A 54,568-nucleotide genomic window follows, 5' to 3' on the forward strand; every position below is an offset into this window, starting at 1 on the left:
GCCCAGCGTGGTGATCCAGCGCGGGATGACCTCGCCGTCGAGCACCCACGGTTTCTGCTTGATGGTGCCGAACGCCACGATTGCCACCTCACCCGGATTGATGATCGGCGTTCCCGTGTCGATGCCGAGCGCCCCGATGTTGGTGATCGTCAGGGTGCCTCCCTGCATCTGCGCCGGCTGGGTCTTGCCGGCCCGCGCCGTCGTCGCCAGGTCGTTCAGCGCGAGCGCCAGCTCCTTGAGCGAGAGGTTCTGGGCGTCCTTGATGTTGGGCACCATGAGTCCCCTCGGGGTCGCGGCGGCGATGCCGAGGTTCATGAAGTGCTTGACGAGGATCTCGTCGTCTGACCAGGTGGCATTGACCGACGGGTTGCGTGCGGCGGCCCAGATGACGGCCTTGGCGAGGATCAGCAGGGGTGAGACCTTGATGCCCTCGAAGTCGCGGGACGCCTTCAGGCGCTTGACGAACTCCATGGTCCGGGAGGCGTCGACATCCACGAAGATGCTGACGTGCGGCGCCGTGAAGGCGCTCTGCACCATCGCCCGGGCCGTCGCCTTGCGGACGCCCTTGACCGGGATGCGCTCGATCCGGCCGCCGCCGAGCACCTTCCGGTCCGCCCAGAAGGAGTCGGCGCCGTCCTGTTCGGCGTCGCGCTGGGACTGGTAGCTCATGAGGTCCTGCTTGGTGACCTCCCCCGCGGACCCGGTGGCGGGGACGTCCGCCAGGTTGATGCCGAGGTCGCGGGCAGCCTTGCGGACCGGGGGCTTCGCGAGCACGCGGTTGATGAGCTGGTTGAGCGGGTTCACCCGGGCGGGCGGCTCCGCGGCCGGCTGCGGTGCACTCCGTCCGGCGGACTCCCGGGTGGCCGGCGCGGCCGGGTCGGGAGCAGTCGAGCCGGCAGGGGCCGGTGCCTGCGCGGCGGGTGCCGGGGACGCCGGGCCGGACGCGGGCCTGCCTGCACCGGACGACGGCGCCACGTGTCCCGCACCGGGGGCCCCCTGCTGCTTGCGGGGGCGACGCTTCACGGCATCGGCCTTCGGTCCCGTGCCGACGAGCGGCCCGGGTGTGACCTCCGGGGCGGCAGTGCCGGGCGCGGCCTGCACGCCGGCTGCACCGGACTCCGCCCCGGAGAATTCGCCCGGCATCCGGGGCACGGGAACGGGCGCATCGTCGGCTGTGCCGATGGCGTCCTGCGGGGAGGCGGCGGCCTCGGCATCGGCCTCGATCACCCGGTCGACGTCTCCGTCGGGCCCGCCGTCATGCACTGGTGCGTCCGACGCGGCCCCACCCTGACCGCCGTCGTGCGCCGCCTCCGGAGCGGACTCTGCGTCCTCGACGGAGATGATGGGCGTGCCCACCTCGATGGTCTCGCCCTCGGCGACGAGCAGTTCGGAGACGGTGCCGGCGTACGGGGAGGAGAGCTCGACGAGGGACTTCGCGGTCTCGATCTCGCAGATGATGTCGTTGACCGACACCGTGGCCCCGGGCGCCACCTTCCACTGCACGATCTCCGCCTCGGTGAGGCCCTCACCGACGTCGGGCAGGTTGAACGTATTGAGCGTCATGGGGGTCCTTCAGTATGCGAAGGCACGGTCGAGTGCCTCGAGGATGCGGTCGATGTCCGGCAGGTACTGCTCCTCCACACGGGCCACCGGGTAGGGCATGTGGAAGCCGCCCACGCGGATGACGGGCGCCTCGAGCGACAGGAATGCGCGCTCGGAGATCCGCGCGGCGATCTCCCCGCCGATACCGCCGAAGGTCGGGGCCTCGTGGGCCACGATCAGCCGGCCGGTCCGGGTCACCGACTCCGTGACGGTGTCGAAGTCGATCGGTGAGATGGACCGCAGGTCGATCACCTCCACCTGGCGCCCGTCGTCCTCGGCTGCGGCGGCCGCGGCCAGCGCCACGGGCACCAGCGGTCCGTAGGCCACGATGGTCGCATCGCTCCCCTGCCGCAGGACCTGCGCGGAGAAGGGGTCCGCCGCAGGGGCGGAGGTGTCCACCTCCCCCTTGAGCCAGTAGCGCCGCTTCGGCTCGAACACGATCACGGGGTCCTCGCACGTGACGGCCTGCTGGATCATCCAATAGGCATCCTGCGCGTTGGAGGGCGTGATGATCCGCAGCCCGGCGGTGTGGGCGAAGAGGGCCTCGGGCGATTCCGAGTGGTGCTCCACGCTGCCGATCCCACCGCCGTACGGGATCCGGATGACCACGGGCGCGCTCAGCATGCCGTCGCTGCGGGTCCGGAGCTTCGCGAGCTGCGTGGTGATCTGGTTGAAGCCCGGGAACACGAAGCCGTCGAACTGGATCTCGCAGACGGGACGGTAGCCGCGCAGGGCGAGACCGATCGCGGTGCCGATGATGCCGGACTCGGCGAGCGGAGAGTCGACGACGCGCAGGGCCCCGAAGTCCTTCTTCAGGCCGTCGGTGACGCGGTAGACGCCGCCGAGCTCCCCGATGTCCTCGCCCATCAGCAGGGTCTTCGGGTCGTTGGCGAGCGACGCCCGCAGCCCTTCGTTGATCGCCTTGGCGATGGTCATGGTCACCATCAGGCGTGCTTCCCTTCATCGGCGAATCCGGCCTCGTACTGCTCGAAGAACCGCAGCTCCTCCTGGATGAGGGGGTGCGGTTCCGCGTAGACGGCGGCGAACCGGTCGGCGAGGTCCGGCGCCGTCATGGCCAGCACGGCCCGCCGCAGCTCGGTGGCCATGGTGCGGGCCTCGGCGTCGAGATCTCCGAAGAACGTGTCGTCGGCCAGACCGGCCGAGCGGAGGTGGGACTCGAGGCGGACGAGCGGGTCGCGGGACTGCCACTCCTGCTCGTCGCGGGACAGCCGGTACTTGGTGGGGTCGTCCGCGGTGGTGTGGGCGCTCATCCGGTAGGTGTAGGCCTCGATGAGCACCGGACCCCTGCCGGACCGCGCGTGCTCGAGCGCCCAGCGTGTGACCGCCTCGACGGCGACGACGTCGTTGCCGTCCACGCGGATGCCCGGGAAGCCGTAGCCCGCCGCGCGCTGCGCGAGGGGAACCTTCGCCTGCACGCTCGACGGGACGGAGATGGCCCACTGGTTGTTCTGGCAGAAGAACACGACGGGGGCGTCGAAGGACGCGGCGAAGACCATCGATTCGTGGACGTCGCCCTCCGAGCTCGCGCCGTCGCCGAAGTACGCGATGGAGGCTGCGGGAGGCAGGGACGGATCGGCGAGCTGGTCGCGCTGCATGCCCATCGCGTAGCCGACGGCGTGCAGGGCCTGGGCAGCCAGCACCAGCGTGTAGAGGTGGAAGTTCCGCTCCCGGGGATCCCAGCCACCGTTGGTCACACCCCGGAACAGGCGGAGGATCTCGGCGAACTCGACGCCGCGGGTCAGGGCGACGCCATGCTCCCTGTAGGTGGGGAAGGCGTAGTCCTGGGGGGCGAGGGCCCTGCCGGAGCCGATCTGCGCGGCCTCCTGACCCGTGAGCGGCACCCAGAGCGCAAGCTGGCCCTGGCGCTGGAGGGCCGTCGACTCCTGGTCGAAGCGGCGGATGAGGAACATGTCGCGGTACAGCGAGCGGAGGTGCTCGGCGTCAGCCGCAAGGTAGGGGGTGAAGTCGACGGTCTCGCCGGCGATCCGCGCGGTCAGGCCGCTCGCCATCGTGCCGTCGGGCGAGAGGACGCGCAGCATCTCCGTGCCGGGCTCCAGGTCGGCGGTGTCCGCGGGATGAGCCGCACGCACCACTTCCTCGACGTCGAATTCGGCGGCCGGCAATCGGCTGCTGTTCATCCTTGGCTCCTCACCCGACCCATTACATTCCTTTAGTGGAATGTGTGCCGTAAGTCATACACCGGGAAACATATGTTCCCGCGGCATCCCCCAAGACTAGCCAGCGCGCGCCCTCGGGCCTATTTAAGACGACCTCAGCCGGCGACCGGGCGGTGGCTGTACCCTCGGCACAGTTCCAGGAACCGGCTGTTCGCCGTCGGCTCGCCGATCGTCACGCGCACACCCTCTGCACCGAAGGCCCGCACCGACAGGGCCTGCTCCGCGGCCTTCGCGGCGAAGTCCTGCGTGTGGTCCCCCAGCGCCAGCCAGACGAAGTTCCCCTCCGCCGCCGGGACGGTCCAGCCGAGGTCCCGCAGCCCGTCCACCACACGCGTGCGCTCGTCGACGATCGACTGCACCCGGGCGTCGACGTCGTCGATGTGCCGGAGGGACGCGACGGCGGCGTGTTCGGCCACCTGGGACACCGCGAACGGGACAGCGCTGACGCGCAGGTGCTCGGTGAGTTCCTGGCGGGCCACGGAGTAGCCCACCCGCAGGCCGGCGAGCCCATGGGCCTTCGAGAACGTGCGGAGGACGATGACGTTCGGGTGATCCCGGTAGAGGGCGATCCCGTCGACCGCCTCCGGGTGCCGGACGAACTCCTGGTACGCCTCGTCGATCACGACCACGACCTGCCGGGGCACCCGCTCCAGGAAGTCGACGACCTCGGTCCGCGTGAGGACGGGCCCGGTGGGGTTGTTGGGCGTGCAGAGCAGGATGACGCGCGTGCGGTCCGTGATCGCGGCCGCCATGGCATCGAGGTCGTGCCTCCCGTCCGGGAGGACGGGGACCTGCACACCGGCTGCGCCGGCGAGCCCGACGCTGATCGGATAGGCCTCGAAGGAGCGCCATGCGTAGACCACCTCGTCGGGAGCGTCGAAGTCGTTCTGCCCCGCGAAGGTGGCGAGGATCTGGTTCAGCGCACCGAGGCTGCCCGCACCGGTGACGATGTCGAGGGGCGGAACGCCGAGGTATCCGGCCAGTTCGGTCCGCAGCGCCGTCGTCATGGGGTCCGGGTACCGGTTGACCGAGGTCTCGGCCGCGATCGCCTCGAGGACCGCAGGAAGGGGCGGCAGCGGATTCTCGTTCGAGGACAGCTTGAAACTCTCCAGTCCCTCCACCACCACCGGAGGCTTGCCGGCGGCGTAGCGCGGCAGCTTCCCGAGGACGCGGCGGGGCCGGACGCCGGCGGGACGGCCGGCTTCGCCGGGTTCCTGGTCGGGGGGCGTCTGGTCCGAGGGCACGGCAGGAAGATCATCGATCGACGTCATGGGCTTAGCCTAGACCCGACCTCCCGGGCGCGCGCTGCGCCGGGAGCTCGGTGGCCCGGGCCTGACCGGGACGCCGGGTGGCCGCGAACGAGTAACGGCGGACCGTCCCGGCTGCGGCCGCCGTCGCGAGCAGGGCCGCTGCCGGCGCGAGGGAGGGGGCGTCGCTGGCATCCACCAGCCTCGCCCCGGCCGCATAGTTCTGCAGCGCGTGCGCCTGCCCGAGACCGGCAGGCTCCTCGGAGCCGTCCTCCCGCCGGGCCGGCGCGGGTACCGGATTGCCGAGCACCACGGTAGTCCGGTGGCGGTCGTCGGCGTTGTGCATCGCATCGAACCGCGGCACCGTGTCGTCGCGATGCTCGAGATGGAGGTACTCGCCGGGCCCGGTGGGCTCCGTCCCGGTGGGAGTGCCGACCGTCACGACCAGCTGCACCTCGTAGCGGCTTCCCACCGCCTCGGATCCGGCCACGTTCATGGCGTGGAGGCCTCCCTGGCTGTAGCCCGCGACGATCAGCCCGTCCCCCTCCTGTGCCCCCGCCCGTTGGAGGGACTCCAGGACTGCTGCCTCGATGAAGCGGCTGTCCTCCCCGAACGCCTCGACGATCCCCCCGGCATCGAAGGGATTGCTCCCGGCCGTACCGTCGAGCGGCCCGGACTGCGTACCGGGGAGGACGACGACGTAGACCGGGTCCTCGGCCGTTCCGGCTCGCAGCACCTCGAAGGTCCCTGGGTCCTCGTTCTCCACCGCGGCCAGGCGATCGACGACACCCGCGACGGTGCCGTCGAGGACCGCCGGACCCTCGTCCCCGGTGTGCAGTTCGATAGGACCGATACCGGCCGCACCCCGGCCGGAGGCCTCGTGGGCGATGAAACGCGCCGCCGCCTCACTGCGGGAGCGCACCGCCTCCATCGCGGCGCGGGCCAGGTCATCGGCGAGATGGTAGGCCCGCAGGCTCCCGCCCAACCGCTCACTGGTGGAGTACAGCGCCCTGGAGTTGTCCGAGGCCGAGGCCCGTGCCGCCCCCAGATGCGCGGCGGCCGCCTGGTAGGAGGTTCCTGCTATCCCGTCGGCCGGCCGGAGGTGGGAGTACCGCCAGGGCAGCTCCTGGAAGTCGCGGTCGAGGTGCGCGATGGCGAAGGCGACGTCCACGGTGTCCGCCGCGAGCCGGTCGAGCAGCCGGGCGGCGTCCTCCAGCTCCTCCCACTGGAACCGTGTGCCTCCCACTCCCCCGCCGATGCTCAGCAAGCCGTCGTCGCCCTGCAGCGGGAGGAGCCCGTCCGTCACAACCCGGCCTGCTGCTGCAGTTCCGCCTCGCGCAGCAGGTGCTCGTAGAGGCCGAGGTCCCCCATGGTGGTTTCCAGCAGGTCGATGGTCCGGGTCAGCTCGGTGCACCGCTCGGCCAGATAGGCCCGGAAGGCGCCACCGGCGGGTGACTCCCAGGAGAGAACGGCCACCGACAGCGCACGGCGACGGATCTCGCCGAGCTGTTCTGCATGCCACCGCAGGGCTTCCCCGGTGGCGGCGACGGCCTGGCTGGCGGCCGCTCCGGGTTCGCACCGGCCTGCCGCATCCATCCGGCTGTCCATGCCCACCCTCTTCCCTGGCGTCCGTCCATGCTAGGAGGCTGCCGGACACGCCCAGGCGGCCCAGGCTGCTATGTGGACAGCGGCGTGGCGGGCGCCCAGCCGTGCCGTGGAATGATGGAGCCATGGCTGACTCCGCATCCTCCCGGGTTGAATTCGCTGCACTGTCCCGAGGGGAGGGGACGTCGCTCACCCTCGGTCCGCTCGACGGCCGGTACCGCGAGGCGGTCGCCCCACTCATCGATTTCCTCTCCGAGGCGGCACTCAACCGCGACCGCGTCCACGTGGAGGTCGAATGGCTGATCCACCTCACGCGCCATGCCGTGCTGCCCGGGACGGAGCCGCTCAGCGCGGAGCAGGAAGCCGGCCTCCGGGCCATCGTCACCGCCTTCGACGCCGACGCGGTAACGGAACTCGGTGAGATCGAAGCGGTCACCGTCCACGACGTGAAGGCCGTGGAGTACTACATCGGGCGGCGCCTGGAGGGTCTCGGTATCGGCCGGCTGAAGCCCCTCGTCCATTTCGGCTGCACGTCGGAGGACATCAACAACCTCTCCTACGCCCTCGGGATCAGGGGGGCGATCGTCGAGACGTGGCTCCCGGCCGCACGCAGCCTCGTGGCGGCGATCGCCGACCTCGCGCGGACCGCGAGAGAGACCCCCATGCTCTCCCGCACCCACGGCCAGCCGGCCACGCCCACCACACTGGGCAAGGAGATGGCCGTCGTCGCGCACCGCCTGACCCGGCAGCTCGAGCGCATCGCGGCGACCGAGTTCCTCGGCAAGATCAACGGGGCCACCGGGACCTACGCCGCCCACTACGCCTCCGTTCCGCAGGTCGACTGGCAGGATGTCTCCCGCACCTTCGTGGAGGGCCTCGGGCTGACCTGGAACCCCCTGACCACGCAGATCGAGTCGCATGACTGGCAGGCGGAGCTGTACGCGGACGTGGCCCGCTTCAACCGGATCCTCCACAACTTCTGCACCGACGTGTGGAGCTACATCTCCATCGGGTACTTCGCCCAGATCCCGGTGGCGGGAGCCACCGGGTCCTCCACCATGCCCCACAAGGTGAACCCGATCCGCTTCGAGAACGCGGAGGCGAACCTGGAGATCTCCTCGGCGCTGCTCGATGTCCTGGCGTCGACCCTCGTCACCTCGCGCTGGCAGCGCGACCTGACGGACTCGTCGAGCCAGCGCAACATCGGTGTGGCCCTCGGCCACTCGCTGCTCGCCGTCTCCAACGTCGCGAAGGGCCTGGCCCGGCTCGACGTCGCCGAGGATGTCCTCGCGGCGGACCTCGACGGGAACTGGGAGGTGTTGGGCGAGGCGGTGCAGATGGTGATGCGCGCCGAGGCGATCGCGGGCGTGCCCGGCCTCGACGACCCGTACGAGCGGCTCAAGGACCTCACCCGTGGCCGCCGCGTGGACGCGGACCGCATGCGGGAGTTCGTCGGCAGCCTCGGACTCAGCGACGAGGCCGAACAGCGTCTGCTCGCGCTGACCCCGGCGCGCTACACCGGCATCGCTTCGCGCCTCGTGGACCACCTCGGCTGACCGGCCGCGCCGACGGCGGCACGCCGCGGCACGGCGGAACATCCCGGGCTGAGCCACCGGGCGACCGTTAGCAGGACGTGCCCGCCCGCGGCGCATGCATGCCTCCTTGACGCCATCCCGAGAGGAACACGACGCTGGAGGAATGGAGTGGTTGACCGCTGTCCTGACGGCTGAGGACTACGAGGTGGGCCGCCAGATCGTGCAGCGCGGAGTCGCTGCCGTGTACCTCGTGGCCTTCCTGTCGGCGGTGGCCCAGTTCCCCGCCCTCCTCGGCGAGAAGGGCCTGCTGCCCGTCCCGGTGTTCCTCACGCGGGTCGGGGACCGGGCCGGACCCTCGCTGTTCCGCCGGGGCTACTCCGACCGCCTGCTGCGCGTCGTCGCATGGTCGGGGGCGGTGATCTCCGCCCTGCTGGTCCTCGGGGTCCCGCAGGCCGGGCCGCCGTGGGTGCCGCTCGTGGCGTTCCTCGTCATCTGGTGGCTGTACACCTCGATCGTGAACGTGGGCCAGACGTTCTACGGGTTCGGGTGGGAGAGCCTCCTCCTCGAGGCCGGGTTCATCGTCGCGTTCCTCGGGTCGAACGAGGTGGCGCCACCCTTCCTGGTCCTGCTGATCATCCGCTGGCTCGTCTTCCGCCTCGAGTTCGGCGCGGGCATGATCAAGATGCGCGGTGACAGCTCGTGGCGCGATCTCACCGCCCTGTACTACCACCACGAGACCCAGCCGATGCCGAACCCAGCCAGCCGTTTCTTCCACCTGCTGCCCAAGCCCCTGCACCGCCTCGAGGTGGCGGGCAACCACGTCACCCAGCTCGTGGTGCCGTTCCTCCTCTTCGCCCCGCAGCCCGTCGCGGGGTTCGCGGCGCTCGTGATGATCGTGACGCAGGGCTGGCTGGTGCTGTCCGGCAACTTCGCGTGGCTCAACACGCTGACGATCATCCTGGCCTTCGGCGCGGTGCCCGATTCCTTCTACGAGGCGGTGTTCCCGGCGCTCGTGGTGTCCGGCACCTACGCGCCGACGCCGCTCTGGTTCACCGTCGTCGTCACCCTCGCGATGCTGCTCCTCGCCTACTTGAGCTGGCCGTCGCTGCTGAACCTGTTCGCCCGCCGGCAGCTGATGAACGCGAGCTTCAACCGCTGGCACCTCGGCAATGCGTACGGTGCGTTCGGCAGTGTCACGCAGGTCCGCTACGAGGTCATCGTGGAGGGGACGCTCGACGACGTCGGCTCCGGCGCGCAGTGGCGCGAGTACGAGTTCAAGGGCAAGCCCGGGGACCCGTCCCGGACGCCGCGCCAGTTCGCGCCCTATCACCTGCGGCTCGACTGGATGATGTGGTTCCTCGCCCTCGGGTCCGAGGGCGGCTGGTTCACACCGTTCCTGGTCAAGCTCCTGCAGGCGGACCCGCTGATCTTGAAGCTGCTGCGGAAGGACCCGTTCGACGGCGCCCGGCCCCGCTACGTCCGAGCGCGGATCTTCCTCTACCGCTTCACGACGCGGGAGGAGAAGCGGCGGACGGGCCTGGTATGGATCCGCGAGCCGCAGGGCGTGCTGGTCAACCCGGCATCACTGCGGGACGACGCCCCCTGAGTCCGGGAGCTAGCCGCCGAGCAGGATCAGGCGCTTCTCCCTGGCGTCCCACCGCCGCACCACGCCCGCGACCAGCCGCTCGGGAGGGCGGTTCCGCAGGAGGTCCAGCGCCGAGGCCAATTGCTCGGCCGTGAGGCCGTGGCCCAGGGTGATGTGCGGTGTCCACGCCCCGCGGACCGTGGTGGGCACCGCATCCGGGACGCCGTCGAGGGCCTGCCAGATGCGGCGGTGCAGGTCCGTCAGGGCGTCGTCGGCCACGACCTGCCGGGCGAGCACGAACTTCCGTCGTGTGGGGAAGACGAGGAATCCCGCCGTTGCGAGGTCCAGCGCGTCCCCCTCGGTGGCGGCCGTCAGGTCGACGTCGTAGCGGTCGTCGATCCGCGCGGCAGCGGCGAGGGTGATGTGCGGGGCGTTGCTGAACGACTGGTGCTGCGACTGGTTGGGCAGGCCCGCGGCGTCCAGCACGGCCCAGTCCTCGAGCAGCAACGCCTCCGACGCCGGGGCCAGCAGGAGTTCGACGTCATCGGCCATGCCTGACGCGCCCTCCTTCCGGTCCCGACGACAGATCCGACGAGGGATCCGACGACGGGTCCTGCGGCCGCTCTCCCGCCTGCACCCGGATCAGCGTGGCTGCCGCCGGAAGTCCCCGACGCCCTCCGAGCCGTCCACCTCGGTGACACCGGTCCGGGGGTTGCGCTGCGGACGCTGATAGGACAGCTCGCCCCCGTTGCGACCACCGAACGGCCGACCGTGGTCCGCGTACTCCTCGCGGAAGAAGGCCAGTGCCCACCCGCCGAGCTGCACGCGGGCACCGGTGCGGAGGACGGCCGGTTCCCTGCCGCTGACGCTGCCCGTGATCGGGCCATGGGGGACGATCACGTACTCGTCGTCCTCGGTGTGGAGGACCTCCGCGTGGAGATCCTCCAGACCGGGAAGGGCGAGCATCGCGTCCTCGGCGCTGCCGATCGTGGTGCGGTCCGCCACGAGTTCGAACTCCCGCGGCACCTGACCGTTCCAGACCTGCGAGTTCTGCACGAAGATCAGCCGCGGACGGCCCCCTCCGCGCACGTAGTGCGTCGTCGTGATGGTCCGCTTGATCCGACGGTTGACCGTCGGCACCAGGGGAAACGGCGTGGACGGCGGGACGAGCGACGGCGAATCGCCCTTCTCGAGCGCTCGCCGACCGATGCCGAGCAGCGGCGCGAGCGTCCCCGGGGCACCGAGCCGGATGTGCGGGGAGCGGGTGATCAGCCGCTGCGCCATGGAGGGCTCCACCGCGCCGAGACCGACGAGCAGCCCCCGCGGGCCGGAGACCGACACGGCGAGTCCGCGCTGCGCGAGCGCCTTGGCGAAGCTACGCACCTGCCCGATGCTGGGCAGGTTGTTGCCGCGGAAGGCTGCTGGGTCATCGATGAAGATCTCGACCGCCGTACCGGCCGCCTTCACGGTGCCGGAGAGCCGTGCCTCCGGTGTGCCGTCGGTAGCCGGTTCCCTGAGTGAGAAGTCGATGTCGATGTCGAACCTGAGTGACGAGGCCATGTCGGTCGGGGCGGTTCAGCCCTGGGGTGTTCCGGCGGCGTTGTCGCTCGTGGTGATGCGGAGCGTCCCGTCGAACTTCCAGACGGCACGCGGGGCATCCGGGCCGATGTCCCGAGGGACCTCGATCGTCATGTCCTGGAGCGTGTAGTTGATGGCGGCGCCCCGGCCGGTGAGGTAGGACCACATCTCCTCGGCGAGGTCGGTCCAGTCGCGGATGGTGTGGGTCTCGCCCACGGCAGCGCCTGAGGTGTTCTCAGTCATGTCGGTTCCTTCGCTGGTGATTCAACGATGGCAGACGTCCTCTGACTTCCGTCTGACTTGGGTACAGCACACCCTAGCCGAGGCCCGGGGTTGCCGGAACCCGCCCGGGAAGGGCGGATTCCGGCAGGCTCCGCGGTCAGGTCACCACTGCGGGTGGACCGTTGCCCTGAAGTGACGGTCGTAGATCCCGGCGACGGCGGCGCTGATCCCGGCGCCGAGGCCCGTGTGCTCCGCGGCGGCGGCATTGGCACGCGCCTGCTCCGGGTTGCGTGCTCCCGGGATGACGGTGCTGACGCCGTCCTGCGCGATGATCCAGGCGAGGGCGGCCTGCGCCGTGGTGACGCCTTCCGGCACCAGGTCGGCGAACTGGCGGGCCGCTTCCAGCCCGGTCTCGTAGTCGACGCCGGAGAAGGTCTCCCCGACGTCGAACGCGGCGCCGTTGCGGTTGTAGTTGCGGTGATCGTTCTCCGCGAAGGCGGTGTCCTTCGTGTACTTGCCGGAGAGCAGCCCGGAGGCGAGGGGGACGCGCGCGATGATGCCGACGCCGGCGTCCTTCGCCGCGGGCAGCACCTCGTCGAGCGGCTTGAGGCGGAAGGCGTTCAGGATGATCTGCACGCTGGCGGTGTTGCCCCGGGCGATGGCGGCGAGGGCCTCGTCGGTGCGCTCCACGCTGACGCCGTAGTTGCGGATGACGCCGTCGCCGACGAGCGTGTCGAGGGCGTCGTAGACCTCGTCGGAGCTGTACACGGCGGTCGGCGGGCAGTGCAGCTGCACGAGGTCGAGGGAGTCCACCCCGAGGTTGGTCCGCGACCGGTCGATCCACTGGCGGAAGTTCGCGAGCGTGTAGTTCTCGGGGGTCTGGTCCACGCGGCGGCCCATCTTGGTGCCCACGAGGATGTCGAGACCCGGGTTGTCCGCGAGGAACCGGCCGATCGTCGTCTCGCTCCGCCCGTCACCGTAGACGTCCGCCGTGTCGAAGAAGGTCACGCCCGCTTCGACGGCGGCGTCGAGGACGGCGACGGCGTCCTTGTCCTCCACCTCGCCCCAGTCCGCGCCGAGCTGCCAGGTGCCGAGGCCGACGACGGAGACGGGACGGCCGGTTCTTCCGAGAATTCGTTGTTCCATGGTTCCGACTATAGGCCGGGGAGCGTGGCCTGGGTCACCGGCGCCTCCGGCGTCGGACGCTCCTCCAGCGGCGCCCGCGCCTCCAGGGGTGTGCGCTCCTCCGAGTGGGCCGGGCGGTACCCGTCCACCGACGTCGACCCCTTGCCGGGGATCCACCGGGCCGCCTCGTGCTGCAGGTCCCTCCGCCGCTCGGCGTCCATGCGGTCGAGGAGCACCACGACCATGTTCGACCGCGGGTTGCGGGCGAACAGATCCCGGTGGTCCCGGACGAATTCCCAGTACAGCGCGTCCCAGCTGAACCGCCAGGGGCCGTCCCTGAAGTCGCTCATCTTCTTGATGTAGTTGCTGCCGCTGACATAGGGCTTGGTGGTGATCATGGTGCCGGCCGCGTACTGGCTCATGGCGTAGACGTTGGGCACCATCACCCAGTCGTAGGCGTCGATGAACATCTCCATGAACCACTCGTAGACGGCATCCGGCTTGGCCCGCATCAGCAGGGCCGCGTTCCCGAGGATCATGAGGCGCTCGATGTGGTGGGCGTACGCGGTGTCGAGGACGCGCGTGATCACGGAGTCCACCGGTTCCAGCCCGGTGTCGCCGGTCCACCACCGCTCGTCGAGGTCCGCGGTGAGGTTCAGTGTGTTGCCGATGCGCATCTCCCGCCCGCGGAGCACGTAGGACGCGCGGATGTACTCGCGCCAGCCGATGACCTGGCGGATGAAGCCCTCCACGCTGGCGATCGCCGTCCCGTGGCGTTCGGCGAAGTCGAGCGCGAGGTCCACCACCTCGGCGGGGCTGAGCAGGCCGGTGTTCATGCTGGAACTCAGGGCAGAGTGGAACAGGTACGTCTGGCCGACGGCGATAGCGTCCTCGTAGGGGCCGAAGAGCTCGAAGCGCTCCGTGAGGAACGCCTCCAGGGCGTCGGATGCCTGGCGGTGGGTGACGGGCCAGTTGAAGGATTCGGCGTTGCCCGGGTTGTCCGGGAAGGCGGACCGGACCCAGACGATGGCATCCTCGACCTCGGCGGGCCGGTCGAACTCGGGCAGGTCCGGCAGGTCCAGCTTCTTCGGCAGCTTCTTGCGGTTCTCGGCGTCGAAACTCCACTTCCCGCCCGTCGGGGAGCCGTCCGGTTCAACCAGGATCCCGAGCCGCTTGCGCTGCCACTCGTAGAAGGTCTGCATGCGCCAATTGTGGGAAGCGAAGTAGGTGCCGATCAGCTCCCGCGACGTGAGGAACTGCGGCGTCTCCAGGACGCGGGCCTCGACCCCCGCATCGGCCAGCGTCCTGGTGAGCCGCCGCTCGAGCCAGTCGTCGACGACGTCGTAGTAGGTGACGAGGGTCGCCTCGCGGTCGGCGAGCACGGCGGCCAGGCGCTCCTGGCTCGTGTGTTCGGCGGAGGTCTCCACGTAGTCGAGGCTGTAGCCCGCCTCCTCGACCCTGCGCGTGAAGAGGGTCATGCCGGCGCGGTGCAGCACGAGCTTCTGCTGGTGGAACCGCAGGCTGCGGAAGAGGAGGTCGTCCTCGAGGAACACGAAGTGCGTGTCGCGGGAGGCCTCGAGGTGCTCCTCGAACAGTTGGTGCGGCAGGACGAGTCGAATGTGCACCGGGGCGCCTTCCTGAAGGAGACAGTCGTCGCTGGCCACCCTAGTGCCCGCCTCGGACACGGCGGCGGGCGCTTGACTGTAAGCAGGCTTAGTGGTTGCGTGGGAGCACCGTTCGGCTCCTGAGAGGACCACCGTGAGATCGCTCTGGCTCGACACCGCCCCGCCCATCCCGTCCGACGCCCTGCAGGACGGTGCAACGTACGACTCCGTGGTGGTGGGAGCCGGGCTCACGGGCCTGACGACGGCGCTGCTCCTGGCGAGGGCGGGCCACCGCGTGGCGGTCCTCGAGGCCCGGACCGCCGGAGCGGTGACCACGGGCAACACCACGGCCAAGCTCTCCCTGCTGCAGGGCACGAGCATCTCCACCATCCTCAAGCACCACGACGCCGAACTGGCCCGGGCCTACGTGACCGGCAACCGGGAGGGTCAGAGCTGGCTCCTGCGCTTCTGCGACGAGCACGGCATCGGTTACGAGAAGCGGGACGCCGTCGACTATGCGACCACCGACACCGGTGCGCGGAAGCTCGTCTCCGAGCACGATGCCTGCACGGAGGCGGGCCTCGCGACCGAGCTCGGCAACGCGGCGGCGCTCCCCTTCCCGGTACGGAAGACCCTGCGGCTGAAGGACCAGGCGCAGTTCCACCCGCTCGAGGTCCTGGCAGGGCTCGCGTCCGAGTTCCGCCGGCACGGCGGCGCACTGATCGAGGGCGTGCGGGTCGAGGGCGTCGCGAAGGCTCGCGTGGGGGCCGACGGCGTCGAACTGAGGACCAGCGCGGGCGCGGTGACGGCGTCGAACGTGGTGCTCGCCACGGGCATCCCGATCCTCGACCGCGGCGGCTACTTCGCCGTGCTGCAGCCCATGCGCTCCTACTGCGTGGCGCTCACGGTGGACGATGACATCCCGGAGGACATGTACCTCAGCGCCGACTCCCCCACCCGGTCCCTGCGCACCGCGACCGTGGACGGCACGAAGTACCTGATCGTCGGCGGCAACGGCCACAAGGTCGGCCACAGCTCCAACACGCAGGCCCGGGTGGACGACCTCACACGCTGGGCGCAGGAGTACTTCCCGACGGCGCGACCCGCGTACGCGTGGTCCGCCCAGGACTACACCCCTGCCGCGGCCGTCCCCTACGTGGGCAAGGTCCCGGCCGGCGGCGGGCACATCTACGCCGCGACCGGCTACAACAAGTGGGGCATGACCAACGCCGTCGCCGCATCCCTGGCCCTGGCAGCGGAGATCCTGGGCGGCAACATGCCATGGGCCGAGACGCTCTACCGCACGAAGGTCAGTCCGGCCGACGCCCTCCAGACGGCGCAGGCGAACGCCGTGGTGGGCATGGAGATGGTCACCGGCTGGCTCTCGGGGCTTGCGAAGACGGCGTCGTCGGCGCCCGGCGAGGGCGAGGGTCGCGTGATCCGCGAGGGGGCACGGCCCATCGGCGTGTGCACCGTCGACGGCGTGCAGCACCGCGTCTCGGCCGTCTGCCCGCATCTGAAGGGGATCCTCAACTGGAACGACGCCGAGCGGTCGTGGGACTGCCCGCTGCACGGTTCACGGTTCACCGCGGATGGGAAGCTGCTGGAGGGGCCGTCGACGTCGGACCTGGCGGACACCCGGCGGTAGGCCGACGCGTCCCGGCCCGATCGATGGCGGGCCGGGAGTGACGCACCCACCGTGCCGGTCCGGATACCCGGGATCGGCACGCAGGCTGCCACTGCAGCGCGCAGGGATCAGCGTCATCCAGACTCGTCCAAACTGATGCGCCCGCGGTCGCGATGTTGCAGACGGTCACGGTGAGGCCGCCGGCCCGTCCGAGCCCTGTCGGCTCGGTCCGGGCGTCCTGAGGTCCCGGGCGGATCCGGAGCCGGCGGGGCAGGCATCAGCAGTTCGACGAGCCCCGGAAGGGGACACTGCGGAGCAGGCCCGGGGCGGCCGGATCCCTGTCTGCGGGAACTTCCTGCCTCGGCGGGGGAGTTAAACCATCGGCTGCCTCATCCCGACTGTTGGTGCAGCGGTTCACCGGCCCGGGAGGGGTGCAGCATCAGCAGGAACGTGATCATCGGGGCCGGAGTCCCGAAGCCGCCGGCACTCAGCCGTGCCGGGGCGGGCGCCCTCGGATCACCCGCTCACATCAGCCTGCCTCGTGACAGCTGACCAGGCACGGCAGAGCCGGCGACATCGTCCGCTCCGGCTCCTCCTGGGTGTCCTGCTGCTCGGAGTACTCGCAGCGGTGGTGGTCCTCCTCGGGCCAGGCGTGCTCGGCACCCTGCGCACCGAGGGCGGCTTCCTGCCGGGCGGCCCGGAGTGCACGGTCGCGACGACCGACGCAGTGGTGGGCCTCGATCGCTCCGAGGCGAAGCTGGCCACCACGGCCGTGGCGCTTGCGGCCCGCGGCGTGGAAGCCCCCGACACCTCCGGCATCGACGACGCGGTGTTGCGACAACTGGCCGACGGACCGGCCGACGACGCAGGTCCCACTCTGAGCTGCCGGGGATCAGCGGCCACGGACCTGCCGGTGGAACAGCTCACCGCCACGGGCCTGACACCGCGTGCCGAGCAGGTGCGCTCGGAGTTGACCGAGGTGTTCGGCGACCAGAGCCTGGGCGGGTTCGCGCCCGGAGGTGTCGGCCAGGGGCACGGAGGAGACTCGACGCACTACGACGGCCGCGCCATCGACGTCTTCTTCCGCCCCGTGACCGAGGAGAACCGTCGCGAGGGGTGGATGCTCGCCCACTGGCTGGTCGCCCACGCCGAGGACCTCGACATCCAGTACGTGATCTTCGACGACCGGTTCTGGAGCGCGCACCTCCCGCGTGGGCAATGGCACCGCTACGACGCCCCTGCCCCGGCCAACGAGATCCTGCGGCACCTCGACCACGTCCACGTGGACGTCCTGGGTGGAGACGCCGACTGACGCAGGGTCGCCGGCCGGGTCAGGCCCGGCTGCGCCGGACTCCTGCCACGAGCCCTCCCACGGCCGTGGAGCGGCTGATGAGGATGACCAGGGCGCCGAAACCGGCGATCGCCACCGCGATGCCGACGACGTACAGCAGCACCGAGGCATAACCGGACGCGGGATCGAGGAACGGGTACGGGACCCAGCCATCGGTGGCACCCCGCAGGAGCACCACCAGGATCCAGACCACCGGATAGGCGACGATCAGCCGGATGACGCGATAGGACAGTCGGCGGCGGTCACTCGTGACCACCCAGTCCACGACGGCGTAGATCGGGAACGCCACGTGCAGCACCCAGTTGGCCCAGGGCAGCTCGACTCCCCCGGCAAGCCCGGCGAGCAGCAGGTTGTAGACCACGCCCACGACCAGCATGTACGTCGTCACGACGGCCCTGAGCGGCGTGAGCCACTCCGGCCCGGCGCTCCCCCGCAGTTGCAGGGCAGCCGTGAGGAGCAGCACCAGGGCCGCGGCGATATTGCTCTGCATCGTGAAGAAACCGAAGAAGTTGAACGGGTTCACCGGTCCGCGCGAGGCCGTGTCGAAGAAGGTGGCGGCGACGGCTACGAGCACGACGACGGCCACCGCGCCGCGCACGGCAGGGCGCAGCGGGACGCGCTGCACACCCGGCACCGGTCCGGTCATCGCCGGGCTTCCCGCGCCGCCATCTCCTTCAGCAGGTCCCGCATCTCGGTGAGGAGCGCCGTGTCGACGGGCATGGGTTCCTCGGTGACACCCTGTGCGGCGGCGTGGGCGCGCAGGCGTGCACTGGCGCGGTTCATGGGCACCACGAAGAGGAAGTAGACCACGGCCGCGGTGATGAGGAACGTGACCAGGGCGGTGATGACCGCGCCCACGTCCACGAACGTGGCGTCGTTGCCCGGCCGGACCGGGAACCCGTAGCCGGTGGCATCGACACCGCCCGCCGAGGCGATGATCGGGTTGATGATGTTCGCGGTGAACGCACCGACGAGCGCCGTGAAGGCGCTGCCGATGACGACGGCGATCGACAGTTCGATGACGTTGCCGCGCAGGATGAAGTCACGGAAGCCTTTGATCATGAGGTCCTCTCGGGGTCGGGTGGCGGTCGGCGCGGGCCGAAGGGGGCAGGGTCGCGTGCGGTCAGGAGGTCGCCGGCGCTTTCCCCTGACGGGAGACGATCAGGTCGACGACGTCGAGCAGTTCGTCGATCTCACCGCGGCTGGTGCGGCCGGCACCGTCCGTGGCGAAGAAGGCGGCGTCGTAGTACAGGCCGTCGCCGAGCAGCTTGACGGCGCGTGCGGCGGTGCGGTCGCCGAGCTGCGCCTGGAGCGTGTCGAGCCAACCCTCCTGGATTTCGGCGAGCGAGGACTTCGCCGTCGGGTGGCCCTGCTGGGCGAGCCGCGCCATGGAGACGAGCGCGCGGTCGAGGGCGCTGTCCTCGAAGACCGAGGTGCGCACGTAGTAGCGCGCGGCGCCGTCCTCCGCTGAGGCCATCGCCTCGCGGTCCCGGTCGGCGAGTCCGCGGAGGCGGTCTGCGAGGCCGTCCACGAGGGCCTCCTTCGAGGGGAAGTGGTAGAGCAGTCCGCCCTTGGAGACATCGGCTGCGGCGGCGACGGCCTCCATGGTGGCCGCCCGCTCGCCGTCTCGGATCAACGCGTTTTCGAAGCTGTCGAGGATGCGCTCGCGGGAACTGGACACCCGCTCATGATACCGGTCACGTTTCTTGTACTGTACCGGCTGGACGGTATAGCCTCGATGCATGACCACTACACCCTCCACTTCCGCACGTGTGTCCGAGGTGAACCCGCGTGCCGTTCAGCCCTCCTCCCCCTCCCTTGCCGGTCACCGCGAGTGGTTCGCCCTCGCCGTGCTGATGCTGCCGGTGTTGCTGGTCTCGGTGGACAACACCGTACTGAGCTTCGCCCTGCCGGAGATCTCCCGCCACTTCGCCACGAGCGGCACCATGCTGCTCTGGATCGTGGACAGCTACCCCCTGGTCCTCGCGGGACTCCTCGTCGCGATGGGTAGCTTCGGTGACCGCTTCGGCCGTCGCCGCCTGCTCATCATCGGCGCGGCAGGATTCGCCCTGTTCTCCGTCGCCGCCGCCTTCGCCCCGACCGCCGGCTTCCTCCTCGCCTCCCGTGTGGGGCTCGGCGTCTTCGGCGCCATGCTCATGCCCTCCACGCTCTCGCTCATCCGCAACATCTTCATCGACCGCAACCAGCGCCGGATCGCCATCGCCGTCTGGGCCGCGGGCTTCTCGGCCGGTGCGGCGCTCGGGCCCCTGCTCGGCGGTCTGCTGCTCGAGCACTTCTGGTGGGGCTCCGTCTTCCTGCTCGCGGTCCCCGTGCTCGTGCTCATGCTCGTGCTGACCCCCGTCGTCGTCCCCGAGTCGAAGGACGGCAACCCGGGACGCGTGGACTACGTGAGCATCATCCTGTCCATCGGGACCATGCTGCCGGTGGTCTACGCCATCAAGAACCTCGCCAAGGGCGGGCCGCTGCTGGTCTCCGTGACCGCCGCATTCATCGGTGTCGCCGCCGGCACGGTGTTCGTGATGCGCCAGCTGCAGCGGCGCGACCCCATGCTCGACGTGCGCCTGTTCACGGTGCGCGCCTTCAGCGGCGCCGTCCTGGTGAACCTGCTCGCGATCTTCTCGCTCGTGGGGTTCCTGTTCTTCGTGTCCCAGCACCTGCAGCTCGTCCTCGGTCACACACCGCTCGACGCCGGACTCGTGCTGCTGCCGGGCCTCCTGATGACGATCATCGCGGGCCTCGCCGTCGTGCCGCTCGCCCGACGCCTGCCGCCGCACGTCGTCGTGTCGGTCTCGCTGCTCTTCTCCGCAGTCGCCTACTCGATGATCGCCCTGCTCGGGGAGGGCGGGTCCGCAGGATTCCTCATGATCGCCTTCGTCATCCTCGGCGTCGGCGTCGGGGCGTCGGAGACGGTGTCCAACGACCTCATCCTGTCCACCGTTCCCGCAGCGAAGGCCGGAGCCGCGTCCGCGGTCTCCGAGACCGCCTACGAGGTGGGGTCCGTACTGGGCACCGCCGTGCTGGGGAGCATCCTCCTGGCGTCGTACCAGCGGAACCTGGTGCTCCCCGCCGGACTGAGCGGTACGCAGGCGGACTCCTCCACCGAGACCCTCGGCGGTGCGGTGGAAGTGGCCACGCAGCTCGGCCCCACCAGCGCGTCCCTCCTCCGTGACTCCGCGTTCCACGCGTTCGACAGCGGCGTGACGGTCACGGCCGGCATCGCGGCCCTGCTCATGGTCGGCGCCTCGGCCCTCGCCGCGTGGAGCCTGCGGAGCACGACGGCGGCGCCGATCGACCACTAGGCCGCACCAGCACCACAAAGGGTCCGCTCCTTCGAGGAACGGACCCTTTGCCTGTTCTGACGGGCACGGCCCGCGGGCCGTGCCCGGAAGCAGGGCCTAGTGGCCGGGGCGGTTCGGATCGTTCACGCTCGAGGAGCCGTTGACCCGGTGGTCCACGTGCTCCTTCTTGTTCTTCTTGAGGAGGCCCGCCAGACCCAGGAGCCCGAGGAGGCCCCACAGGCCCGCATCGCCGTTGCCCTCTTCGCTCTGCTGGGTCTGCTCCGTGGCGGGAGCCGTCTCTTCAGCGGCGGTGGACGGGGCTGCCACGCCCATCAGTACGGCGAGGGACAGGGCTGCGGTGGCTGCGCTCTTGCGAATCATGACGTTCCTTAGGTAGGGGAAGGCTCCTGGTGGAAGCCAGACCATCAGCCTACTTACTATTCGGCGGTCCATCTGCCCGGATGGGTGGTCGCCACATGCTTGCCGGGACCGAGCAGCACGGGGTACGCGCGCAGGCGCAGTCGCCCGACCCGGGCCGGCGGGGCGTTGTCCACGGGGCAGGAGGATGGAACAGTAGGGCCATGGTGATCGAGGTGCGTCCGGCCACGGTGTTCGCCGATGTCGCGGCCGTCGTGGGCCCGAAGCGAGCCGACGCGAACGTCTGCTGGTGCCTCAGCTACCGCATCCCGGCGAAGGAGAACGCGGCCCTTGCCGGTTCGGACCGTGGCGACCTCGTGCGACGCCTGTGCCGCCAGGATCCGCCGCCCGGCGTCCTCGCATACGACGGTGACGACGTGGTGGGGTGGGCCGCGGTCCATCCCCGTGCCGATACGAGCTTCGCCCGCAACCGCAGGATCCCGCATGTCGACGACGCCGCCGTATGGTCGGTGTGGTGCATCCGCGTACGGCCCGGGCATCGCGGGAAGGGCATCTCGCACCATCTGCTCGCGGGCGCCGTGGACTTCGCGCGCTCCTACGACGCACCGGCGATCGAGGGGTACCCTGTGGACAACGGGAACCGGAAGGTCGACCTGACCATGGCCTACGTGGGCACGCGGAAGCTCTTCGACCGGGCCGGCTTCGCGAAAGCGGCCGACACCACCTCGGTGGTCAACGGGTTCCCCCGCATCCTCATGCGGCTCGAGCTGGCCTGATCCGGTGCGCGCAGGGTGCGGCCGTCGGGCTACTGCCCGCCGGACCGACGGCGAGCCGCCGTCAGGGCCGCGACCACGAGGACAGCGCCGTGGCGACGCTCTCGACGAGCCGGGAGAAGCTGCGCTCCTGACTGACCGGCAGCGCGAAGGCCCCGCCCGTCTCGAGCGCCACGAATCCGTGCAGGGCGGACCTGAGGAAGCGCGTCGCATCGACGGCGTCGCTTCCGCCCAGGTCGTAGCCGGCGAGCACGCTGAAGATGATCTCGACGAGGGCCCCGGACGCCTCCTCGTCCGCGGCGTCGCCCGGCACGGGGGCGCGGATGCTCAGCGGGTACTGGCCCGGATGCCCGAGCGCCCAGGTGCGGTAGGCGACGGCGACGGCCGCGATGGCATCGTCCCGGGAGCGTCCGACGGCGGCCTGGCCGAGGGCCCGCGCAAGGTCCTCCTTCGCGCGGACGACGAGGGCGCGCTCGAGCCCGGGCATGCCCTCGATGTGCTTGTACAGGGACGGTGCGCGGACGCCCAGGCTCTCGGCGAGCGCCGCCAGGCTCAACGCGCCGGCTCCGGGATCGTCGATCAGGTGCGCGGCCCGCTCGACGACGGCGGCGGTATTCAGACCGGCCCTAGGCATGGCGTCCGAGCGTACGGAGGAACCCGACGATCGCAGTGGAGGTCTGCTCGGGCTGTTGCGATTGCGGGTAGTGGCCGGCGTCCCCGATCATGACCGACGACCCGCCCAGGGCGTCACCGATCCAGGTGGCCTCCGCCTGCGGATCCGGGAAATCGGGATCCTTGTCCCCCATGACCACGAGCGTGGGCGCCTGGACCGCCGCCAGGCTCTCGCCGGCGCGGACGTGGTCGGTACGGGTGGTCAGGCTGAACGCCTGGGCATAGCCCGGCCGTCGAAGCGCGGCCACCACCGCCCTCCGGTACTCGGGGAAGTCCATCGGCTTCCGGCCGGCATGGAGCTTCGGCAGGTAGGCGTTCCACACGGACGCGGCCCAGGGGCGGGCCATCATCACCCGGAAGAGCAGGCGCTGGAGGGCTCCGACCGAGGAGGGGTCCCGCACGAAGGGGCCGATGAGCACGAGACCCTCCACGAGGGCGGGATGCTCGGCCGCGACGATCACGGCCGCTCCGGCGGCCATGGAATTGCCCACGACGACGGCGGGCACCGCGAGCTCGCGGAGCAGCATCGTGATGTCGGAGGCCGTCTCGACGTCTCCGTAGGACCCGAACGAGGCGCTGCTGTCGCCGTGGCCGCGGAGGTCGACCGTCGCCACCCGGTAGCCGGCATCGACGAGGGCGGGAGCGAGGAAGCGGTACGAGGAGCGCAGCTCCCCCATGCCGGGGACCAGCAGGACGAGCGGACCCGCGCCCTGGAGGTCGTAGGCGACAGTGCCACCGGGGACGGTCAGCTGCAGGGTGCCGGGCTGGGAGAGGAATCGCTGGTGCGTCATAAAGATACTGTAGTTAGCTTTTGAGCTATTGCCAATAGCTTCTCGATGCGTTGAGCGAACAGGTACGGCCCTGGCAGGGCATCTCCCGAGCACGGGAGACAATGGAGGAGTGGCCCTGCTAACCGAATCCCCCGCCCTCGACGCCGACGCCGTCCGCCGCGAGGCCGGACGCCGTCGCACCTTCGCCGTCATCTCCCACCCCGACGCCGGGAAGTCGACCCTCACCGAAGCCCTCGCGCTCCTCGCCCGTGCCATCCAGGACGCCGGCGTTACCCACGGCAAGTCGAGCCGCCACGCCACCGTCTCCGACTGGATGGGGATCGAGCAGGAGCGTGGTATCTCGATCAGCTCGGCCGCCCTGCAGCTGACCTACCGCGACACCATCCTCAACGTCGTCGACACCCCCGGCCACGCCGACTTCTCCGAGGACACCTACCGCGTCCTCGCGGCCGTGGACTCCGCCGTCATGCTGATCGATGCGGCCAAGGGCTTCGAACCGCAGACCGTGAAGCTGCTCGCCGTGTGCAAGGCCCGCAACATCCCCATCATCACGGTCATCAACAAGTGGGACCGCCCGGGCCTGGACGCGCTCGGCCTGATCGACGACGTCGGCGAGCGCACCGGCATGACTCCGGTGCCGCTGACCTGGCCGGCAGGGATCGCCGGGGACTTCCAGGGCCTGATCGACCTGCGCGCGGAGCGGGCCATCGCTCTCGAGGCCGTCGAGGCCGGAGCGCAGGCCGCCGCGGAGACCGAGGTGGACATCGACGCCCTCGACCCGCGCGACGCCGGCGCCTGGCTCGACGCCCGCGAGGAGTCCGGACTCGTCGAGTCCTCCAACGGGTCCTTCGACCGCGAGGAGTTCGAGGCGGCCCGCCAGACCCCCGTCCTGTTCGCTGCGGCCGCCAAGAACTTCGGCGTCTCGCAGCTCCTCGACATCCTCGTGGACGTGGCACCCTCCCCCACCCCGCGCCCGTCCAAGGAGGACGAGCCCCGGCCCATCGACGCGCCCATGTCCGGCTTCGTCTTCAAGGTGCAGGCCGGCCAGGACAGCGCCCACCGCGACCACATCGCCTACCTCCGCATCTGCTCGGGCACGTTCGAGCGCGGCATGATCATCACCAACCAGCGCACGGGCAAGCCCTTCGCCACCAAGTACGCGCACCGCGTCCTCGGCCGCAGCCGCGAGGTCGTGGACACCGCGTGGCCGGGCGACGTCGTCGGCCTCGTGAACGCGACGAGCCTGCGCGTGGGTGACAGCCTCTTCGCCGAGCAGCCCGTGCAGTTCCCCGACATCCCGCGCTTCTCCCCCGAGCTCTTCGCGGTCGCGCGCGCGAAGGATCCGGGCCGCTACAAGCAGTTCCGCCGCGGGATCGAGCAGCTGGAGCACGAGGGCGTGGTGCAGGTGCTGCGCTCGGACCTCCGCGGCGACCAGGCACCCGTGCTCGCCGCCGTAGGAGCCCTGCAGTTCGAGGTCGCGGCCGAGCGGCTCGGCACCGAGTTCAACGCACCGACGTCGCTCGACAACCTCTCCTACACACTCGCCATGCGCGTGGCTCCCGAGAGCCAGGGCGTCCCGGAGACCTTCCGCGGCGGCGAGATCCTGTTCCGGTCCGACGGCGAGATCGTCGCCGTGTTCGGTGACAAGTGGAAGGTGGGGCACTTTAGGAAGGACTACCCCGACGTCGTGCTCGAGCCGATCGGTGCCGCCGTCGATCAGTAGCTGCCCGACGCCCCTCCGCCGCTGAAGCCTCCGCCCCCGTTGAAGGAGGACCCCGAGGCGTTGCCCCCGGTGCCGCCGGAGTAGAGCCCGGGATTGGCGGCGTAGAGGGGCAGCCATACGGCCGGGTTGGACACGGCGTCGTCACCCCGCTTGCTGTACCGGTATTTGCGGTACGCGTCGCGCTGCTCGTCGGTGAGGCGCAGGTCCGGGTCGGCCTGCTCGGCGGCCCTCAGCTCCTCATCCGCGATGATACGACGACGGCGGGAATCCGCGGCGAGCAGCCAGACGATCCCGCCCAGCAGCACGGCGATGCCGCCCGCCACCCAGCCGAAGAGCACCCAGTCGAAGGGCTCCTCCACCGGATCCTGGCCCTGCGCGTAGCCATAGATCTGGCCGACCGCCTCCGTGAGCCCCCGGGCGTACTCCTCGTCGGCGAACGCCGGCTCGAGGACGTCCTCGATGACCTCCTCGGCGTCGTCGTCGGAGAACGTCTCGCGCACGCCGTCGGCGGCCTCGATGCGCAGTTCGCGCTCCGCGGTGTCCGCGACCACGAGCACGCCGTTCTCGGCCCCGTCGTCCCCGACGCCCCAGTCGGTCGCGACCGAGCGGGCGAAGTCCTCGATGGATCCCCTCGCGTCCTCGACGGTCAGGACGGCCACGCGCGCGGCGTCCGTACGAGCATTCTGCTGGTCGAGGAGGACGTTCAGTTCCTGCTCCTGCGCGGCGGTCAGGACGTCGGCGGCATCGAGCACGTTGCCCTGCGCCGGCGGTTCCGGCACCGGGGCCGTCCCGCCGCCACCGCACCCCGTAATGACCAGCAGGAGCAGGGCGGTGGCCCCCGCGGTCCGCCCTGCGCTTCGAACGAGCTTCATGGTGCTCCCCTCGACCATGCGGAACCCGGGAGGCGTTCCGCTCACCGACAGTCTAGGCAGCGCTACGGGTCGGTGGCCTGCGGATCTTCCGTGCCGTGGGCCAGGAACCGTTCCGGGGTCGCCTAGTTGTTCCTGCCGCGCGCAGCGACCCTCCAGCGGTCCTCGATGACGCCGTCGCGCACCACCTGCACCTCGTCCACGAGATTGACCGTGGGGCACACGTGGTTGGGAACGACGCGCAGCCGCGTCCCCAACGGAGGCATTCGCGCGGCGGCCCATTCGACCGTCGCGTGGTGTTCCGACAGGGCGATGATGCGGGCGTCGGGATGGTCGACCAGGCGGCCGTGACCTGTGGCCCAGGCCGCCCTGTCGCTGCCGAGCACCTTGCTGCCGGCATCGAGGACCAGGCGGTCCGCCCGTCCGTCGGTTCCCGACGAGCGGCTGACCACGGTGCTCTCGACGGTGAGCGCGATGTTCTCCGGAGCGCAGTGGCCGAGTTCCCATTGCTGGGCGTCACCGAAGACGTAGACGCCGGGACGCAGCTCCGTCAGGGTGCTCCCCGATGCAAGGGACGCCGACGGAGTCGACCCGCCGCTGAGCTCGAGGTCCGCGAAGCCCCCCTTCCGCAGGGCGGCCGCTGCCGCGCAGAGGGTCTGCTGCTCGTCCGCGGCCGCCGAGGACGCGGCTCCCGGCTGGTAGCTGTGACCCGGGAAGGTGAAGAGCCCCGTGACCGCGAGCCCTACCTCCGAGGCTGCGAGGGCAACCCCGAGGGCGCGGTCGGAAGGCACGCCGCTGCGATGATGGCCGCTGTCCAGCTCCACGCGCACCGCCACCCGGGAGGCGGAACCGCCCAGGACGCGCGCCAGTTGCAGTGCACCCTCCGCGGAATCCACGCCGAGGGTCACCTGGGTGCGCTCCGTCAGGGCGAGCAATCGCGCAGCGGCCCGCTGGTCCACCCACAGCGGGTAGGCGATGAAGATGTCGGGGACACCACTGGCCGCGAAGACCTCGGCCTCCCCGAGCGTCGCCACCGTCAGCCCTACAGCTCCTGCAGCAAGCTGGCGCCGGGCTATCTGCGGGATCTTGTGGGTCTTGGCATGCGGCCGCAGGGCCAGTCCCCGCTCCGCGGCGGACCGTGCCATGTCGGTGATGTTGCGCTCGAGGACATCGAGGTCGACGACGACGGCAGGTGTCGCCACATCCCTCACATCGGAAGCCACCATCGGATCAGGAGTCGACGTGCATCTCGGGGAGCTGCCTGGTCGACGTGACGACCGCAGCCGCTGCGCGGGCCGAACGGAGGCAGGGGCCGTCGGAGGACAGGACGTCGGCGGCGAGCTTCGCCGGCCCGTCGGGGAAGTCGTGGATGTCGGAGCTCCGCAGCACCCTGTCCTGGAGCTGGCCCGGCAGGGAGATCTCCCCGGATGCCCGATCGTGGGTCATGGTCGACCTCCCGCTCGCCTCGCGTCCGGGAGCGAACCTCCCGGCGCTGCAACGATACCGGGGGCGGAGGACCGAAGGGCCGGCGGGTTCGTGCCGGCCCGCGCTGGACGGAGCGCGTCCAGGACGGTACGACGACGGCACGGCACGCCGTCACCGGCACCGCGCCGTCGTACCCGGGGACGGGAGCTAGGAGGCGCGTCCCGCCGGAGTCGTCCCACCGGAGCAGGCTGCACCCGGTTCGCGGGTCTGCTCGCCCTGGATGTACTTGTCCAGGAAGGTGCCGAGCCGCGCGTCGTCCGCGGAATCGACTTTCAGCTGCAGGCCCCAGGCGCTGGCGGCGATCGGCGTGTCGAGATCGGGGTACGGGCTGAGCAGCACGTAGGAGCGCGTGCCCACCAGCTCGGTCAGCTTGTCGATCTCCTCCTGCCCGATGTCCGGGTTGTACGTGATCCAGACGGCCCCGTGCTCCATGGAGTGCACCGAGTTCTCGTTGGGCACGGCTTCCGTGTAGACGCCGCAGTTGGTCCAGATCGGGTTGTGGTTCCCGCCCACAGGGGGCGACTGCTCGTACTCGACCGGCCCGTCGACGTGCTCGAACGCCACATCGGGGTACTCCTGGACGCCTTCGATCTCCTGCGAGGCCGCTGCGTCACGACGCTGGTTGTCCTGGATCTGGTTCACGATCACCAGGGTCACCGCGATGATGATGGCCAGGATCACGGCGCCGATGCCGCCGAAGATCAGGGCGTTGCGCTTGCGTTCACCGGCCCGCTGCTCGGCCTGGATGGCGGCGAGGCGCGCCTGACGGTCCTGGTTCTCCTGGGATCGCTTCTTGTTCAACGGGTTTCCTTCGGTGCTGGGATGGCTGCGGCGTTCACCGCGAATCGGTTAGCGCCGGAAACCAATCTACCGGCGGGGCCCTGCAGTGCCTCGGACCGACCCTGCCGGGCGGTTCGCGGATCCGGACTACAGGGCGTCGAGCATGGTCTGCATGAGCGTGATCTCGGCCTGCTGGCCCGACTGGATCTTCGTGGCCAGGGAGCGGACCTGCTCCGTCCGTGCGAGCTCAGCGCCGGCCGCGGCCATGTCCACGCCCGCTTCGTGGTGATCGATCATCAGGTTCAGGTACAGCCGCTCGGCGTCCTCACCGCGCGCGTCGCGCAGCTCGTCGAGCTGGGCCTCGGTCGCCATGCCGGGCATCAGGCCGTCCGGGGTGAGCATGGACGCGCCGTCCGTCCCCGCACCCATGGCCATGCCGCCGTGATCGCCGGCGCCGGCGGCCATCCACTCCATGCGCGTCTGGGAACTGCTCTGGTCCAACCCCCACTCCTCGAGCCACGCGTACATCTGCCCTGCCTGCTGCTGCTGGGTGAGCGCGATGTCGTAGGCGATCGAGCGGAGCGTCTCATCGGTGGCGTTGTCGCGCACGATCATCGACATCTCGACCGCCTGGTTGTGGTGCACCTGCATGTCGCGGGCGAACCCGGCATCCGCACTCGTGGTGCCCGGGTAGGAGGGGCCCGAGGAGACGCGTCCGGCAGTGAATGCCAGCGCGAAGAGCGCGAGGACTGCGATCCCGGCGAGAGCCAGGAGCACGCGCTTCTGCCAGCCGGACAGCGAGATGGTCATGGGCGTCCTTGGGTCGGGGGGTCGGCAATCAGTAACCGTACGGCACCGTGCTGGATGTTTCCTCGACGTGGAGATCCTGCGGGAATGGCGCCGAACACTGGTGCGTTATACCCCCCAAGGGTATTGTTGACCGGAGGAAAGGGGCCACTTCATGATCACTGCCGGACCAGGCACCGAGAACGCCGCGCCGCACGGCTACACCGCGGACAAGGACGCCTACCTCAAGCGCCTCCGGCGCATCGAGGGCCAGGTGCGCGGGATCGCCCGCATGGTCGAGGAGGACAAGTACTGCATCGACGTCCTCACGCAGGTCGCGGCCGTCAACAAGGCCCTCCACGCCGTCTCCATGGGGCTGCTCGAGGAGCACATCTCGCACTGCGTCGTCGGAGCGGCACAGGAGTCCCAGGCATCGGGCAGCGACGATGCCGTCCAGGAGAAGGTCCAGGAGGCGACGGCGGCGATCGGCCGGCTCCTGCGCTAGACCACCACGACAACCACCTAGGGAGAACAACCATGACCACCACCACCGTCAGCATCACCGGTATGACCTGCGGTCACTGCGTCAGCGCCGTGAAGAGCGAACTCTCCGGGCTGCCCGGCGTCGAGACCGTCGACGTGGACCTCGTCACCGGCGGCGCGTCCACCGCCACCATCTCGTCCTCGGCACCGCTGGACGCCGCCTCGATCGACGAAGCCGTCGCCGAGGCCGGCTACACCGTGGTGCCCGCCGGCTCCTGACATGACCACCCAGCAGATCCCGGGCGCCGGGCAGGAGCAGCGCGTCGTCGAACTCGCCATCCAGGGCATGACGTGCGCCTCGTGCGTGGGCCGCGTCGAGCGGAAGCTCGGCAAGCTCGACGGCGTCGAGGCGAGTGTCAACCTGCCGCTGGAGAGCGCCGTCGTCCGGGTCCCTGGGACCGTCAGCGACCAGGACCTGATCGACACCGTCGTGGCCACGGGGTACGGCGCACACGTGGTGCACCCCGATCGGCCCGGGCACGACCATGACCACGACGTCGCGCCGTCGCTCCTCGCAGCCCGACTGGTCCTCGCCGCCGTCCTGTCCGTCCCGGTGCTGCTGATCTCCATGGTGCCCGCCCTGCAGTTCGCGAACTGGGGCTGGGTGGTGTTCGCCCTTGCCCTGCCCGTGGTGACCTGGTCCGCCTGGCCGTTCCACCGCGCGGCGGCCGTCAATGCGCGCCACCTGTCCTCCACGATGGACACGCTCGTCTCGATCGGCGTCACCGCGGCGTTCCTGTTCTCGGCCTGGCAGTTGGTGGGCGATCCCACACTGACCGAGCACGGCGGCGGAGAGGGCATGGCGATGGATGCCCCCTCGCTCTATTTCGAGGTGGCTGCCGTCGTCGTGACGTTCCTGCTGCTCGGACGCTTCCTCGAGGCCTCCGCCAAGCAGCGGGCCGGGAATGCGCTGAAGTCGCTCCTGAGCCTCGGCGCCAAGGAGGCCCACGTGCTGCGCGACGTCGACGGCGAGCGCACGGAGGTCACCCTGCCCGTGGACGTGATGATCCCCGGCGACGAGTTCGTGGTGCGGCCCGGCGAGAAGATCGCGACCGACGGCGTCGTCCTGGACGGCCACAGCGCCGTCGACGCCGCCCTCCTCACCGGCGAGAGCATCCCCGTGGAGGTGGGCCCGGGCGACGCCGTCACGGGCGCGACCATCAACGCCTCCGGCCGGCTCGTGGTGCGGGCGACGCGCGTCGGCGCCGACACCGTGCTCTCCTCTATGGGCCGCCTGGTCAGCCAGGCGCAGAGCGGCAAGGCGCGCATCGCCCGGCTCGCCGACCGCATCAGTGCCGTCTTCGTCCCCGTGGTCCTCGCCCTGGCGGTCCTCACGTTCGTCCTGTGGCTCGTCCTCACCGGCGACCTCGACGCCGCGTTCACCGCGTCCGTGACCGTGCTGGTCATCGCCTGCCCCTGCGCCCTGGGTCTTGCGACGCCGACGGCACTGCTGACCGGCACCGGGCGCGGCGCCCAGCTGGGCATCCTCATCCGCGGACCCCAGGTCCTCGAGGACACCCGGACGGTGGACACCATCGTGCTGGACAAGACGGGCACGGTCACCACCGGCACCATGGCCGTCGACGACGTCGTCGTCCTGCCGGGCACTCCCGACGCATCCGGTGCCCCTGCGCCGTCCGGCTCCGGTGCCGTCTCCACGGCCCAGGTACTGCGCCTCGCGGGCGCCGTCGAAGCGGCGAGCGAGCACCCGATCGCGCAGGCCATCGCACGGCACGCCGCCGGACACGGCCGGCTGCCGGAAGCGGGCAACTTCTCGAGCGCCCCGGGAGGCGGCGTGCGCGGGGAGGTCGACGGCGTCACCGTCACCGCCGGACGGGCCGCCTGGCTCGCCCGGAACGGCATCCACCCGACCGACGCCGAAACGGCGGCGTTCGGTGCGGCCGAGGCCACGGGGAGAACCGCCGTGTGGGTGGCGGTGGGGGACGCCGTCGCCGGTTTCATCACCCTGTCCGACACCGTCAAGGACGGTTCGGCGGACGCCATCGACCGCCTGCGCCGCCTCGGCCTGCGCCCCGTGCTGCTCACGGGCGACAACCGTGCCGTCGCCCTGCAGGTGGCCGCCGCCGTCGGGATCGACCCCGCGGACGTGCGCGCAGGAGTCACGCCCGAGGGCAAGGTGGACGCCGTCCGCGAACTCCAGGCCGCGGGAGCCACCGTGGCCATGGCAGGCGATGGCGTCAACGACGCAGCGGCCCTGGCCCAGGCGGACCTGGGCATCGCGATGGGCTCCGGCACGGATGTCGCCATCGAGGCGGCGGATCTCACGGTGATGGGCAACAGCCTGGCGCAGGTGGCCCAGGCGATCGAACTCTCGCGCCGCACGCTCAGCACCATCAAGGGCAACCTCTTCTGGGCGTTCTTCTACAACGCCGTGGGCATCCCCGTCGCGGCCCTCGGGCTGCTCAACCCGATGCTGGCCGGGGCGGCGATGGCGGCGAGCTCGGTGCTCGTCGTCGCCAACTCACTGAGGCTGCGCAGCTTCGGCCGGTAGACGGTCGCCCGTCGGACGCCCCGCATCCTCCTCCGGGTCCGGGTGGCGCGGAGCCACGGCGTAGTGCGCGATGATCACCCCGGTGGTCGTGGTGACGGACCGCTCGAGCATCAGGTCCGAGCGGTCCGAACGCCCGAACAGCTGGGCCCCGGATCCGAGCACGATGGGGTGGACCTGGAGGATGTATTCGTCCACGAGGCCGGCCGCATGCAGGGCGCGGACGAGCTCCCCGCTCCCCAGGACGGTGATGTCGCCGTCTGCGTCCTCCTTCAGCCGGCGGACCGTCCGGGGCGCGTCGCCACTGAGCAGGACCGAGTTCGGATACCCGAGATCCGTGGAGGACGAGCGGGACACCACGTACTTCTGCACGTGCGTGAGGTGGTCGGTGAACGGGTTCGGTTCGGTGGTGGCCGTCCAGTAGGCGAGCAGGTCCTCGTAGGTCCGCCGGCCGAACAGCATCACTCCCCCTCCGGCCATCCCCTCGCCCATGAACTCCATGGACACGTGGTCCTGGTATCCGACCCCCCACCCGCCGTGCGTGAAAGCGCCGCGCGTGTCCTCGTCCGGCCGGCCGGGGCCCTGCATGACACCGTCCAGGGTGATGCTCTCCAGAACGCTGATCCGTCCCATGTGCTGCTTCCCTTCTCCACGTGGATTGGTGGTGCACCTCTTCAGACGGATGGACAGGCGCAGAATCATCGACCGTGTCGACACGACTCCCGCGTCGTCGCCGGCTCGGGTGGGAGCCACGGATGCCACCGTCAGGCCCGCCACCACGGGCCGGACGTCACCCGATCCGCTCGGCCAGGACACGATGATGCTCTCAGGGCCCCGCACGTACGCCATCCGCCAGATCCCCTCGTACTGGCCGATGCCGCCGACCAGCCCGTACCCCTCCCCGGTCAGCCGGTCGACCTCCCCCTGGAGGTCGTCCACCTCGAAGGCCACGTTGCGCAGGCCCAGCTCGTTGGCCATCGCCGCGGGCGACCCGGGCCTGTGGTCGGGCCTCGCGAAACTCGAGAGCTCCACCGTGGTGCCGCCAGGTGGTCCCGGAGGTGGTCCCCGGAAGGCGTGAAGCAATAACAGGGGACGCCGGGCAGCAGGTCAAGATGCTGCGTGCCGGAGTCCGCTACGCGGCCCGGCTGCTCACGGTCGCGGCAGCGGCTCCACCGGATTGGGCAGGTCGAGCGCGGCCGGCTCGCCGCCGTCGGGCGCGGAGCGGAGCTCGTCGAGCCGCACGCACACCACACCGACGACGATCAGGAGGCCGCCGAGCAACTGCACCGCACCGGGCAGCTCGCCGAGGATCAGCCAGGCGGCGAGTACCGCGAACATGACCTCGGTCAGCGCGACGAAGCTCGCCACCTTGGAGCCCAGGCGCTGCGCCGCGACGATGCCCGTCACATAGGCGGCCACCGTCGCCACGAGGACGAGGACGGCCACGGGGACGAGCCAGCTGAACGTGCGCCCCGCCAGCTGCACGTCCGAGAACACGAAGCGGAACGGCATGATGTTCGTGACACCGAGCAGCAGGATGGTGACCGCTCCGACCACCGTCCCGCCACCAGCCATGACCAGTGGCGGCAGGGACTCGTCCACCTTCGCGGACATGAGGAAGAAGACCACGAGGCAGACGGCCGCGCCGAGGCCGAAGAGCACGCCGACCGGGTCCAGCCGGGCGTCGCCCGTGAGGTCGAGGACGAGCAGGAGCCCGAGGATCGCGGTGACCGACCCGATCATGGTCAGCAGGTGCGGCGCCTTCCGGGAGCGCAGCCAGAGCAATCCGACGATCAGCACGGGCGCCAGGTACTCGAGGAGCAGAGAGACGCCGACGGACATGCGCTGGACGGCGTTGAAGTAGAACAGCTGGCACAGGGCGATCGCCGTGGTGCCGTAGATGATGATGGTCAGCGCGTTGCCCCGCATCGTGGACCAGCGGCCGCGCAGGGCGATCAGGACCGGGACGAGGAGCACGACCGCGGCGCCTCCGATACGGAGACCGACGGCGGCGCCGGGGCTCCAGCCGATCTCGAGGAGCGACTTCGCGAAGGGGCCGGAGACGCCGAACGCCGCAGCGGAGATGAGGGCTATCCAGAGGCCGGCGGCGGGGCGCAGGGTCACGTCCGCTCCCTTCGGGTCGAGTTGATGTCACGGGCTAAAGGTGACTATGGTCATGACACTAGGCGTCGGCGTTGTCAGGAGTCAACATGTCTTTCACTTATGACACGGAGGTGGCGCTCGCCTCTGCGGCCGCGCTCATCAACACCGGCAGGGAGGACACCGATCCGCTGGACACCCTCGACGGACTGGACCGTTTCCTCGAGGAGCAGCGCTTCTCCGGGTCCCGGACGCACACCGAGGCGGAACTGCGATCGGTGCGCGCCCTGCGGACCGAGCTGGAGGTGATCTGGTTCGCGGAGGAGGACGACGCCGTCGCCCTCGTCAACGCGATCCTGCGCCGCGCCAACGCCCTCCCCCAACTGGTCCGCCACGACGAGTGGGACTGGCACCTCCACGCCACGGCTCCCGAGGCGCCGCTCGAGGAACGCATGGCCACGGAGGCCGCGATGGCCCTCGCCGACGTCATCCGCGGGCACGAGCTCGACCGCCTGCGGTCCTGCGCCGCCGAGGACTGCGACGGCGTGGTGCTCGACCTCAGCCGCAATCGCTCCAAGCGGTTCTGCGACACCGGGAACTGCGGGAACCGCACCCATGTGAAGGCCTATCGGGCACGGAAGGCGCAGACCGCCTGAGTCGTGCTCCGCCCGTCGCCGAAGCCCACCCGGGTCGTGCGGCTCCTCCCCCGGCGGGCACTAGTGCCCGCTGTCGTCCCCGGGACCCGGGAAGCCGTGCCTGTCCGGCCCGGCGCCCTCGACGCCGATGCTCTCCACGCCGTCCTCCGGGAAGCCGTCCTCCGAGTAGCCGCCGTCGGCGAACCCTGGCTGCCCCGGGCCGTCGAAGGAGCTGGAGAGCGAGGACCCGTAGGCCGGCGAATAGCTCCGGGAGTACGTCGTCGCCCCGGGCGCCCATCCCCCGCCGCCCGGCACGGCGGACATACCGTCGTCCTGTCCCTGACGGTTGCTGCCGAGCAGGCTCCTCGTCAGCGACGCGCTGTCCGCCATCAGCTCGTCCACCGCGCTGAGCAGGTGCCCATCCGCGACCGGCACGCCCTGCAGCGCCGCCGCGAGGACGGCACGGCGCACGAGCTCGCGCGTGAAGGACGCCGTCGTGCCCTCGGTCCGACCCGCCGCCGCACCGATCGTCCCCGCACTGAACGGCAGGTCGCCGGCGTACAGCCGCAGCAGGGCGGCGCGTTCGTGCTCGGCGGGCAACGGCACCTCCACCGCGAGGTCCACACGTCCGGGCCGCTGGGCGAGCGCCCGTTCGAGCATGTCGACGCGATTGGTGGTCAGCACGAAGGTGACGTCGGCGTCGGCGTCCAGGCCGTCCATGGCGTCCAGCACCTCGAACAGCAGGGGCTGGGGGCCGTGCCCGAAGCTGCGGTCCTCCGCGATCAGGTCGCAGTCCTCGAGCACCACGATGGACGGCTGCAGGGCGCGCGCAGTACGGGCCGCCTCCGCGACGTGCGCGAGGGTCCCACCGGCCAGCAGGATCGCCGTCGTGCCCTCGCTCTGGCTCAGCAGGTACCGGACCGTGTGGGTCTTGCCCGTGCCCGGCGGGCCGTACAGCAGGATGCCCCGCTTGAGGTGCTGGCCGGCCGCCACGAGCGCATCCCGGTGGGCGGCGATGCCGAGGGCGTGCTCCCTGACGCGGTTCAGGAGCCCCTCGGGGAGGACGACGTCGTCCGCGGTGATGAACGGCCGGTGGTGGAAGGTGACGCCGGCACTGCTCGGGCCGAAGTCCTCCATGCTGAAGGACAGGATCTGGCCCTTCAGGACGCTCTCGCTCTGCAGGCGCTGACGGAACTCGGCGAGCAGGCCCGCCGTGACCGCCGTGTCCGTGCAGAGAACCTCGAGCAGGGCGGTCTGGCGACCGAACCGGGGTTCGGCCTTGCGCTGCAGGACGGCGAGGGGCACGCCGTCGCGCTGGAAGAGCCGCAGCCCGAGGGCCACGGCCTGGCGCTGCCGGTCGGGTCCGACGGGCAGGTTCACGAAGTCCGGCTGCGCGAGCGGGTAGTTCCCGTACACCTCGGACTGCTGGAGCATGTCGCTGAGCGACGAGTGGTGGCGCTGGTCCCCTCCACCGACCCCGACGAGCCGCGCATCCTGTCCCGCGAGGTCGGTGAGGACGATGTCGGCGTCGACAAAGCGGTGGGCGGCCACCTCCTCGACGACCACCGCGACACCGCCCGCATCGGCACCCAGGTGCGCACTGAGCGTGTCGAGGAGCTCCCTACCTCGGGCCGAGCGCGGCTGCGCCTCCTGCACGAGACGCACCATGGCGCCGAAGTCCCTCATGAATCCTGCTATGTCTTCCCCCATGGAGGGAGGCTAACAGGACCACCCGGCCGGTGCTAGGTGTCCTGCTTCGGCAGGCGCTCGCCGAAGCGCGGCTCATCGTCGCGCTCATCGTCGCGCTCGGGGGCCGGCTGCGTGGTGCCGGTGCGCCGGTCGGGCTTCGCCGACGAGCGGTGTACGCCGGAACCCTCGCTGAGGTGCTCGGGGTTCGGGGTCTCGGCCATCATGAGCATCGCGCAGATCACGAGGGAGGCGATGAAGGCGATCCCGGCCGCCGTGAGGCCCAGGTCGACGCGCAACTCCTGGGCGCCGCCCCCTGTGGCGAAGATCGAGGTAGCAACCCCGGCCACCACGGCCAGGACGGCCGAGAAGACGAGGGGCGCCTTGATGCCATGACGGAATCGTCCCTGCGTGGGTTTCCCCGGCTGGCGCCTGGCCATGGGCACTCCTTCCGTACTGCGGTATTTCTACGAGGCGTAGAGGTTTAGTTTACGGGGTCCGGTTCGGCGGCGGCGCCGGATCCCGGCAATGCGCCGAGCGCTGAATCGTGCCGGTAACTCAGCCCGGCGATGCCGAGCACGACGGCGGTGAGCAGCGCCCCGCCACCTGTCACGCCGAGCAGGGCGTGCGCACCGAGCTGCTCGACGAACGGGAGGATCCCGCCCGTCACCATGCCCACCACCCCGACGACGACGAGGTCCCGCGCCGCGGCATGAGTGCGGACCGCGAGCCCGCGGACCAGTTCGGCGGCGCCGGCCACCACCAGCGCCACAGCGCCCGCGAAGGCGAAGCTGCGATCGTCGACGAACACGAAACTCGCGATACCCGCTCCGAGGAGCAGACCGCCGCCGATGTCGGTGAGCAGCCTCCCCTGGGAACCCCAGTGGGTCATGCGGTGCGCCCAGAGGTAGGCGGCGCCAACCAGCAGGAGGTAGAGACCGCCCGCGACGGACATCACGAGGGTGGAGGGCTCTCGCCAGAAGATCGTCACCAGCCCGAACACGGCGCTCACCGCGGCACGGACCAGGAAAGGTCTCCACACCAGGAGGTCGGCAGTACCGCGGCCGGCGGCCGGGGCGGGCGATGCAGCAGCCATGGAGGGCCTTCCTGGGGTGCGGGCCGGGCGGACTCCGGCGTGTCCAGTTTAGTCCCCGCCCCCCGATCCTGATCGCCGGCGGGCAGGACCGGACGCGGCCGGTCATCCCGTGCAGGACGATGTCGGCCCATGTGCCACTCGCCTCCGGGCGAAGGGAGATGTCCGAAGGACCGGGAAGTGCGACGACGACCCAAGCACGGAACTCTGCGAGGTCTTGGTCCCATCGCTGACCCGGGGCTTCCTACGGGATGACGCGGGCGCGCTCTTCGAACCAGGGGGACTCGTGAGGGACGACGCAGAAAAGCAGCCCGGCGGGATCCTTCAATACCACCCACGCTCGCCCCTCACCGACAATTGCCGCACCCAGCGTGACCAGGCGTTGCACCTCGGCATCCACATCGTCGGTTTCGATATCGAGGTGCAACCGGGCTGCTGCGCCACCCACATTCTGAAGCCCGACCCAGGACATCGCAGCGGGGCCAACGAGCCCGGTGAATTCCGGATGCTCCGCGACCTGCCTCGGCTCCGCGAGCAGCGCCGCACCCCAGAAGTCCCGAGTCCTGGCGAACACCTCGTCCGGAGCGTCGATGACTACTTCGCGGAGCAGGATCCGATGCATCGCTTCACTGCATCATCTACACACGATCGATGACAAGGCTCTGGTAGAGAACCCACCGTCGATCACAGATCGGGCAAGGCCGCTAGTCTGACTGTTCGCGAGCCGGTCCCCCACCAGGACAGTCACCACGGAACCTGAGTCGATCACCTCCTTGATACCTCGGACGCCTCCGGATACACCCGAATGTCCGTCTCGTATCCTCCGCAACCGGGTACTGCACCCTTGTGGTGTTGGTCCAGGCGGTGAAGGGTGAAGGTAAGGCGGCTTTCCTTGCCCGCCCCTACCAGGAGGTCCCATGTTCTTCCACGTCCAGCAGCTCATCAACGAAATCATCCCCGACGAGCCCGATCCCGCCGCAGCCAACGCCCTGCAGGAGGGCCTCGGCGGGCAGTTCGGCGAGATGCGCACCATGATGCAGTACCTGTTCCAGAGCATGAACTTCCGTGGAGCGGCAGCCAAGCCCTACCGTGACCTCATCCAGGGGATCGGCACCGAGGAGATCAGCCATGTCGAGCTGATCGGCACCACGATCTCCCGACTCCTCGACGGTTCGCCCCGCTACCAGGGAAAACTCGACGATCCGCTGGACACCCCCGGCGCCGGTGGCGCAATCCCCCTGAACCTAGCCCTGTCGCAAAGCAACATCCACCACTACCTCGTCGGCGCACAGGGTGCCCTGCCCGTGGACTCGGCGGGTAACCCATGGAGCGGCAGTTACGTCTACAACTCGGGCAACCTCCCGCTGGATCTCCTCTACAACCTCATGCTCGAAGCGACCGGACGGCTGCAGAAGTGCCGCATGTACGAGATGACGGACAACAAGACCGCTCGCTCCACCATCTCCTACCTCATCGTCCGCGACCAGGCGCACGAGAACGGCTACGCAAAGGCCCTCGAGACCCTCGGCGTGAACTGGAAATCACTGCTACCGATCCCGAAGACCAACGCCGAGCAATTCCCCGAGGTGAAGAAGCTCCTCGACCTCGGGCTGCAGAGCAAGCAGTACACCTTCGACCTCAAGGGACAGTCGGAGGCCGGCAAGATCTACCAGGGATTGTCACCCTCGAACGATGGGACGACGCTCGACGCCACCGAGCAGGCCCCTGTGGGCGTGCCCTCAGAGATCGCGCCCGAACGCCTGGAGGAATTCGCCCCCGGACTGGACCCGGAACTGCTTCAGCTGATTCAGGCCACGGCCGACATGGAGATGGCGGACATTGACGCCACCTTTGGCCCTATGACCACCAAGTAGCTATTCAGCTATCCACCAGGGGGGTTGTCAGCAACAGCTGACAACCCCCCTGGTGTGCATCGTGATGCGAGGTCGTCCCGACGCCCGATGAGCGTCCTGGAGTCAGTGACAGAGGGTGCAGTGGCACGGGAAGCTGCGGGGGCCTGCATCCGCCCACCGCCGTCACCGACACAGGAACGGTCACCTCGGGTGAGTAGGAGGCGCGCCATCGGCGCCCCGGCGACAGCTGCTCGAAACCACCGAAGGTAGGTAGTTCGTGCCCTAGCTCACGTCCTGCACGATGGACGGCAGCGTCATCGGTGCTGGTTCCTGGGCCTCTGCCGAGTCCAGTTCGCCCAGGCTCAGGAGAGCTGGTTCCTCGACACCGTGGACGAGGCCGATGACTTCCTCGGGTTCGAGGTCCGCGACTTCAGCGATCACCTCGGGGGGTGTGCCGTTCTCCAGGGCGACGACCACCGCTTCCTTCAGGGTCAGGTCCGCGTGATCGAGTTCGAACGCGGCTGCTTCCTTATCCGCCGCGGCGACGGCAATCCTATGAAGATCCTCTTCGGACATGGCGCTCGCACCCTCTTCTGTTAGTGACCCGGTATCCGCAGACCGCTCCCGTGAAGCCGCATCCGCGGGTTCCGGTGTCGCTGACTACTCCCACATGTCTACCGCAACCACCAGAACTCGCAACAACTCCGGCCGGCGGTGTCTGAGCCTGCGGTGCCCCTCGCCGATCACTTGACGAGGGATCTGTACGCTGAGCGGTCCCTGACTGGTTCGGCATCGGTGATCGCTCGCTCGAGCGGGATGCTACTTTCGAGCGATGGAACCGGACTGGATCGAACACCGACGGGCGGAGGACGGGGAGCGGGTCGGCTGGATCAAGCCCGTCAATGAGGGATTTGTCGCTATCGACTTGCTGGGACGCGGCAGGACCGGCGTCGTGGACTGGTTGAGCGCGGAAGAGACTCTCGATGAGCTCGGGCTCACCTACCTCACCCACCGGTACGAGGTGCGGTTGGATACCGGTGACTGGTTGCGCGTTCGCATTGCCGAAGTCTCACCCGCTGAAATCCGGGTCAAGAAAGATGACTGGGGCGATATGACGGCACCGCAGCTCTACTACACGGTTCCTTTCCCCGTGAACGAGGAGCGCCTCCGCCCGCTGTCCGCCTGAGGATTCGCCTGAGAACAATGGACCCGTGACATGGAAGAAGTGGCAGGCACCCCCGTTCAGGGTGCCTGCCACTTCTTTTCACACTGATTCAGCAGTGGGGCGCTTACATGTGCGGCGCGCTACCTGCAGGTCACGTAGCTGCCCGACCTGCCGCGGTCGTTCTGCCTAACGGCGGCGGCCCGTGGTGTCGGTGCCGTCGGTGGTGGTGTCGTCGAGGAGTTCGATCTTTTCCTTGCGCACGTCGCTGGTGACGGTTTCCTGCTCGGTGATGGTTTCCTTGTCGAGACGGACACGCTCGACGGCGACAGCTTCCTTCTCCACGACGGGGCGTTCGGCGTGCAGGATCACTTCGTGTTCCTCTTCGCTGATCGCCGGACCGTCGAGGGCGTCACCGCGGTTGGCGTTGGTGATGGGCTCACGCTCGATACGGACCTCTTCGTGCATCACGGGGACGGTCTTGGTGACGTTCTCCGTGACGACGTACTTCCGCAGACGGGCCTTGCCGACCTCGCGGCGTTCGGTGCCGACGTGGAGCTGTTCCTCGGAGCGGGTCATCGCGTCATCAGTGGTGGGACCGGAGGTGTCGTGGCCGACCGTGTCCTTACGATCGATACGCTCGTCGCCGGCCTGGAAGCCCGACTCGTACCCGCTCGTTCCCGCGTTGGTCGTGGTACCGGTGTTACCGGTCGTCCCGGTATGTCCTGAGAGCCCGTAGTGGCGGTAGAGCCGGTCCTCCTCTTCGGGGCTGAGGTCACCGTCGGATTCGATGCGGGGCGCGTCCTTGACCTGGTCCTTGGTGTAGCCGATGGTCACGTCGTTGCCGTTCACATTCGCTCCCTGCAGGGGTGCGAAGGACTCCGAGGTGCCGAACAGGCCGGTCTTGACGGTGACCCAGCTCGGATCCTGGGTCTGGTCATCCAGATACACCTGGCCGACCGAGCCGATTTTGGAGCCGTGGGAATCCAGGACATGGCCGCGGCCCGAGAGGATGGTGTCGATGTCGTTCTGCGTGATCATATGAAGCTCCTTCTAGTTGAACCGGGGTGTTCCACCCGGCCATTCGTAAAGATATGGGATGTGCCGTTGTCTCGGCGGTCGGCCTTGTCCGTGACGGTCAGATGCCGGCCTGGTGGTTGATGCCGACCTGGTCGACCTTGCGGTGGAAGCTCATGCCGGCCTTGCCGCCGAGGATCGCGCCGATCAGGGGGACGAGGACGGCGATCGCCAGGGCGATCAGGCCGCTGGCGGTCAGCAGGCTGCCGTCGACGGGGATGCTCGGGGCGCCGCCGATGCTGGACAGGACGTTGAACCGGTCACCGGCGAGAGCGGCGAGGATCGCGACGACGATCGCGATGATGATGCCCCACAGCCACACGGCCACGCCCTGCTTCACACCGTCGAAGCGGGCCATGCGGCCGGCGACGTAGCCGCCGCAGTAGTAGGCCACGAAGAGGATGATCGCCAGGACGATCCCGCTGACGATACCGATGGTCTGTGCGTTCTCCTGCGCCTGGTTCGCGGCGTCGGAGGCGCCGCTGGTGTTCGCAGCTCCCACGCCGGCACCGATCGCCGTCGCGAGGGCGCTGAGGATCACGGTCAGGCCGATGGCCGTGAGCCAGCCGAAGAACGCGGACCCGAACTTGATGCCGCCGAAGCGTTCCTTCTGCGCAGCGACGACGTCATTGCGTCTGCTCCTCGGGGTGCTCGCTCCCGCTGTGTTGTGCTCTGCCATATCAAATCCTTTGCATTTCAGTCATGCAGGTGATGCTTCGTTTCAATCGTTCGCAGTGCCCCTTCGCCGAAGCGTCGGCAGATCCGCCCTTGAAGGCTGGGAGGCCGGGGGCGCAAGGATGATCGTTCGCCAGCATCGAGGCGCTGAAGGAGCATTTTCATAACCCCTTCGCAGAGGCACAGCCTCTACGATCGTGCTCCTAAGCATACTGATAATAAGTCTGCTTGCCTTCTTGGTTTCACCGCCCCTAGTGTGGGGTTGACATTCGTCGGTGGCGCCGGGCGCCCGGGAACCCGGCCTCGACTCGTATCGAGAAGACGGACGGGACCACCGGGGTAGTTCTCCTTGCGCACCCGCGATGGCACTCGATGCCACCCGACGCCGTGGGGAGTTCGCCACAGGAGACCGAAGACTGGAAGGGAGGACGAGGTGCCTCTATCAGCGGAGGAACGCCGTCAATGGCGTGAGCTCGAGCGGCAGCTGACACCCGACGTTCCCACAGTCGCACAGCCGACCAGGGATCGCGGGATCAGGCACCGCACGATGGGTTTGGCCTGTTCGATCCTTGCCCTGGGTTTTGTGCTGGTCGCATTCTCTGTCGTGATCCTCGCGGTCCTCGTGAAGGTCCTGCTCCTCGGTGTTCTGGGATTCGTTCTGATGATCGTCGGCGGAACACGACTTCAACACCCCCGGCGCAAGGGTCAGCTGACCAAGGCCGCAGCCCCGATGTCCACGGACGTCGCGTGATGAACCCTGACTCCCTGTCCTCCCTGCAGCTCCTATCGGTAGCGGCCAGGGCCGTCCGACGGGAATCAGCGGCCTACCTCAAGACGCTGGGGCTACCCCAGCTCGGCTTCTACATCCTCGAGTACCTCAACGAGCGAAGCCCTATGATGCAGTCCGAACTGGCCCGCCTGGTTCTTGTCCGTTCTCAAACCCTCGGCACCGTCCTGACCACACTCGAGGCCAGGCGGTGGATCACCCGGCAACGCGGCTTCATTCACAATCAGGTATCCGTGAGCATCACCGAGCAAGGCCGTACCCTCCTCACCGCAGCGCAGAAACGCCTGCGAACGCTTCAACTACCGACGGACATCGAAGCCCTGCGCCCTTCCCTGACCGCGATCATCAACCGTGCCGCACAGCAACCGGGGTGATGCCCGCATCGCTTGTTCGCGACGCCACCACGGGCGAGGCCCTCTCACCCCGTCCGCAGCAGTGGTTATAGCAGCAAGCAGGACCAGGGATTCACCCACCACCGGTTGATACCTCAGGGTGGGCGGCATTCGCTAACCTCTGGTCAGCGCATTGTCGATGCGTAATCCGCTTCTCACGCGGGAGGGTCGAGTGACGTGCCTGGCGCGTAGGCTCACAGCCTGATGGTTTCCGACAGCATGACCGCAATGAACAGCAGTCACCCAGCACGCACCATGTCAGCCAGGGAGAAGCGATGAAGCCCCACAACCACACCCTCACTCACGTCGGACTGATCACCTCCGCTCTTCTGCTCCTGACGGGATGTTCCACAGGCTCCGGCCCCGACGCTGCGACCACCGCGTCGAGCGACGAGACGTCGACCTCGACTCCGATGACCAGCGATTCCAGCTCGGCCTCCCCATCGGCGACGTCGCGAGCAACTTCCTCAGCCACGCCTACTGCTACTTCGTCGGCTACCGCTTCTGGATCGGCGACAGCCACAGCATCGGCTACAGGCTCGGCACCCGGTGCCGCTGGTGGCGCGGCCACGATCTCACTCGTGGCAGGTGCTGAGCATAAGATCACCAGCTCCACAGACCCGGTCACGGTGGAATGCACAGGCGGAGGAGACATCGATATCGAGACCGACAACGTCGACCTGACGATCACCGGCGACTGCGAGGACATCGAGATCGACGGGGACGACAACACGATTACCGGCGGCAACGCCGACACGCTCGATATCGAAGGCGACGGCAACACTGCCACAACAGGGTCAGTCCCTGAGGTGAGCGTCGATGGAGACACCAACACCATCGAGGTCGAGGAGACCAGCGACATCAACGTCGAAGGGGACGAGAACACCGTGACCTACCAATCAGGCGACCCGGTCATCGAGACCGAAGGCAACAACTCCGTCGCCGCAGCCTGACCCTGGTCACAATCCCTCAGAACTGCCTCGCTGTCCTGTGCCGGCTCGATCCGGGTCACACCGACGAGGTCCGCACGGACAGTTCCTGAGCTGCTGCTCATTCCCTGTCGTGTTCCTGCCCGGTGTGCCGGCGCGGAAGATACGAGTGCCCCCGACATCCAGACCTGCGCGGAGAGCTTGCAGGCAAGGCGGCGCATCGACCTGAGCGAGCCGGAACGCCGGTGTGACGACGGGTCAGAGACCCCGGAAGAGGTCCCGTAGGGCCGTGTCGCTGCCATGATGCTGGTCCCGGTAGGTGAGCTTCATAGCCCGGTCGATGATTTCCTGGGAGATGACGACGACTTTGCGATTGGTGTGCTGGCTGTAGGAGCTGATGCGTTCGAACGCTTCGGCGGCGTTGAGACCGGCGCGTCCCATGAGGATGCCCTTGGCCTGCTCGATCACGGCCCGGCTCACCGCAGATGCGGCGACCGCTTCGTTGACGATCCGGTGCGTGTCGGCGTGGATCGACCGCGTGAGGTCCACGACCAGGCCCCACACCCCGACCGGTTGCTCGTCGTCACCGAGAATCAGGTCCGCGGAGATGAGGAGCTTGCGGGTGCGCCCATGGAGGTCGCGCAGGGATGCATAGATCGAGGACGGTCCGCCCACTGTGGTGACCTTGTTCCAGAACGCCCGGACGGCCTCCCGGTCCGCGGGGTCGACATGGGACATGCCGAGCTCCAGGGTCGGGACGACGTCGCCGCGTTCGTAGCCGTGGATCCGATACAGCTCATCGGACCAGTTGTACGTGTTGTCGGCGAAGTAGTGCTCCACGGTGCCGGTCGGGCAGTCGATGAAGTACTCGACACTGGACACAGCCTTGGACAGGGGAACAGAAGGCTCAACGGTGGAGGACATGACAATACCGTTCGACGAACTCCGATCCGGGCTAGCTTCTTAACCCGGACCTCAAAACAGCACAGTAACAGTGCACACCAAGCCTTCGGACCGCCAGCCCGTGAGGTGCCAGAAGGTGGCCGACCCGCGCCTCGCACGGGCAGCTGTTATGTCGACCTACTCCTGACCGGCCGGTCGACGACGGAGGGTGATGGGTGCACCGGGGGCTCACTTGTCGGTCTTGTTCCGTTGCGTGAGGCGGAGATTGAGTTTGGATTGCAGCTCGGAGCGTCGCTGTGTCAGCCTCCGGAGAGTGCCGTTCGATTCCGGTCCGCCGGAGCTTTTCGACCGTCGTCCAGGTCGAGGTGGGACATCAGGGTCTGCTGGTCGGTCGCCAGTGCCGGTGTGGGCATCGTTGCCATCAGCGTTCGGGTGAGCAGTCATGGCTCAGTATGCGCCTGGTGTTTCCGGTCGAACGGTTCACGTATGGTTGCGATCTCGTACCGTTCAGTAATGCTGTGCCTGCCGCGCCACCAGCCGGGGCATCTCCGTCGAGTGTCTTGGGCTGCTGGGTTTGGAATCGGTCGTGAGCGTGTTCCGGCGCGATTCGCCCGGACGGCCGGGAATGGGAAGTGCAGCACGTCCTGCCCGTCCTCGACCGGGACCTGATCACACACGCCATCAACGAACTGATCACCGCCCGTGATCTGCCCATCGACGGCGCCCACTACAGCACCGTTCGCTTCGCAGGAGCGTCTGGACACCGGCGCCCCCCGCGTGCGTTTCTACGCCGGTCACCCGATCTGCAGCAGCGACGGGTGGCGCATCGGCACGCTGTGCCTGATCGATGACCACCCACGAACCTTCACCGCGACCGACGAACGGGACCTCAGACTCCGTGCCGCCCGAGAGCGTCATGCACTCGGAAGAGAGCTACCGGACGAGAAGCCAGGGATGCTCAGGGCGTGCGGTGTGTTGCTGGCGCACGCTCTGAGACTTACAGTGCGCTGACTGGTGTCGATTTGAGCGCACGGCTGAGCGGCTACTGTTGATGGGCGAAGGCAACTGCCCGTTCAGGCGCAGAACGAGGAATTTCCCTGAGAGGACATTGCAGATGACGTTAGGGAGTGTTGACCACGGCACGAGTGAGCCGGCACAGCTTCAGGATCTCGTCCTGGACAGCGCGGACCTCGAACAATTCTTGAACAGGCTCGCCGTGTTCGCGGCAGGTTCGTTTTCTTCCACTATCCGCGATGTGTTCTGCAGCGTGACGTTGCTGCGGCCCAAGAGCAGAAGTGTCATCGCCAGCAGCAGTGAGGAAGCGAAGAAGCTCGATGAGGTGCAGCTCGCATTCGATGATGGTCCTTGCCTGCGTGCTGCTCGTGAAGGACAGATCTACGTGGTCCGGGACTTCACGGCTGAGGATCGCTTTGGTGAGTACGCGGCGGCTATTTCCAGTCACGGAATCCGGTCGGCCTTGGGCGTGCCGATCGCCCTGGAAGGCTATGCCGCTGCAGGCCTGAACCTGTACGCGACGGCCCCGGATGTGTTTGATCCGGACATCATCGGCGTGGCTCAGAGCCTCGGGAAGGAAGCGTCGAAGCTGCTGCGTGTAGCCGTCCACATCGCGCACCTGACCGCCACGAACTATCACCTGACGGAGGCCCTGGACTCCCGGACCACGATCGATGTTGCCGCGGGCATCATCATGGCCCAGAATCGGTGTAGCCACGACGACGCGATGACGGTCCTGAAAGCGGCATCCAATGGGCGCAACATGAAACTGCGTGAGGTCGCGGCCACGGTCGTCGAGTCCATCGGGCAGCAGATCCCGGAAACACACTTTCAACCCTGATCCGGCCACCAGGATGAGTGCCCCTTCGTGCGCCGGCGTCTCGAGGCCCGGAGGGACTCCCCACGTCGCTCCGATGGTTTTGCCCCGGACGCGCATCGGGAGAGCGTGCACCGACCGATAACCCTGGGCTGCGGCCGCGTCCTCGACCTCCGGCCACCGATTTCCGGTTCCTGCGATGTCGTGGATGGTGACCGGAACACTCCATGATGCCCCAGCCCCGACTCTTCACTTCCAGAAGTGTCGGCTCCAGTCCTGTCGGGCCTGCTTGACTCCGGCTCGTTGAACCCGGATGGTTGGGGATGCTGCCCCAGACCCTGGCACCGAGCCGTTACCGCCGTGCCTACCAGGGGCCCTCATGTCATACGCATCCAATCACTCCACCGCTTGTCCGCCGCGCCGCGCCGCTGGTGACTTGTCGGAGTTGTCCCGCCCCGCATCAGTCGAACACCTCAGTGACCGTCAGGCGGTGATCGCCGTGATGGTTGCCAGCAGCAGCGCACTCGAGTACCCATCCAGCACCCGTTCAGCGTCGCAGTAGAGCGGTGGTAGTGGGCGGGCATCACGTACCTGAGCCGGGTGCAGCTGAAGATACCCTCGGATCACCCGAACCTGCAACAGGGCTGCCGCTCACCTCACACCCCGGTCCCGAACGAAGTCGGCTAGCAACCCTTCACACCAGCAAAGCCGCAGACGCGATTGGGCAGGAACCGGACGAGAATGCCGACTTGCGGCGGAAGCTGGACGCCACGCAGGCCCTCCTGCAACGACAGATCGACAAGACGCAGCAGCTCCATCAAGCCGTCAACAGTCGGGACATGATCGGGCAGGCCAAGGGCATCCTGATGGAGCGGCACAAGATCAGTGCCGAGCGCGCCTTCGCGATCCTGCAGGACGAGAGTTCCCGCACCAACCGCAAACTGGCGCAGGTCGCCGAACAGTTCATCTACTCGGGAGCGGAGGCAGACCGGACCTGACCCCACCTTCAGCCCAGCATCACGGGTGAGACCACGGTCAGCATCACGGTGCCTGTTCCCGGAGTGCAGCCGCAGCCAATGATGCTCTGCTGACGGACGCCAGGAAGTCCCTGCCTGCGCGCCGACCACCGGTTGATAACGGCCGGGAGGGGCCGGTCTATGGGCCAGTTTCCGTGCCGTCAGCGGTCGTCCCGCCGGCCTCCTGCAACCCATCCGATGGAACCAGGTCGGTGCTGAAGGGGGCACGGGGCAAAGGGGGTATCTCGTCGATGAGTTCGTTGACGGCCTGCGAGAGGATGTCGGCCTCTTCATCGGAGAGGATGAACGCACCATAGAGATGAGCTTCGATCTCGGTGACGTCAGCATTGCCCGTGATCCCGAAGTACCGCTCCCATACACTCTGCAGGGAAAGCCTGGCAGTGCGGATGGCGTGTGCGGTGAGGCGGCGTTGTGTGTCTGCTGGAATGTCCCTGGTCATCGTTTGCTCGGACCATCAGCCCGGTCGTCAACCGACTGCTGAGTAGATGAGTTCCCGGAGGGACGCTCGATTCCGGTGAGGGATGGGGTGCGCACGTGGCGGCCTTAGTCATCCCATAGGAATCACTTCCATTGAAGTCACGATCAGTGGTCGACCGCGGTAGGCACCGAGGGAGGTAGTGGCGCCTACCCTCACGGTACGCCACCCATGCTGTCAACGGGGGCTGGAGTTGGTACGGATAGTCGGCGACCCTTGCCACATAGATCGATGATCAGCGCTACCCAAAGCCGACAGCGCGACGATTGCGCAGTCTTAAGCGCAGAGGAAGCAAGTACATGGGCGTCATCACCAGGTCCCTGCACATGCCCGGCCCGCTGCCAGCCCTGTAAGGCGTACGTTCCAGGAGGACAGAGACCATCGGGAGAAGTGAAGCTGTGGACCTTCAGATTTCGGGATAGTCGACCTTGGCATGGTCGCTGGTGACTGTCGGCCAGCCGGCCGGCACGCTTCTACCCATCGCCCGCCGCGGCCCTGCTGGTGCCCTGCCCATCTCCCTTCCGCTATGTCTCAGCGCCGGTGGTCGGGCGACGCGATCAATCACCGGGCCTCGTGCTGGGTAGGATGAATTGTCCAGCATTGCGAGCGCCGGCCGTTGATCTGCGGGACGGCCTTCCTCCTTCGGCATCTGAATCGAGCATCTGATGATCAGCAGAATCACCCTGTCAGAGCTCTTTCATGAAGACCTGGGCGTGTTCGCAGATTCGGGGGTCGAGGGGCTCAACAGTAAGCTCCACCGGGAACGTGACTACGAGTACGTGCACGGCGACGGGCCTTCCCCGGGAACCGACAGCCGAGTCGGCGAGGTCACCGAGAAGCGTTATTTCCGTGACCTCGTTTCCGAGGGCACAAAGAATCCGGTGGCAGACCGGGCGTGGGCTGACCTGAGGGACGCGGAAGCCTCCACTTGTGGAATGCGAACGACAACCAGTATGCGAGGACCGGATTTCAGCGAACCCGGGAAGGAGCATCATGCCCGATGAGCAGGAGCTGAGCCGCGAGGTCGAGCAGGACGCCGTGACGGCATTGCTGCAGGACATGGTGCTGGAAAGTGCGGACGTTCAGGAGTTCCTTGACGGGCTCGTGAAAGTAGCGTCGCAGGCCTTCACTGGAGCCTACGGCGAGGTGTTCTGCGGCGTGACGCTGCTGCGGCCGCGGTCGATGGCGACGGTTGCCAGCAGCAGTGTCGAAGCGCAGCGGATGGATGAGATCCAGTACGGGTTCGATGACGGACCCTGCCTGCATGCCGCCCGTGAGGGTTGCACCGTGCACATCCCTGATTTCCTGACCGAGACGCGGTTTCCTGAGTACCGGGAGGCAATCGCATCCCATGGGATCCGCTCCGCCCTGGGCATCCCCATCAGACTCGAATCCGGCGCCAGCGCCGGCCTCGACTTCTACTCCGACCGACCGAACACGTTCGACGACAAGGGCATTGCGGTCGCCGAAGGCTTCGCCCGGGACGCGTCCCGGGCGCTGCGTCTTGCTGTCCGCATCGCTCAGCTCGGTGACGAGGCCCGGGATCGTCAAGCGGCAATGGAGTCCCGCACCGCCATCGATATGGCCATCGGCGTGATCATGGCGCAGAACCGGTGTGGGCAGGACGAGGCCATAGCGATCCTGCGCCGGGCCTCGAACACCCGGAACATGAAGCTCAAGGATCTGTGCGCGGGGATCCTCACCTCTTTGGGTCAGACCGGACCGGTCCGCACCCATTTCCTCTGAGCGGTCCTGTTCTCCTACCTGAGGCGAGAGCGAACTCAGCTGTTGACCGTACCTGACGGTCAGGCGTTGATCTCATCCTCGACGAAGCGGGCCAGTTTCCGGAGGAATCGTCCGTCGTGGCCCGAGAAGTCGCGGGGTTTCTGGTCGATGACGCAAAGGGTGCCCACGATCCATCCGCCGGGGCCCCGGAGCGGGTAGCCGGCATAGAAACGGATGAATGGCTCCCCCACGACGAGAGGGTTGGTGCTGAAGCGGTCGTCCTTGAGCGCGTCGGTGACGATCAACGGGCCGGCGCTACGGATCGTCGCGTGGCAGAACGTGATCTCCCGGGGCAGGTTCTGCTCGATCGGTCCGACCACGGATTTGAGGAACATGCGCCGGTCATCCAGGAGGGCGACGATTGATGAACTGACCTGGAAATGGTCTATCGCCTGTCGGGTGTACCGGTCGAACCGGTCCTCGGGGACGGAATCCAGCAGATGCGTCCGATCCAGCGCGGTCAGGCGCTCACTTTCCTGCTCGCCGTCACTGAACAGGAAGGCACCGGCAGCACCAAGCTCCCGGCGTGACGCCTCCGCGGAACCGTCTGCTTCATCCTCGTCCTCCAGGGGTACTCGTAGCCGCACCGCCGTCGACTCGAGCAGCTCGTTCATGGCCTCCGCGAGAAGATTCCGCTCCAGCGGCGGAAGCGCCAGAAGACCGGACAGATACGCCTGGACCTCGAACAGTGAGATCGCGCCACCTAACCCGTAGTACCGCACCCACAGATCCTCGACGCTCAGATGTGCCTCGGAAAGCGCGAACATCGTCATCTTGACCTGCACTTGCCCGTCCATCCGAACCTCCACGGTGGTCATCAAGAGCCGCTCAGAATCAGGCTGGCAGCGCAGAGGCCTCGATCATCAGCACCCTTAGTAGTTCAGCCTACCGTCGATCCAAGCGACCGATGCATTCGATCAGGACGTGGACGACATCACGACGAGCAACTAGGCCTTGGGAACTCGACGCCGAACCCATAGATCGTCAGGAGCCGGAAACGGCACGTCTCGAAGAACGAAAGGTCATAAAACGAACTGCCGACACCCTGGCGTCTGACCAAGCCACTGCTCACGTCTCGCTTCGGATCCGCACAAGATCGGCGAGGTCGATGCCGGGAGGGGAAACATGTGCAGTTAGGCTCGATTGATGGTCCGCGTCGGTAAGAGCTCCTGTGTCCCGTCCTTGCGGCGTCTTGCGTTGAACGGCGCGGCCGGGTTCTTTGCCGCACAGGGTGCCGTCGTCGCCGCGCTAGTTGTGGCTGACGCCCTGAAGAAGAAGGGCCGGTCCCGGCGCACCGGGTTCCCCCGCCCCGGGACGTTCCATTCGGACGTCGGTGAAACAGCGACGACGACCTACACCTATGGCGAGGATCTGTTCCGGGACATGCTGGGTGCCATCAGGAAGGCCGAGAACCGGATCTTCCTCGAGACCTACCTGTGGAAGGACGACGAAATAGGTCACGCATTCCGCGACGCGATCAACGACGCGGCAGTCCGAGGCGTGGCTGTCTATGTGATCTACGACCACTTCGGGAACCTCGTTGTGCCCTCCTCCTTCTACACCTTCCACCCTGATGTCAATGTGTTCCGATTCCCGGCCCTGGGCCCGAATCTGCAGTTCGGCCCCATCGCGGCGACGGGCCTGACGCACCGGAAGATCCTCCTGGTCGACAACGACACCGCCTTCGTCGGTGGATACAACATCGGCTCCCTGTACGCGACGGAATGGCGGGACACGCATGTGCGGCTCGTCGGACCGGCAGCGTTCGAACTCGGGCATGCGTTCGGACAGGTATGGAACCATCTCGCCGTCAAGCGTCCCGAACTGTCACCCGAGAACCCCGTGCACTGGAACTCGCGCATCGTGGCGATCAACAACATCCCCGCCGACCTGGTCTACCCGATCCGCAGTGTCTACCTGGATGCGATCAGCCGCGCCCAGCACCACATCTACCTGACGACCGCCTACTTCATTCCGGACCAGAGGATCCTCGCAGGCCTCATCGAAGCAGCCCGACGCGGCGTCGACGTCCAGATCATCGTCCCCCAGGACTCCAACCACATCCTCGCGGACTGGCTCTCCAGAGGCTTCTACTCCTCGCTCCTCCGCGAGGGCATCACCGTGCTGCAGTACCGCAACGCGATGATCCACGCCAAGACCGCCACGATCGACGGCCAATGGTCCATCGTCGGCACCGCGAACATCGACCGCCTCAGCCTCCGCTTCAACTACGAGACCAACCTCGAGATCCAGGACGAGGGCTTCGCAGCCGACATGGAGAAGATCTTCGCGATCGACAGGGACAACTCCACGAGGGTGGAGCTCGAGGAGTGGAGCGAACGTCACCCCGCGGCCCGCTTCGCCGAGACGATCCTCGTACCCCTGCGGCCCCTCCTCTGAGTCCTCCACCATCCGGCGCACCTGCTGCACAACGTGGGGCGGCCTCTGCACCCCCGGAGCCCTGGACAGACCGGTGGACGACAGACCGGTGGACGACAGATCGCTTCGCTGGATGACTGGACGCCAGAGGGGAGCACCCCACACAGGAGTGCTCCCCTCACGTCAACGCTCGGCTACCGACGCCGGGTTGCTGATCAGTCCTTCTTGAAGACGTCCTTGATCTTTTCGCCGGCCTGCTTGAGGTCGCCCTTGGCCTGATCGCCCTGGCCCTCGGCCTTGAGGCTCTCGTCCCCGGTCGCACGGCCGGCGGCTTCCTTGCCCTGTCCGCCGAGCTTCTCTGCGGTGTTGCCGATCTTGTCGTCCAGACCCATGACTGTTCTCCTTCTGCTTCGAGGTGCATCGGTGATGCGGCCGGGATGTGACCGACTGCCTCCAGCCTAGGAAGGATTCCTGATCGGTCTCTGAGCACCACAGCGGCCGCCGCCCCGTGGTATGTGAGTGGCGAGCACCAGACCGGCAGCCCTGCCCGGTTACAGGCAGCCATCGATCCCGCATCGAATCCATCTCGGACCACCCCTCAGGCGGGATGGACCGCAACCGGATCGTTAGCGTTGAAACAGTGACTTCTTCCTCTCCGCAACCTCACGGCCCACCAATCCGCAGTGACGATCCATCGAGCCCGACCCTGGCGGTCCCGCTCACGTCTTCACGTGCTGCTTCCATGCCGATCAGGACTGGTCTCGCCCATGCCGTTCGCGGCGCGCTGATCGGGCTGGTCGAACTGGTACCGGGTGTCTCCGGCGGCACCGTCGCACTGGTGCTAGGAATCTACGACCGGCTCGTCCTCTCGGCCCACCGCCTCATCCGCGGCGTCACTGGGCTTCTCCCCCGAAGGGCTACGGCCAGCACGGCTAGCACGAGCCGTCGTACCCGGGCCGGCGCTCCGTCCTCCTTCGCGGGCGTGGAGTGGCTGTTGATCCTGCCCCTTGCCGCAGGTATGTTCGCCGCCCTGTTCACCCTCGCGAAACCCCTGCATACCTTTGTGGAGACACAGCCCGTCATCTCCAGCGCCCTGTTCCTGGGCATGGTGACGGCCAGCCTGCTGGTCCCGATCACCATGGCCCGGGACGCCGCACCACCGCGTTCGAACCGATCTGTCGGATCGCGACTGAGGGCACCGGTCGTCGTCCTCGTCGTCGCTGCCGTGATGTTCGTCCTGCTCGGGCTGCCCTCGCTCGCGATCGGGCAGCCGCCCACCTGGGTGATCGTCCTCAGCGGTGCCGCGGCGGTCTGCGCCCTCACCCTTCCCGGGCTGTCCGGGTCCTTCGTCCTGCTCACCCTCGGCCTGTACGAGCCGACGCTCGAGGCCGTCAGTACGAGAGACACCGGCTACCTCTTCTTCTTCATCGCCGGCGCCGTCCTCGGACTTGTCTCCGTGGTGCAGCTCCTCGCCTACCTCCTCCGCGCACATCGGCGAGCAGTCCTGCTCATCGCCACGGGCCTGATCCTCGGATCACTGCGGGCCCTCTGGCCATGGCAGGACGACAGCACGCTCGTCACGCCCCCGGCTGGCGAGTGGACCGGCGCCCTGCTCGCCTTCGTCACGGGGGCGGGCGTCGTCCTGCTGCTCTGGTGGTGGGATCGCCGCAAATCATCCGCTGCACGCGCCCGACACCTGCAGGTGTCGACACAGGACCGCACCCCCGGCCTCTCGCCACGGAGCCATGATGCGTGAGCGCAAGCCACGTGCAGGAAAGAACAGCACCATCCGTGCGGACATGTTCATCCTGGGCCGGGATCTGACGCTCTGGCGTACCCGGGTCATGCAGCGATTCGTCGCCATCCTGTTACGGCTCAGTGC

The 54,568-nt window shown here is 68.4% G+C and carries 59 protein-coding genes (2 of these 59 running past the window's edge); 24 read left to right on the plus strand and 35 right to left on the minus strand.

Annotated elements, in window-relative coordinates; all coding sequences use genetic code 11:
• The 6 genes from CI785_RS10450 to CI785_RS10480 all read right to left on the minus strand — a co-directional run.
• Positions 1-1,563: the 5' portion of a 2-oxo acid dehydrogenase subunit E2 gene (locus CI785_RS10450; protein ID WP_105032007.1), read on the minus strand. Its footprint begins 99 nt before the window's first position; 1,563 of the gene's 1,662 nt are visible here — the first part of the coding sequence; the start codon lies at positions 1,561-1,563; its stop codon lies beyond the left edge, outside the window.
• A 9-nt stretch (positions 1,564-1,572) separates the two neighbouring features.
• Positions 1,573-2,547 (minus strand): alpha-ketoacid dehydrogenase subunit beta, encoded by a 975-nt coding sequence (locus tag CI785_RS10455; RefSeq protein ID WP_105032008.1) that lies wholly within the window; start codon positions 2,545-2,547, stop codon positions 1,573-1,575.
• Entirely contained in the window at positions 2,547-3,761 is a 1,215-nt protein-coding gene (pdhA, locus tag CI785_RS10460) for a pyruvate dehydrogenase (acetyl-transferring) E1 component subunit alpha (protein WP_105032009.1), read from the minus strand. Before pdhA ends, CI785_RS10455 begins: the two co-directional genes overlap by 1 nt.
• A 134-nt stretch (positions 3,762-3,895) precedes the next feature.
• Entirely contained in the window at positions 3,896-5,071 is a 1,176-nt protein-coding gene (locus tag CI785_RS10465) for a histidinol-phosphate transaminase (RefSeq protein WP_105032010.1), read from the minus strand.
• Between the two features lie 4 nt (positions 5,072-5,075).
• Entirely contained in the window at positions 5,076-6,353 is a 1,278-nt protein-coding gene (locus CI785_RS10470; RefSeq protein WP_157940233.1) for a hypothetical protein, read from the minus strand.
• On the minus strand, positions 6,350-6,643 hold the full coding sequence (locus tag CI785_RS10480) for a hypothetical protein (protein WP_157940234.1): 294 nt from the start codon (positions 6,641-6,643) through the stop codon (positions 6,350-6,352). Before CI785_RS10480 ends, CI785_RS10470 begins: the two co-directional genes overlap by 4 nt.
• A gap of 134 nt (positions 6,644-6,777) precedes the next feature.
• Here CI785_RS10480 and purB point away from each other — a divergent pair, with 134 nt between their 5' ends.
• Positions 6,778-8,208, plus strand: a complete 1,431-nt coding sequence (gene purB, locus CI785_RS10485) for an adenylosuccinate lyase (RefSeq protein WP_105032014.1) — start codon at positions 6,778-6,780, stop codon at positions 8,206-8,208.
• A gap of 142 nt (positions 8,209-8,350) precedes the next feature.
• Positions 8,351-9,793 (plus strand): lipase maturation factor family protein, encoded by a 1,443-nt coding sequence (locus tag CI785_RS10490; RefSeq protein WP_105032015.1) that lies wholly within the window; start codon positions 8,351-8,353, stop codon positions 9,791-9,793.
• Between the two features lie 9 nt (positions 9,794-9,802).
• Here the strand turns inward: CI785_RS10490 and CI785_RS10495 are convergent, their stop codons facing one another.
• The 5 genes from CI785_RS10495 to CI785_RS10515 form a co-directional block, all read right to left on the minus strand.
• Positions 9,803-10,324, minus strand: coding sequence for a 2'-5' RNA ligase family protein (locus tag CI785_RS10495; protein ID WP_105032016.1), 522 nt, complete (start codon positions 10,322-10,324; stop codon positions 9,803-9,805).
• 90 nt (positions 10,325-10,414) lie between these two features.
• On the minus strand, positions 10,415-11,332 hold the full coding sequence (locus CI785_RS10500; RefSeq protein ID WP_105032017.1) for an FHA domain-containing protein: 918 nt from the start codon (positions 11,330-11,332) through the stop codon (positions 10,415-10,417).
• A 15-nt stretch (positions 11,333-11,347) separates the two neighbouring features.
• Positions 11,348-11,593, minus strand: a complete 246-nt coding sequence (locus tag CI785_RS10505; RefSeq protein WP_105032018.1) for a hypothetical protein — start codon at positions 11,591-11,593, stop codon at positions 11,348-11,350.
• A gap of 141 nt (positions 11,594-11,734) precedes the next feature.
• Positions 11,735-12,718 (minus strand): aldo/keto reductase, encoded by a 984-nt coding sequence (locus CI785_RS10510; RefSeq protein WP_105032019.1) that lies wholly within the window; start codon positions 12,716-12,718, stop codon positions 11,735-11,737.
• An 8-nt stretch (positions 12,719-12,726) separates the two neighbouring features.
• The gene (locus CI785_RS10515; RefSeq protein WP_205753603.1) at positions 12,727-14,322 is read right to left on the minus strand and encodes a cryptochrome/photolyase family protein; all 1,596 of its coding nucleotides are present in this window, start codon (positions 14,320-14,322) and stop codon (positions 12,727-12,729) included.
• Positions 14,323-14,455: 133 nt separating this feature from the next.
• Here CI785_RS10515 and CI785_RS10520 point away from each other — a divergent pair, with 133 nt between their 5' ends.
• Positions 14,456-15,949 carry an FAD-dependent oxidoreductase gene (locus tag CI785_RS10520; protein ID WP_105032021.1) on the plus strand — a complete coding sequence of 498 codons (1,494 nt, stop codon included), beginning with the start codon at positions 14,456-14,458 and terminating at the stop codon, positions 15,947-15,949.
• 520 nt (positions 15,950-16,469) lie between these two features.
• Complete coding sequence (locus CI785_RS10525) at positions 16,470-17,240, plus strand: VldE C-terminal domain-containing protein (RefSeq protein WP_105032022.1); 771 nt, start codon at positions 16,470-16,472, stop codon at positions 17,238-17,240.
• Positions 17,241-17,259: 19 nt separating this feature from the next.
• Here CI785_RS10525 and CI785_RS10530 read toward each other — a convergent pair whose 3' ends face one another.
• The 3 genes from CI785_RS10530 to CI785_RS10540 form a co-directional block, all read right to left on the minus strand.
• Positions 17,260-17,925, minus strand: coding sequence for a Pr6Pr family membrane protein (locus CI785_RS10530; RefSeq protein ID WP_105032023.1), 666 nt, complete (start codon positions 17,923-17,925; stop codon positions 17,260-17,262).
• Positions 17,922-18,341 carry a large conductance mechanosensitive channel protein MscL gene (gene mscL, locus CI785_RS10535; RefSeq protein ID WP_105032024.1) on the minus strand — a complete coding sequence of 140 codons (420 nt, stop codon included), beginning with the start codon at positions 18,339-18,341 and terminating at the stop codon, positions 17,922-17,924. The genes CI785_RS10530 and mscL overlap by 4 nt, the downstream gene beginning before the upstream one ends.
• Positions 18,342-18,402: 61 nt before the next feature.
• Positions 18,403-18,960: a TetR/AcrR family transcriptional regulator gene (locus CI785_RS10540; RefSeq protein ID WP_105032025.1), complete on the minus strand. Its 558-nt coding sequence runs from the start codon at positions 18,958-18,960 to the stop codon at positions 18,403-18,405.
• A gap of 61 nt (positions 18,961-19,021) precedes the next feature.
• On the opposite strand from CI785_RS10540, the gene CI785_RS10545 reads away from it, so the two are divergent.
• Positions 19,022-20,599: an MFS transporter gene (locus CI785_RS10545; RefSeq protein ID WP_105032026.1), complete on the plus strand. Its 1,578-nt coding sequence runs from the start codon at positions 19,022-19,024 to the stop codon at positions 20,597-20,599.
• A 96-nt stretch (positions 20,600-20,695) separates the two neighbouring features.
• Here CI785_RS10545 and CI785_RS10550 read toward each other — a convergent pair whose 3' ends face one another.
• Positions 20,696-20,959 (minus strand): WGxxGxxG family protein, encoded by a 264-nt coding sequence (locus tag CI785_RS10550; protein ID WP_205753604.1) that lies wholly within the window; start codon positions 20,957-20,959, stop codon positions 20,696-20,698.
• 200 nt (positions 20,960-21,159) lie between these two features.
• On the opposite strand from CI785_RS10550, the gene CI785_RS10555 reads away from it, so the two are divergent.
• Positions 21,160-21,732: a GNAT family N-acetyltransferase gene (locus CI785_RS10555; protein WP_105032027.1), complete on the plus strand. Its 573-nt coding sequence runs from the start codon at positions 21,160-21,162 to the stop codon at positions 21,730-21,732.
• A 61-nt stretch (positions 21,733-21,793) separates the two neighbouring features.
• Here the strand turns inward: CI785_RS10555 and CI785_RS10560 are convergent, their stop codons facing one another.
• Complete coding sequence (locus CI785_RS10560) at positions 21,794-22,363, minus strand: TetR-like C-terminal domain-containing protein (protein WP_105032028.1); 570 nt, start codon at positions 22,361-22,363, stop codon at positions 21,794-21,796.
• Positions 22,356-23,192, minus strand: a complete 837-nt coding sequence (locus tag CI785_RS10565; protein ID WP_105032029.1) for an alpha/beta fold hydrolase — start codon at positions 23,190-23,192, stop codon at positions 22,356-22,358. The genes CI785_RS10560 and CI785_RS10565 overlap by 8 nt, the downstream gene beginning before the upstream one ends.
• A 109-nt stretch (positions 23,193-23,301) precedes the next feature.
• On the opposite strand from CI785_RS10565, the gene CI785_RS10570 reads away from it, so the two are divergent.
• Entirely contained in the window at positions 23,302-24,915 is a 1,614-nt protein-coding gene (locus CI785_RS10570) for a peptide chain release factor 3 (protein ID WP_240615131.1), read from the plus strand.
• Here CI785_RS10570 and CI785_RS10575 read toward each other — a convergent pair.
• The 5 genes from CI785_RS10575 to CI785_RS10595 all read right to left on the minus strand — a co-directional run bounded on the left by CI785_RS10575 (position 24,909) and on the right by CI785_RS10595 (position 28,859).
• On the minus strand, positions 24,909-25,832 hold the full coding sequence (locus CI785_RS10575; protein ID WP_157940235.1) for a TPM domain-containing protein: 924 nt from the start codon (positions 25,830-25,832) through the stop codon (positions 24,909-24,911). The genes CI785_RS10570 and CI785_RS10575 overlap by 7 nt on opposite strands.
• 77 nt (positions 25,833-25,909) lie before the next feature.
• Positions 25,910-27,010, minus strand: a complete 1,101-nt coding sequence (locus CI785_RS10580) for an alanine racemase (protein ID WP_105032031.1) — start codon at positions 27,008-27,010, stop codon at positions 25,910-25,912.
• 4 nt (positions 27,011-27,014) lie between these two features.
• Complete coding sequence (locus CI785_RS10585) at positions 27,015-27,230, minus strand: hypothetical protein (RefSeq protein ID WP_105032032.1); 216 nt, start codon at positions 27,228-27,230, stop codon at positions 27,015-27,017.
• A gap of 186 nt (positions 27,231-27,416) precedes the next feature.
• A complete protein-coding gene (locus tag CI785_RS10590) occupies positions 27,417-28,070 on the minus strand; it encodes a DUF3105 domain-containing protein (protein WP_105032033.1) in 654 nt (217 codons plus the stop codon).
• Between the two features lie 126 nt (positions 28,071-28,196).
• Positions 28,197-28,859: a DUF305 domain-containing protein gene (locus CI785_RS10595; protein WP_105032034.1), complete on the minus strand. Its 663-nt coding sequence runs from the start codon at positions 28,857-28,859 to the stop codon at positions 28,197-28,199.
• Positions 28,860-29,010: 151 nt separating this feature from the next.
• Between CI785_RS10595 and CI785_RS10600 the strand changes: the two genes are divergently transcribed.
• From CI785_RS10600 to CI785_RS10610, 3 genes are read left to right on the plus strand one after another with little or no spacing between them, the layout of a single operon-like run.
• Positions 29,011-29,340 carry a metal-sensitive transcriptional regulator gene (locus CI785_RS10600; RefSeq protein WP_105032035.1) on the plus strand — a complete coding sequence of 110 codons (330 nt, stop codon included), beginning with the start codon at positions 29,011-29,013 and terminating at the stop codon, positions 29,338-29,340.
• A gap of 32 nt (positions 29,341-29,372) precedes the next feature.
• Positions 29,373-29,597, plus strand: coding sequence for a heavy-metal-associated domain-containing protein (locus CI785_RS10605; RefSeq protein WP_105032036.1), 225 nt, complete (start codon positions 29,373-29,375; stop codon positions 29,595-29,597).
• A 1-nt stretch (position 29,598) separates the two neighbouring features.
• Entirely contained in the window at positions 29,599-31,890 is a 2,292-nt protein-coding gene (locus CI785_RS10610) for a heavy metal translocating P-type ATPase (protein ID WP_105032037.1), read from the plus strand.
• On the opposite strand, the gene CI785_RS10615 is transcribed toward CI785_RS10610, so the two are convergent.
• Positions 31,861-32,865 carry a dihydrofolate reductase family protein gene (locus tag CI785_RS10615; protein WP_338064899.1) on the minus strand — a complete coding sequence of 335 codons (1,005 nt, stop codon included), beginning with the start codon at positions 32,863-32,865 and terminating at the stop codon, positions 31,861-31,863. The two genes, CI785_RS10610 and CI785_RS10615, sit on opposite strands and share 30 nt — an antisense overlap.
• A gap of 171 nt (positions 32,866-33,036) precedes the next feature.
• Positions 33,037-34,011: an EamA family transporter gene (locus CI785_RS10625; RefSeq protein ID WP_105032038.1), complete on the minus strand. Its 975-nt coding sequence runs from the start codon at positions 34,009-34,011 to the stop codon at positions 33,037-33,039.
• 86 nt (positions 34,012-34,097) lie between these two features.
• On the opposite strand from CI785_RS10625, the gene CI785_RS10630 reads away from it, so the two are divergent.
• The gene (locus CI785_RS10630) at positions 34,098-34,643 is read left to right on the plus strand and encodes a CGNR zinc finger domain-containing protein (RefSeq protein ID WP_105032039.1); all 546 of its coding nucleotides are present in this window, start codon (positions 34,098-34,100) and stop codon (positions 34,641-34,643) included.
• A 60-nt stretch (positions 34,644-34,703) separates the two neighbouring features.
• Here the strand turns inward: CI785_RS10630 and CI785_RS10635 are convergent, their stop codons facing one another.
• The 4 genes from CI785_RS10635 to CI785_RS10650 all read right to left on the minus strand — a co-directional run bounded on the left by CI785_RS10635 (position 34,704) and on the right by CI785_RS10650 (position 38,023).
• Positions 34,704-36,332 carry an AAA family ATPase gene (locus CI785_RS10635; protein WP_105032040.1) on the minus strand — a complete coding sequence of 543 codons (1,629 nt, stop codon included), beginning with the start codon at positions 36,330-36,332 and terminating at the stop codon, positions 34,704-34,706.
• Between the two features lie 32 nt (positions 36,333-36,364).
• Positions 36,365-36,748 carry a hypothetical protein gene (locus CI785_RS10640; protein WP_105032041.1) on the minus strand — a complete coding sequence of 128 codons (384 nt, stop codon included), beginning with the start codon at positions 36,746-36,748 and terminating at the stop codon, positions 36,365-36,367.
• 44 nt (positions 36,749-36,792) lie between these two features.
• Complete coding sequence (locus CI785_RS10645; RefSeq protein ID WP_105032042.1) at positions 36,793-37,404, minus strand: hypothetical protein; 612 nt, start codon at positions 37,402-37,404, stop codon at positions 36,793-36,795.
• Between the two features lie 241 nt (positions 37,405-37,645).
• Positions 37,646-38,023 (minus strand): VOC family protein, encoded by a 378-nt coding sequence (locus CI785_RS10650; protein ID WP_105032043.1) that lies wholly within the window; start codon positions 38,021-38,023, stop codon positions 37,646-37,648.
• A 295-nt stretch (positions 38,024-38,318) separates the two neighbouring features.
• Between CI785_RS10650 and CI785_RS10655 the strand changes: the two genes are divergently transcribed.
• On the plus strand, positions 38,319-39,275 hold the full coding sequence (locus CI785_RS10655) for a manganese catalase family protein (RefSeq protein WP_105032044.1): 957 nt from the start codon (positions 38,319-38,321) through the stop codon (positions 39,273-39,275).
• A gap of 261 nt (positions 39,276-39,536) precedes the next feature.
• On the opposite strand, the gene CI785_RS10660 is transcribed toward CI785_RS10655, so the two are convergent.
• A complete protein-coding gene (locus CI785_RS10660; RefSeq protein ID WP_105032045.1) occupies positions 39,537-39,830 on the minus strand; it encodes a hypothetical protein in 294 nt (97 codons plus the stop codon).
• A 256-nt stretch (positions 39,831-40,086) separates the two neighbouring features.
• On the opposite strand from CI785_RS10660, the gene CI785_RS10665 reads away from it, so the two are divergent.
• Positions 40,087-40,440, plus strand: coding sequence for a hypothetical protein (locus CI785_RS10665; RefSeq protein ID WP_105032046.1), 354 nt, complete (start codon positions 40,087-40,089; stop codon positions 40,438-40,440).
• 165 nt (positions 40,441-40,605) lie between these two features.
• Here CI785_RS10665 and CI785_RS10670 read toward each other — a convergent pair whose 3' ends face one another.
• Together CI785_RS10670 and CI785_RS10675 are read right to left on the minus strand one after the other, a co-directional pair.
• Positions 40,606-41,457, minus strand: a complete 852-nt coding sequence (locus tag CI785_RS10670; protein WP_105032047.1) for a YsnF/AvaK domain-containing protein — start codon at positions 41,455-41,457, stop codon at positions 40,606-40,608.
• Between the two features lie 97 nt (positions 41,458-41,554).
• Positions 41,555-42,172, minus strand: a complete 618-nt coding sequence (locus CI785_RS10675; protein WP_105032048.1) for a hypothetical protein — start codon at positions 42,170-42,172, stop codon at positions 41,555-41,557.
• A 429-nt stretch (positions 42,173-42,601) separates the two neighbouring features.
• On the opposite strand from CI785_RS10675, the gene CI785_RS10680 reads away from it, so the two are divergent.
• From CI785_RS10680 to CI785_RS17115, 4 genes are all read left to right on the plus strand, one after another.
• Positions 42,602-42,919, plus strand: coding sequence for a DUF3040 domain-containing protein (locus tag CI785_RS10680; RefSeq protein ID WP_157940236.1), 318 nt, complete (start codon positions 42,602-42,604; stop codon positions 42,917-42,919).
• The gene (locus CI785_RS10685) at positions 42,919-43,329 is read left to right on the plus strand and encodes a MarR family winged helix-turn-helix transcriptional regulator (RefSeq protein ID WP_240615153.1); all 411 of its coding nucleotides are present in this window, start codon (positions 42,919-42,921) and stop codon (positions 43,327-43,329) included. The genes CI785_RS10680 and CI785_RS10685 overlap by 1 nt, the downstream gene beginning before the upstream one ends.
• A 361-nt stretch (positions 43,330-43,690) precedes the next feature.
• The gene (locus CI785_RS17110) at positions 43,691-43,942 is read left to right on the plus strand and encodes a hypothetical protein (protein WP_157940237.1); all 252 of its coding nucleotides are present in this window, start codon (positions 43,691-43,693) and stop codon (positions 43,940-43,942) included.
• Positions 43,929-44,300, plus strand: coding sequence for a DUF3060 domain-containing protein (locus CI785_RS17115; RefSeq protein ID WP_157940238.1), 372 nt, complete (start codon positions 43,929-43,931; stop codon positions 44,298-44,300). The genes CI785_RS17110 and CI785_RS17115 overlap by 14 nt, the downstream gene beginning before the upstream one ends.
• 234 nt (positions 44,301-44,534) lie before the next feature.
• Here the strand turns inward: CI785_RS17115 and CI785_RS10695 are convergent, their stop codons facing one another.
• Complete coding sequence (locus tag CI785_RS10695) at positions 44,535-45,200, minus strand: ANTAR domain-containing protein (RefSeq protein ID WP_105032052.1); 666 nt, start codon at positions 45,198-45,200, stop codon at positions 44,535-44,537.
• Between the two features lie 1,093 nt (positions 45,201-46,293).
• Between CI785_RS10695 and CI785_RS10700 the strand changes: the two genes are divergently transcribed.
• Positions 46,294-47,034: a GAF and ANTAR domain-containing protein gene (locus CI785_RS10700; protein WP_105032053.1), complete on the plus strand. Its 741-nt coding sequence runs from the start codon at positions 46,294-46,296 to the stop codon at positions 47,032-47,034.
• Between the two features lie 725 nt (positions 47,035-47,759).
• Positions 47,760-48,008 carry an ANTAR domain-containing protein gene (locus CI785_RS17525; RefSeq protein ID WP_240615132.1) on the plus strand — a complete coding sequence of 83 codons (249 nt, stop codon included), beginning with the start codon at positions 47,760-47,762 and terminating at the stop codon, positions 48,006-48,008.
• A 157-nt stretch (positions 48,009-48,165) separates the two neighbouring features.
• Here the strand turns inward: CI785_RS17525 and CI785_RS10710 are convergent, their stop codons facing one another.
• Positions 48,166-48,486 carry a hypothetical protein gene (locus CI785_RS10710; RefSeq protein ID WP_105032054.1) on the minus strand — a complete coding sequence of 107 codons (321 nt, stop codon included), beginning with the start codon at positions 48,484-48,486 and terminating at the stop codon, positions 48,166-48,168.
• Positions 48,487-49,187: 701 nt separating this feature from the next.
• Here CI785_RS10710 and CI785_RS17120 point away from each other — a divergent pair.
• Together CI785_RS17120 and CI785_RS10715 are read left to right on the plus strand one after the other, a co-directional pair.
• Complete coding sequence (locus CI785_RS17120) at positions 49,188-49,526, plus strand: hypothetical protein (protein ID WP_157940239.1); 339 nt, start codon at positions 49,188-49,190, stop codon at positions 49,524-49,526.
• A complete protein-coding gene (locus CI785_RS10715) occupies positions 49,516-50,268 on the plus strand; it encodes a GAF and ANTAR domain-containing protein (protein ID WP_105032055.1) in 753 nt (250 codons plus the stop codon). Before CI785_RS17120 ends, CI785_RS10715 begins: the two co-directional genes overlap by 11 nt.
• A 59-nt stretch (positions 50,269-50,327) precedes the next feature.
• Here CI785_RS10715 and CI785_RS10720 read toward each other — a convergent pair whose 3' ends face one another.
• Positions 50,328-51,125, minus strand: coding sequence for a GAF domain-containing protein (locus CI785_RS10720; RefSeq protein ID WP_105032056.1), 798 nt, complete (start codon positions 51,123-51,125; stop codon positions 50,328-50,330).
• Positions 51,126-51,453: 328 nt separating this feature from the next.
• Between CI785_RS10720 and CI785_RS10725 the strand changes: the two genes are divergently transcribed.
• Positions 51,454-52,707: a phospholipase D-like domain-containing protein gene (locus CI785_RS10725; RefSeq protein ID WP_105032057.1), complete on the plus strand. Its 1,254-nt coding sequence runs from the start codon at positions 51,454-51,456 to the stop codon at positions 52,705-52,707.
• A 194-nt stretch (positions 52,708-52,901) separates the two neighbouring features.
• Here the strand turns inward: CI785_RS10725 and CI785_RS10730 are convergent, their stop codons facing one another.
• Positions 52,902-53,078: a CsbD family protein gene (locus tag CI785_RS10730; RefSeq protein WP_105032058.1), complete on the minus strand. Its 177-nt coding sequence runs from the start codon at positions 53,076-53,078 to the stop codon at positions 52,902-52,904.
• Positions 53,079-53,428: 350 nt separating this feature from the next.
• Between CI785_RS10730 and CI785_RS10735 the strand changes: the two genes are divergently transcribed.
• Entirely contained in the window at positions 53,429-54,442 is a 1,014-nt protein-coding gene (locus tag CI785_RS10735; protein ID WP_157940240.1) for a DUF368 domain-containing protein, read from the plus strand.
• Positions 54,435-54,568 carry the start of a phosphatase PAP2 family protein gene (locus CI785_RS10740; RefSeq protein WP_240615133.1) on the plus strand. It continues 763 nt past the right edge of the window, so only the first 134 of its 897 coding nucleotides appear in the window; it begins with the start codon at positions 54,435-54,437; its stop codon lies beyond the right edge, outside the window. The genes CI785_RS10735 and CI785_RS10740 overlap by 8 nt, the downstream gene beginning before the upstream one ends.

The organism is Arthrobacter ruber, assembly GCF_002954225.1.
Classification (GTDB): Bacteria; Actinomycetota; Actinomycetes; order Actinomycetales; family Micrococcaceae; genus Arthrobacter_D; species Arthrobacter_D ruber.

Excerpts from the sequence above, each read along its gene's own strand:
- CI785_RS10455 (WP_105032008.1), bottom strand. The coding sequence starts at position 2,547 with ATGGTGACCATGACCATCGCCAAGGCGATCAACGAAGGGCTGCGGGCG.
- pdhA (WP_105032009.1), bottom strand. The coding sequence starts at position 3,761 with ATGAACAGCAGCCGATTGCCGGCCGCCGAATTCGACGTCGAGGAAGTG.
- CI785_RS10465 (WP_105032010.1), bottom strand. The coding sequence starts at position 5,071 with ATGACGTCGATCGATGATCTTCCTGCCGTGCCCTCGGACCAGACGCCC.
- CI785_RS10480 (WP_157940234.1), bottom strand. The coding sequence starts at position 6,643 with ATGGATGCGGCAGGCCGGTGCGAACCCGGAGCGGCCGCCAGCCAGGCC.
- purB (WP_105032014.1), top strand. The coding sequence starts at position 6,778 with ATGGCTGACTCCGCATCCTCCCGGGTTGAATTCGCTGCACTGTCCCGA.
- CI785_RS10490 (WP_105032015.1), top strand. The coding sequence starts at position 8,351 with ATGGAGTGGTTGACCGCTGTCCTGACGGCTGAGGACTACGAGGTGGGC.
- CI785_RS10495 (WP_105032016.1), bottom strand. The coding sequence starts at position 10,324 with ATGGCCGATGACGTCGAACTCCTGCTGGCCCCGGCGTCGGAGGCGTTG.
- CI785_RS10500 (WP_105032017.1), bottom strand. The coding sequence starts at position 11,332 with ATGGCCTCGTCACTCAGGTTCGACATCGACATCGACTTCTCACTCAGG.
- CI785_RS10505 (WP_105032018.1), bottom strand. The coding sequence starts at position 11,593 with ATGACTGAGAACACCTCAGGCGCTGCCGTGGGCGAGACCCACACCATC.
- CI785_RS10510 (WP_105032019.1), bottom strand. The coding sequence starts at position 12,718 with ATGGAACAACGAATTCTCGGAAGAACCGGCCGTCCCGTCTCCGTCGTC.
- CI785_RS10530 (WP_105032023.1), bottom strand. The coding sequence starts at position 17,925 with ATGACCGGACCGGTGCCGGGTGTGCAGCGCGTCCCGCTGCGCCCTGCC.
- mscL (WP_105032024.1), bottom strand. The coding sequence starts at position 18,341 with ATGATCAAAGGCTTCCGTGACTTCATCCTGCGCGGCAACGTCATCGAA.
- CI785_RS10545 (WP_105032026.1), top strand. The coding sequence starts at position 19,022 with ATGACCACTACACCCTCCACTTCCGCACGTGTGTCCGAGGTGAACCCG.
- CI785_RS10550 (WP_205753604.1), bottom strand. The coding sequence starts at position 20,959 with ATGATTCGCAAGAGCGCAGCCACCGCAGCCCTGTCCCTCGCCGTACTG.
- CI785_RS10555 (WP_105032027.1), top strand. The coding sequence starts at position 21,160 with ATGGTGATCGAGGTGCGTCCGGCCACGGTGTTCGCCGATGTCGCGGCC.
- CI785_RS10560 (WP_105032028.1), bottom strand. The coding sequence starts at position 22,363 with ATGCCTAGGGCCGGTCTGAATACCGCCGCCGTCGTCGAGCGGGCCGCG.
- CI785_RS10565 (WP_105032029.1), bottom strand. The coding sequence starts at position 23,192 with ATGACGCACCAGCGATTCCTCTCCCAGCCCGGCACCCTGCAGCTGACC.
- CI785_RS10580 (WP_105032031.1), bottom strand. The coding sequence starts at position 27,010 with ATGGTGGCTTCCGATGTGAGGGATGTGGCGACACCTGCCGTCGTCGTC.
- CI785_RS10585 (WP_105032032.1), bottom strand. The coding sequence starts at position 27,230 with ATGACCCACGATCGGGCATCCGGGGAGATCTCCCTGCCGGGCCAGCTC.
- CI785_RS10595 (WP_105032034.1), bottom strand. The coding sequence starts at position 28,859 with ATGACCATCTCGCTGTCCGGCTGGCAGAAGCGCGTGCTCCTGGCTCTC.
- CI785_RS10600 (WP_105032035.1), top strand. The coding sequence starts at position 29,011 with ATGATCACTGCCGGACCAGGCACCGAGAACGCCGCGCCGCACGGCTAC.
- CI785_RS10605 (WP_105032036.1), top strand. The coding sequence starts at position 29,373 with ATGACCACCACCACCGTCAGCATCACCGGTATGACCTGCGGTCACTGC.
- CI785_RS10610 (WP_105032037.1), top strand. The coding sequence starts at position 29,599 with ATGACCACCCAGCAGATCCCGGGCGCCGGGCAGGAGCAGCGCGTCGTC.
- CI785_RS10615 (WP_338064899.1), bottom strand. The coding sequence starts at position 32,865 with ATGGCCAACGAGCTGGGCCTGCGCAACGTGGCCTTCGAGGTGGACGAC.
- CI785_RS10630 (WP_105032039.1), top strand. The coding sequence starts at position 34,098 with ATGTCTTTCACTTATGACACGGAGGTGGCGCTCGCCTCTGCGGCCGCG.
- CI785_RS10635 (WP_105032040.1), bottom strand. The coding sequence starts at position 36,332 with ATGGGGGAAGACATAGCAGGATTCATGAGGGACTTCGGCGCCATGGTG.
- CI785_RS10640 (WP_105032041.1), bottom strand. The coding sequence starts at position 36,748 with ATGGCCAGGCGCCAGCCGGGGAAACCCACGCAGGGACGATTCCGTCAT.
- CI785_RS10645 (WP_105032042.1), bottom strand. The coding sequence starts at position 37,404 with ATGGCTGCTGCATCGCCCGCCCCGGCCGCCGGCCGCGGTACTGCCGAC.
- CI785_RS10650 (WP_105032043.1), bottom strand. The coding sequence starts at position 38,023 with ATGCATCGGATCCTGCTCCGCGAAGTAGTCATCGACGCTCCGGACGAG.
- CI785_RS10655 (WP_105032044.1), top strand. The coding sequence starts at position 38,319 with ATGTTCTTCCACGTCCAGCAGCTCATCAACGAAATCATCCCCGACGAG.
- CI785_RS10660 (WP_105032045.1), bottom strand. The coding sequence starts at position 39,830 with ATGTCCGAAGAGGATCTTCATAGGATTGCCGTCGCCGCGGCGGATAAG.
- CI785_RS10665 (WP_105032046.1), top strand. The coding sequence starts at position 40,087 with ATGGAACCGGACTGGATCGAACACCGACGGGCGGAGGACGGGGAGCGG.
- CI785_RS10670 (WP_105032047.1), bottom strand. The coding sequence starts at position 41,457 with ATGATCACGCAGAACGACATCGACACCATCCTCTCGGGCCGCGGCCAT.
- CI785_RS10675 (WP_105032048.1), bottom strand. The coding sequence starts at position 42,172 with ATGGCAGAGCACAACACAGCGGGAGCGAGCACCCCGAGGAGCAGACGC.
- CI785_RS10685 (WP_240615153.1), top strand. The coding sequence starts at position 42,919 with ATGAACCCTGACTCCCTGTCCTCCCTGCAGCTCCTATCGGTAGCGGCC.
- CI785_RS17110 (WP_157940237.1), top strand. The coding sequence starts at position 43,691 with ATGTTCCACAGGCTCCGGCCCCGACGCTGCGACCACCGCGTCGAGCGA.
- CI785_RS10695 (WP_105032052.1), bottom strand. The coding sequence starts at position 45,200 with ATGTCCTCCACCGTTGAGCCTTCTGTTCCCCTGTCCAAGGCTGTGTCC.
- CI785_RS10700 (WP_105032053.1), top strand. The coding sequence starts at position 46,294 with ATGACGTTAGGGAGTGTTGACCACGGCACGAGTGAGCCGGCACAGCTT.
- CI785_RS10710 (WP_105032054.1), bottom strand. The coding sequence starts at position 48,486 with ATGACCAGGGACATTCCAGCAGACACACAACGCCGCCTCACCGCACAC.
- CI785_RS17120 (WP_157940239.1), top strand. The coding sequence starts at position 49,188 with ATGATCAGCAGAATCACCCTGTCAGAGCTCTTTCATGAAGACCTGGGC.
- CI785_RS10715 (WP_105032055.1), top strand. The coding sequence starts at position 49,516 with ATGCCCGATGAGCAGGAGCTGAGCCGCGAGGTCGAGCAGGACGCCGTG.
- CI785_RS10720 (WP_105032056.1), bottom strand. The coding sequence starts at position 51,125 with ATGACCACCGTGGAGGTTCGGATGGACGGGCAAGTGCAGGTCAAGATG.
- CI785_RS10725 (WP_105032057.1), top strand. The coding sequence starts at position 51,454 with ATGGTCCGCGTCGGTAAGAGCTCCTGTGTCCCGTCCTTGCGGCGTCTT.
- CI785_RS10730 (WP_105032058.1), bottom strand. The coding sequence starts at position 53,078 with ATGGGTCTGGACGACAAGATCGGCAACACCGCAGAGAAGCTCGGCGGA.
- CI785_RS10735 (WP_157940240.1), top strand. The coding sequence starts at position 53,429 with ATGCCGATCAGGACTGGTCTCGCCCATGCCGTTCGCGGCGCGCTGATC.